The following is a 57184-nucleotide window of genomic DNA, read 5'->3' on the forward strand; positions in this document are numbered from 1 at the left end:
TTGTCTTATGCGGTTCATAGCTATTTCCAGCAAAAAGGTTTCGTGTACGTAAACACGCCAATTATTACTGGAGCTGATGCTGAAGGTGCTGGAGAAATGTTCCAAGTAACTTCTTTGCCACTTGAGAATTTGCCAAAAAATGAAGAAGGAAACATCGATTTCAAAAAAGATTTCTTCGGAAAACATACAAATTTAACCGTTTCTGGACAACTAGAAGGAGAAACTTTTGCAATGGCTTTGGGTCAGATTTATACTTTTGGACCAACATTTAGAGCAGAAAACTCAAACACTTCTCGTCACTTGGCAGAATTCTGGATGATCGAGCCTGAGGTTGCTTTCAATGACCTTGATGACAACATGGATTTGGCGGAAGATTTTATTCAGTATGTTATTAAATATGCTTTAGACCACTGTCAGGATGATTTGAAATTCTTAGAGGGAAGACTTCTTGAAGAAGAAAAATCTAAACCACAGGCAGAAAGAAGCGAAATGCCGTTGTTAGAAAAACTAAATTTCGTTTTAGAAAACAACTTCAAACGTGTTTCTTATACGGAAGCAATTGATATTTTAAGAGATTCAACTCCAAATAAAAAGAAGAAATTCCAATATATCATCAACGAATGGGGAGCTGATTTACAATCAGAACACGAGCGTTATTTAGTGGAAAAACACTTTAAATGTCCGGTAATTTTATTTGATTACCCGGCAAACATTAAAGCATTTTACATGCGTTTGAATGACAACACAGAACCAGGAAGAGAAACAGTTCGTGCAATGGACATCCTTTTCCCTGGAATTGGAGAAATCGTTGGGGGTTCTGAAAGAGAAGAGCGTTATGATGTTCTTGTTCAGAAAATGGAAGCTCTTGGAATTGATAAAGAAGAATTATATTGGTATTTAGACACAAGAAGATTCGGTTCTGCAACACACGCAGGTTTCGGTTTAGGATTTGAGCGTTTGGTATTGTTTGTAACTGGAATGACAAACATTAGAGATGTAATTCCTTTCCCAAGAACTCCTGGAAGTGCTGAATTCTAAGACACGGTTTATTGCCACAAAGGCACAAAGACACTAAGTTTTTTTAAAAACTGATTAAGACTCAAAAAAAATTAAAATAATACCACGAAGACACAAACTCAAAGTATTATTTTATTATTTAGGAATATTTAAAAGCTTTCAAAAAAACTTTGCGCCTTTGTGCCTTCGTGGCAAAACCATAAAAAACATGCTCTCTGAAAGAACTGAAGAAATTGGAAAAATAATTGTAAACTCGGCATTCAAAGTTCATAAACAACTTGGTCCAGGATTATTAGAAAGAGTTTACGAAGTTTGTTTGGCTCACGAAATCACTAAAGCAGGTCTTGATGTAAAACGCCAAGTTGATATTCCGATCTTTTATGATGGAATTGAATTTAGCGAAGGATTAAGATTAGATTTATTAGTTGAAAATTCTATAATTATAGAAATAAAAGCAGTTGAACAAATTAATCCAGTTTGGGAAGCACAAATTATAAGTCAGATAAAATTACTGAACAAAGATTTAGGCTATTTAATTAATTTTAATGTGCCACTAATCAAAAGCGGTATAAGAAGATTTATAAATACGAAGAGAGTATATTAGAATTTTTCGGTAAGACATTGAACGCAAGCAAAAATAAGACTTTGCGACTTAATGGTTAAAAAACAAAAGCCTTCGAGGCAAAATAATAATAAAAAAACTTTGCGCCTTCGCGCCTTAGTGGCAAAAAACATAGCGCCTTATTATGCTAAAGCAATTTTTAAATTTAAAATTATCACAAAAATTATCTCCACAGCAAATTCAGCTGATGAAGTTAATTCAATTGCCTACGCAAGCTTTTGAACAACGTTTATTAGAAGAAATGAACGAAAATCCGGCGCTTGAAGCTGGAAAAGAAGAAGAATACGAAGCTGATGATTACGCTAATGAAGACTACGACGATTATGATGATGCAGAATCTGACAGAATCGAAGCAGACGACATTAACATTGACGAATACTTAAGCGACGATGATACACCTGATTACAAAACTCAGGTAAATAATTACAGTGATGACGAGGAACGCGAAACACCTTTTGCGGCTCCGATTAGTTTTCATCAGGATTTAATCAATCAGCTGAATACTTTTATTTTGAATGATGAAGAGCGCGAAATCGCCGAATTCTTAGTAGGAAGCATTGACGACATGGGTTATATCCGCAGAAGCATTCCAGATATTGTTGACGACATGGCTTTTACTCAGGGAATTTATACTGATGAAGCAATGGTCGAGAAAATGATGACTGTGATTCACGAATTAGAGCCTTCTGGAGTTGGCGCGCGTGACTTGCAGGAATGTTTATTATTGCAATTAAAACACAAAACACCAACTGAATATGTTGATTTAGCGATTGACATTATCGAAAATCAGTTTGATGCTTTTACGAAGAAACATTACGATAAATTATTACAGAAATACAGCATTTCGAACGAACAGCTTAAAAAAGCCATTCACGAAATTGAGCGTTTGAATCCGAAACCGGGTGGTTCTTTTACAGGAAACAACAAAGTAACGGAGAATATCGTTCCAGACTTTGCAATCAGAATTGTAGATGGCGAATTAGAACTGACTTTAAACGGCCGTAATGCTCCTTCTCTGCACGTTTCTAAAGATTATCAAGAAATGATGCAGACGTATAAAGAATCTCGTGATAAATCGACTGCGCAGAAAGATGCAGTTCAGTTTATCAAACAAAAACTGGATTCTGCAAAATGGTTTATCGATGCGATTAGACAGCGTCAGGAAACTCTTTTTGTAACGATGAATGCAATCATGCATTATCAAGAAGAATATTTCTTAGACGGCGACGAAACCAAACTAAAACCAATGATCTTAAAAGACATTGCGGACATGGTTGGTTTAGATATTTCGACAATCTCGCGTGTAGCCAACAGTAAATATGTTGAAACACCATACGGAACAAAACTGATTAAAGAATTCTTCTCTGAAGCCATGAAAAATGATCAAGGAGAAGATGTTTCGACTCTTGAAATCAAAAAAATTCTTCAAAACACAATTGAAGAAGAAGACAAGAGAAAACCGCTTCCAGACGATCAATTAGCCGAAATCTTAAAAGAGAAAGGTTACCCTATTGCGAGAAGAACAATTGCTAAATACCGCGAACAGCTTGATATTCCGGTAGCGCGAATGAGAAAGAAGATTTAATTTTCTTTTATAAAACCATATAAGAAATATAAGTTCATTTAAATAAAAAGAACCCGACAAATTTCGTTTGTCGGGTTTCTTTTTATTTGTCGTTTGTCATTCCGTTAGGAATGTTTTGTCGGTAAAAAAACAAATCAGATTATGATTATACGTTACTTAGGAACGTTTGATAAATGATATTGTTTCCAAAAAATCAGGTGTCCCTACAGGACACAACGCAAAAATCCTAATACTTTTCTACCGACGAAACATTCCTAGCGGAATGATTGATATTTTATAAAAACAAAACCCGACAGATTTTAAAAAACTGTCGGGTTTAATTTTATATCAATAAACCTAAATTTATTTGTATTGATCTGGCTGAATCGTCACATCAAATAAAAATACGCTTTTTTTATCGCTGTAATGATAAATTAGCGTATAATCATTATCTCTAAAAACTTTTAAGCCAGGATTTGCTTTTGCTGTACTGATAAGACTTTTTTTAATTTCTTCCTGAATCACATTTACCTCAGCAGTTTCTTTTGCGACATTCAATAAAGTCAAATTGTACTGAACTACTCTTTCTTCCGGAAGGCTCACGCTATCTAAACGCATTCCTTCTTGAATATTTAGCGGACAGCTTTTATTATATTTTGCGACTAATTCTTTAACTTCATTATTTACTTTATCAGCGTTCTTGCCAAGGTAAAACTGAAAATATGCCACTAAAGCAACCGCAATTGCAATCAATATCAACAATAAAATATTCTGTTTTCTCATACTTTGCATTTTTATTAAAAGGCTTTACAAATGGAATTTAAATTTATTTTTCCTGATTTTTTTTCATGGCATTAAAATACGCTGCACGGCTAAGTGGCTCATATTCTTCAGTTTCGCCAAGCATAACCAATTTATCATTCGCAGTTTTTCTAAAACTATAATTGGCTAAGTTTCCAGTTCGTGTGCAAACGGCATGAACTTTCGTTACATATTCAGCAGTTGCCATAAGTCCTGGCATTGGGCCAAACGGATTTCCTTTAAAATCCATATCCAATCCAGCCACAATTACACGAATTCCTTGGTTTGCTAAATCATTGCAAACGGTAATAATTTCATCATCAAAAAACTGAGCTTCATCAATACCGATTACATCGCATCCTTGAGCTAAAATCAATATGTTAGCTGCTGCAGGAACGGGTGTAGAACGAATTTCGTTGGCATCATGAGACACGACCATTTCGTCATGATAACGGGTATCAATAGCAGGTTTAAAGATTTCGACTCTTTGTTTGGCAAATTGGGCGCGCTTTAATCTACGGATCAGCTCTTCGGTTTTACCCGAAAACATTGATCCACAAATAACTTCAATCCAACCAAATTGTTCTTTGTGATTTACTGTATTTTCGAGAAACATTTTGTATTTTTCTACCTTTAAAGATGAATAGTTTTTATTACTTTGTACTGGCAATAAATTGATGTAAAAATGTGCTGTTTTACATTTTTTCAAAAGTAGAAAATTTTTATCAAACCTTAAATTCGCGACAGCGTATTAACAGAAATAAAAAATTATCTTTTGAATTTAAATCAGAATAAAGACATTCAGACATCAAATACACTAAAATACCTTATTCACTATAATTTTCAACAGTTATGAAAAAAAAATTGGAAGCTGATTTAATCAGCATTGCACATCGAATTTTAAAACTTAAAAACAAATCCGATATCAATCAATTGTACCTTGAAACTCAGAAATTATATGAGAAATTAGCCGTATTAAAATTTGTTGAAGAAAATTTCGATTCTGCAAAACCAACCATAGGACAAAGTGATATTGCTTCTGAATTGGAAACCATTTTCGAAAAAGGAGAAGAAATTATTCCTGCAATAATTGAAAATGAAGCTCCAACTCCTGAGACAGTAATTGCGCTTGAAGAATCTTACGAGCCTGAAATTTCAGAAGAAAAACCAGCAGAAACTGTTGAACCAATTATTGAAATTGAAGAGGTAATAATCGAAAAAACTCCTCAACCTATCGTTGCTGAAATTGAAGAAGCAGTCATTGAAGAACCAATTGTCGAAGAAATTATTGAGCCAATTGCTGAAAAGGTAGAAGAAACAGAAAAACCTATTGATGATCTTTCGTTTACAACTGTCAGCGAATTGAAACCAATTCCGGATTTCAAACCTGCTTTTGAATTGGAAACAGAACCGATCAAAGAAGAAATAAAAGAAGAGCCAAAACCGCAAACTTCTCCAATGCCTACTATTTTGTTTGAAGATTTCGGTATTAATTATGCCGATGCACAGTTTGTAAAAGTAGACAGTTTTGAAGCTGTTCCGCCAGTTCAAGCGCCTTCAATCAATGATTTTAAAGAAACTAAAAAAGTAGAAACTGCCATTCTTGAAACTCCTGCACAACCAAAATCGGTAAGTTTAAACGATAAACTAGCAAGAGGTTTTCATATTGATCTAAATGACAGAATTGCTTTTACTAAAAACCTTTTTGGCAATAGCACAGAAGATTATAGCCGCGTTTTAAACCAATTATTAACTTTTGATTCTTATGAAGAAGTAAAAGATTTTATTGAAAACATGGTAAAACCTGATTACAATAATTGGGAAGGAAAAGACGATTATGCAGATCGTTTTATGGGAATTATCGAGAAAAAATTCTTGTAACATTTCATTTTCACAATTTAAATTTCACATTTTCACGAATAAAAAATATGTCAAAATTATATATCGTTCCAACGCCGATTGGCAATCTTGAAGACATGACTTTTAGAGCCATTAGGGTTTTGAAAGAAGTCGATTTGATTTTGGCGGAAGACACACGCACAAGCGGAAAATTGTTGAAGCATTTTGAAATTGACACGCACATGCACAGCCATCACATGCACAACGAACATAAAACCACTGAGAATTTAATTGCTCGTTTGAAAGCTGGCGAAACTATCGCTTTGATTTCGGACGCTGGAACTCCAGCTATTTCAGATCCTGGATTTTTATTGACGCGCGCTTGCGTTGAAAATAAAATTGAGGTAGAATGTCTGCCTGGCGCAACGGCTTTTGTTCCCGCTCTCGTAAACAGCGGATTACCTAATGATCGTTTTATTTTTGAAGGTTTTCTTCCGGAGAAAAAAGGGCGCCAGACTCGTTTTTTGGCTTTAGCCGAAGAAACCAGAACCATGATTTTATACGTTTCTCCGCATAAACTCGTTAAAACTTTAGCAGAATTTATTCAGTATTTTGGAGAAGACAGACAGGTTTGCGTTTCGCGTGAATTGTCAAAAATGCATGAAGAAAACGTTCGTGGAACTGCTAAAGAAGTTTTAGCCCATTTCGAAAAAATAGCACCGCGAGGAGAAATCGTTGTGGTTGTAGCTGGAAAAACAATAGAAAAAGAAGCCAAAAAAAGTAAGTATTCAAAAGACGAAGAAGAATAAATAATTATTTCAGCCACAGATTAAAATGATTATTCAGATTTAAAAAATGAACCACAAATTTCACAAATTTTCACAAATTAAATTAGCGGAAATTTGTGAAATTTGCGGTTAAAAAAATCATTGAAATCATTTTAATCTGCGGCAAAAAAACAAACCAACAATATGAGCATTCAAGCCTTTTTAGAAAAAGTAAAACAAACTCCAACACAAATCACATTTCCTGAAACTATTGCAGTAATTGAAGAAAACTACAACTTTACTCCAACTGCTTTTCAAAACGGAACACAACATAACGCAGCAGGCGAAAATTCAGGTTCTTGCAAATTATTTTCTTTCGCAAAATTGCAAAACTTAAGCAAAGAGGAAACTTTAGCTTGTTTTGGCGCTTTTTATTTTGAAGAAGTTTTAGGTGATTCAAACGGAACAAATCACCAAAACATTAGAAATTTCATCAACTTAGGTTGGGATGGAATTCAGTTTGAAGGAAATGCTTTAGAAGCAAAATAATTCTATTTAAGATTTTTGATTAACGGTTTTTGATTTCAGATCTTAAAATCAAGTACTTTAAGATCATCTATAGCAAATCAAAAATCTAAAATCAACACTCTAAAATCTAAAATCAATTATGCGCTGGACATTAAAACCAAAACCTTCTGAAGAAAAAGTCAAACATTTGGCACAAGCGCTAAATGTAGAAGATTTTGTAGCAACACTTTTGATTCAGCGAGGAATTGAAACTTTTGATGAAGCGAAGAATTTCTTTCGCCCATCATTAGAACATCTGCACGATCCGTATTTAATGAAAGATATGGACAAGGCTGTTGCTCGAATCGAACAAGCGATTGAAAATCAAGAAAATATTTTGGTTTTTGGTGATTATGATGTTGACGGAACAACAGCAGTTTCTTTGGTTTCTTCGTATTTAAAATCACATTATCCTCAAGTTGCCACTTACATTCCAGATCGTTATGCCGAAGGTTATGGAATCTCCTTTAAAGGAATTGACTATGCAGACGACAACGGAATTTCTTTAATTATTGCTCTCGATTGCGGAATCAAATCGATTGATCATGTCGCCTACGCGAAAGCAAAAAATATCGATTTTATTATTTGCGATCACCACCGTCCGGGAGAATTTCTTCCAGATGCCGTTGCCGTTTTAGATCCAAAAAGAGAAGACTGCTCCTACCCTTACGACGAATTATGCGGTTGCGGAGTTGGTTTTAAATTGATTCAGGCTTTAGGCCAAAATCGAAATGAAACGATAGAAGACTTAGTTCCGTATTTGGATTTAGTGGCTACTGCAATTGCTGCCGATATTGTGCCTATTACAGGAGAAAATCGCGTTTTAGCACATTTCGGATTAAAAGTCATTAACAGCGAACCAAGACCAGGAATTAAAGCTTTAACGCATCAGGTAAAAAAGAAAGTTCTTGATATTACCGATGTCGTTTTTATCATTTCACCAAGAATTAATGCTGCGGGAAGAATCAAACATGGCAATCATGCCGTTGAATTATTGACTGAATTCGACTTTGAGCAAGCACAGCAATTTGCGTCAGAAATTGAACAATACAACGCAGACCGAAAAGATTTAGACAAAAAAATTACCAAAGAAGCTTTTCAACAGATTATAGAAAACAACGAGGAAAAATGTTTTTCAACTGTTGTTTTTCAAGAAGACTGGCACAAAGGCGTAATCGGAATTGTTGCTTCAAGATTAATTGAAACGTATTATCGTCCGACTTTAGTTTTCACTAAAAGCGGTGACAAATATGCTGCCTCTGCCCGATCTGTCAAAGGATTTGATGTTTATAATGCATTAGACGCCTGCGCCGAACATTTGGAACAATTTGGAGGCCACATGTACGCTGCTGGAATGACTTTAAAAGCAGAAAACTATCAGACTTTTAAAGAAGCTTTTGAGAAACAAGTTGCAGAAACGATCTTACCAGACATGCTTTCTCCAGAAATTGAAATCGATGCTGAAATCAATTTTTCTGATATAACTCCAAAACTAATTCGAATTTTAAAACAATTTGAACCTTTCGGACCTCAGAATATGACGCCTGTTTTTATTACTGAAAATGCGATTGATACAGGTTATGCGAAAACTTTGGGTGCTGAAGATGAACATTTAAGATTATTCGCAAAACAAAATAATTCTGACGGAATAGCCGCAATAGGTTTCGGACTCGGAAAAAAATTAAATATTGTAAAAAACCAAAATCCGTTTCAGCTGGCGTATTGCATTGCCGAAAACGAGTGGAACGGAACTGTTTCAACACAGCTTATGCTGAAAGATATTAGAACAAATGGAAGAGATTAAATCAAATAAGCCCGATCCATATCAGGCGCTTCGTTATAAAGAATTCAACATATTTTTATTATTGCGTTTTGCAATGGTTTTTGCCTGGTCAATGCAGTTTATTGTAATTGAATGGGAAGTTTACAGTTTAACTAAAAACCCACTTTCTCTAGGAATTATCGGTTTAATGGAAATTATTCCAGCTGTTTCCATGTCTTTATTTGCAGGACATATTGTAGATCGAAGAGAAAAGAAAAGTTTGTTGGTCAAATGTATTTTAGGATTTTCTGTAATTAGTTTTGGGCTTTTCTTATTGACTTGGCCAAAAGTGGTCGGTGGTTTTTCTAAAGATTATATTTTGTACTCGATTTATGCTCTTGTATTTTTAGGCGGAATCGTTCGTTCTTTTATGGGACCAACAATCTTCTCGCTTCTGTCTTTAATTATTCCTAAAAAAGCATATCCAAATGCTGCAACTTGGAGCAGTTCTGTTTGGCAGATTGGCGCGGTTATGGGACCTGCATTGGCTGGATTCTCGATTAACTGGATTGGCGTTCACTGGTCAATGTGTTTGGTTTTCGGATTCTCCATTCTTTCGTTAATTGCTTTATCACAAATCAGTCAAAAACCGATTATAAATCCGAAAATGGGCGAATCTATGAAAGATAGTCTTATGGAAGGTTTAACTTTTGTATTTAAAAACAAAATCGTTCTTGGCGCACTATCGCTTGACATGATTGCGGTACTTTTTGGAGGTGCCGTAGCACTATTGCCCGTTTTTGCGCAAGACATTTTGAAAGTGGGATCTGAAGGTTTCGGAATTTTAAGAGCCGCTCCTGCCGTCGGCGCTTTTATTACAATGCTTGTTTCGGCTTATGTGCCTTTGTATGAAAATGCAGGAAAGAAACTTTTAATTGCTATTTTTATTTTCGGATTATCAATAATCTTGTTTGGATTATCAACATATTTCTGGCTTTCTGTTTTCGCCTTATTTTTAAGCGGATTGGCTGATGGAATTTCTGTGGTAATCCGTCAGACTATTTTACAGCTTAAAACTCCAGATCACATGCGCGGACGCGTTGGTGCGGTAAACTCGATTTTTGTTGGATCTTCAAACGAATTAGGTGCTTTTGAAAGTGGTGCTACTGCTAAATTAATGGGTGCTGTAACTTCTGTTGTTTTTGGAGGAAGTGTTACACTTTTAACTGTAATTTTCACTGCTTTAAAATCTCCTACTTTTAGAAATTTAGATCTAAAAAGAGATATGGACGAACACCATAAAATGGAATAATTTTTTTTTCAAAACCATATAAGTTATATAAGTTCATAAAATAGAATTAGAAACTGAACAATGAAATTAGTAGTAACCGTTTTACTTCTTGCTATTTCTCTTTTTGCTAAGGGCCAAAATCTTTATATCAAAACCTATGGAAATGAAAGGAATAAAACTATAATTTTTATTCACGGCGGACCAAGTGGCAATGCAACTTTGTTTGAAGGAACAACAGCTCAAAAACTAGCAGATTTAGGTTTTTATGTAATTGCTTATGACCGAAGAGGCGAAGGAAGATCTGCAGATTCTGATGCGAAATTTACTTTTGAAGAAGCTTCTCAGGATTTAAATTCTATTTATAAAAAATATCATCTAAAGAAAGCTGTTCTTCTTTCACACAGTTTTGGCGGTTTGGTTGCTACACTTTATACCAATAAATATCCGCAAAATGTAAGTGCATTGGTTTTGGCTGGCGCTTTGTTTTCACAACAGGAAACGTATGACCATATTTTAAATACATTGAAGAAAAAATACAGTAACGATTCTGAACAATTGAAGAAAATTGGTATTGTAGAAAATTTAAATAAGAATTCTGCCGAATATAGAAAAGGGTGTTATGAACTTGCAGGAGAAAACGGCTTTTTTAAAATGCCAAATCCAACCGCAGAATCCAAAAAGCTTTACGCCGATTATGAAGCTGGAGAATTTTATAAAACGAATATTCGAAATAAAAACGCGCCTTTAGTTTTTTATCAAAATGAAAAACAAAACAATATCGACAGCAGAACTTTTTTAAAGAAAATCAAAGCTGCTGGGGTTCCTATTTATGGAATTTACGGAAAAGAGGATGGCGTTTTTTCATCAGCACAAATCAATTCTCTGAAAACTATAACAGGTGAAAAAAATTTTGCTCTCCTTGATAATTGCTCGCATTATTTATTTGTTGACCAACAAAACGCGTTTCTTTCTAAACTAAAAAATTGGCTGAAATAATCTGTTATTTTAAAACCATATAAGAAATAAAAGCTCATTTAAACATTACCCATAAACAACTCAAAATCAATTATTAATACATTTTTTTAGCTTTTTTTTATGCTTTTGTTAATCAAGTATTAATACAAATACGTCGTACCTTTGTGGCCTAAAAAAAATGTCATGAAGGACATAGAACAGATATACCGCAACGATTTTGGAATTTCTTTTTATTGGAAAGAAGGCAATGAAATTATATCAGATAAGATTCAGTTGCTTTTTAAACAAATGGGATTTTATTTTTCACTTCAGGAATTAAATGAATTTCACGATTTAATTGAAGACTGCGTAACAGACCAAAATGATAATACACATGGTGTAAAACGCGCCTTCGATAAATTTTTATTGAAGACACCCTATGTCGCTATAGATTTAGAAATATCACCCATAGAATTAAATTCTATAAAAGACTTGGTCGATGGCTCAATATTTAGACTTAATCTCAATGAATATATTTACGGTTCTGGTTTAAACTAGAATATTGATTTAGCAAATTGAAGTATTTTTCAAACTTTTAAGATTTTTTTATTTAGAATTAATATAAATAATATTTATATTTGTTGAAATAAAGAATTCACGATGAGAGAAATTGAACAAATATATCATAATAACTTTGGGATTGCTTTTTACTGGAAAGATCACAACACTACAATTTCAGACAAAGTGCAATTGGTTTTTAAAGAAACTGGCTTTTACTTTACCGTTTCAGAATTAAATCAATTTTGCGATTTGATTGAAGATAGTATGATTGAAAACGCTTGTTGTGAAGCCTGCGAAATGAAATATTCTTGCCATAAATTTTTGTTGAAAACGCCATGCAATTCCATAGATTTAGCTGTAAACATGACCGAATTAAAATCGATTAAAGATTTGGTTGAAGGTTCTTTATTCAAAATCGAACTAGATGAATATGTTTACGGAGTGGGAATGAATTAAGAAACATTCTAAATATTTTAACATCATTTTTTCATTATTGAAATATATTTTCATTCAATTCAAAAAAAAGTATATTTACAGCAATGAAAAAAGCTGTATTTCTACTAACCTTCGCGCTTCAGGCAATTCTCTTTGTCAGTTGCAATAACAAATCTGAAGAATATATTGATCCGCGCGGAACCGATTATGCGGGATCAGAAAGCTGTATAGAATGTCACAAAGTGCAATCGGAAATGGCATTCAAAAGTTCGCACTTTAAAGCAACTGCGCCAGCTATTTTAGAAAACGTTTCTGGCGATTTCGACTCTAAAAATCATACTTTCATTTACGATAAAGACACCAAACTGGTCATGGAAAAAGATGGCGACAGTTTGTATCAGGTTTTATATAAAAACGGAAAAGAAACCGCGAGATATAAATTCGAAATTGTTTTTGGAACCAAACATGCGCAAACTTCTGTTTACTGGAAAAACAATAACACTTATGAGCTTCCAGTATCTTTCTATCATTCTATAAACAATTGGGCAACAAGTCCTGGTTTTCCTGCCAACAAACCGTATTTTAACCGTATGGTGGTAAAAGATTGCTATTCCTGCCACAGTTCGAATATTAGTTCGCGAACTGTTGACCAGAGCTCTGCAGATAAAAATTTTATGTCTATGGAGGTCGAAGACATAATCAATAAAAAAACTATTGTTTACGGAATTGATTGCGAACGCTGCCACGGCCCTGCTAAAAAGCATGTTGAATTTCATCTAAAAAATCCAAACGTAAAAGTTGCCAACAGCATTACCAGTTTCAAGACGTTAAACAGACAGCAAAAACTGGATGCTTGTGCTTTATGTCACGCAGGAAACGATGGCATGAAATTAAAATCTCGTTTTGAATTTAAGCCTGGAGATAATTTATCGGAATTCTTTCGTGAAACGAAAAGCATTACTGATACAGCAAAATTTGATGTTCATGGAAATCAGTTTCGTTTAATGGCGCAAAGCAAATGTTTCAACAGCCAAAAAATGGATTGCATTACTTGTCATAATCCGCACGAAAATGCTTCTAAAAACATGGCTTCCTACTCTAAAATCTGTATGAGTTGCCATCAAGGTTTAAAACATAATGAAACCACATTAAAAACGATGCCTGAGAAATTATTGGCCAGCAATTGTGTAGAATGCCATATGCCGAAACAAGCATCTGGAGCAATTAAATTTCAGCTTTCAAACAGTAAGGAGCTCTCACAATACATTTTGCGAACGCATAAAATCGGAATTTATCCCGTAAGTACTAAATAATATATTTCAGCTTTTAGTTTAGACATCAACCAAAACTTTTTGACTTTGGGCTTTGGGCTTTGGATTTTGGACTTCTTAACTATTTTTCGAATTTCTTTAGCTCAAATTTTTCGCCATCAAAAACACCATAAGTAAAATAGCCGATCCAATCGCCTAGATTGACATAATTAGCGTCTTCTCCAACAGGAATAATCATTGGTAAATGTCTGTGTCCGAAGATGAAATAATTGTAATGTTTGGTTTCTAGTTTTCGCTTGGCGTATAAAACCAGCCATTCGTTTTCTTCTCCCAAAAACTTCACATCTTCATCACCAGAAATCAATTTATTTTTGACTGATAAATATTGCGCTAAACTTACGCCAACATCGGGATGCAACCAACGGAAAAGCCATTTTGAAAACGGATTTGTAAAAACCTTTTTCATTCTTTTATAGCCTTTATCGCCAGGACCTTTTCCGTCACCGTGACCAATTAAAAAGGTTTTTCCGTTAAAAGTAAATTCTTTATTATCGTGATAAACCGGAATATTCAATTCGGTTTCAAAATAATCATTCATCCAAAGATCATGATTTCCAACGAAGAAATAAATTGGAATTCCGCTGTCGCGAATTTCAGCCAGCTTCCCTAAAATGCGCACAAAACCTTTCGGAACAACCGTTTTATATTCGAACCAGAAATCAAACAAATCTCCAAGCAAAAAAATCGCTTCAGCATCTTCTTTAACCTCATCTAACCAAGCCACAAATTTCTTTTCGCGTGGTAAACTCAATTCAGGAGTTGGCGCACCAAAATGCTGATCTGAAGCAAAATATATTTTTTTCATTATTGTGAGATGTGAATTGTGAGATGTGAATTGTGAGATGTCAAATGAGAAACATTTTACTTGTCACATTTCACTTTTAATTTTTAAAGATTATCAGAAGCGTACCATTCTGCGAAAGAAGATTCTGTTTCTTGAAGTTTTAGTGAGAAAAGAGAAATTCCTTCTGGAAGTCTTGCTACAATTCTATCAGCAAAATCTACCACCATATTTTCGCTAGTTGGCTGATAATCTACTAAAATTACGTGATGTCCGCGGTTTTTCAATTCTGCAGCCAATTCAACATGCGGCGTTGTCTGATTGAAAACAGTAGCATGATCAAATTGATCGACGATTTCTTCTTTTACAATTTTCTTTAGATCAGAAAAGTCAATTACCATTCCGAACTTTACATTCGATCGGTCAGTAATTGGCGAACCAATAACCGTTACCGATAATTTATAACTGTGTCCGTGAACGTTCTTGCATTTTCCGTCGTAACCGTACAAAGCGTGGCCAGTTTCGAAGCTAAATTGTTTTGTAATTCTGATATTACTCATCGATTTTAATTTTAAGCTTGCAAATTTACAAATTAATAACCGTTTTTGTCTCTTTTTTTAGCTCTGTTATACATCCACAAAGCAATTCCGCCCAAAACTAGGAACGGAATAAAAGATCCGATGACAACGCCAATTTGATAACTGCTGTCTGGAGCATCTTTAATTTTCTCTGTAATGTCTACTTTTTGGAGTAACGAAATAATAGTCATGTTTAATAATTTATATAGTGACGAATTGATTTTAAAATGTTTTTCAAAACTATGTTACTATTTGCCTAAAATAAATGACTTATATCATGCCTATTTTTTAAACTGAAGCAAAGCATTTCTGCTAAAATCAGACAAAACCAATTTTCCTGTAATGGCAGCTCGTTCGAAAAGAAGCGATTCCCAAGTTTCTGTTCCTTCCCAAATAATCTTTTTCATTTCGTGTAAAGCCTCAGGATTGTATGAACTTAATTTTAAAGCAAAACTTTCAACCTCAGCATCTAGATTTTCAGCTTCGCACAAAACAGAAAAAAGTCCTTTTTGGAAAGCCCAATCTGCCGATTTCCATTCGTGAGCGGCCAACGTCATTTGTGTCATTGCCGTTTTACCAATTTTTCTAGAAACTGCTGGTTCAATCACAAATGGTCCAATTCCGATTGCTAATTCAGATAGTTTTATATCGCTTTGCGGAGTTGCAAAAACATAATCACAAGCCGAAATAATTCCGACGCCGCCGCCAACTGCTTTTCCTTGTACGCGGCCAATTATAATTTTATTGCAATTTCGCATTGCATTCAATAAATGAGCAAAACCTGAAAAGAATTCGATTCCTTGCTCTTCATTTTCTACTTTCAAAAGTTCATCAAAAGAAGCTCCAGAACAAAATGTTTTTGATCCTTCACTTTTCAAAATAATTATAGAAACATTTTCGTTTCGGCTCAAAGAATTTATTTCTGCTGTAAGACGATCCAATAAGTCACGCGGAAAAGAATTACTCGCAGGATGACCAAATTGTACAGTTGCAATTGTATTTTGAAAGGAAGTTTCCAGACTTCCGTTTGCGTTTTCTAAACTCATAAAATTAGATTTAAGGTAAAGTTACTCTTTTGAAAAACAATAATCTGAATCTGTCTGAAATTTGTTTTATTTACTAATGTTTTCTTTGCGCATTAACTCATTAGCCCGGAATATCTTCTTTCAAATAAGCAAACCTTCTCTACAATTCTCAAAATCAAAAGAATATTTTCTTATTTTTGGTTGGCTTAGCAAAACTTCATTTTTGTATAAAAGCGCATCAGCCGAAATTATAAACCAAATAATACCAAAAGAAAATTCTGGATGGATAAGATAAATTTATTAGTTATTGTTACCATAATAACCTTGTTCATTTCGCTATTTCTTATTTTTTTCCTTTTTACGGTTAAAACCAAACACAAAACAAGCAATTATCTTTTTGCTTCTTTTTTGATATTAACAGCAATAGATACCAGTCAAACTTTATTTGACTTAGTAGCTCAGGGGCCTTCAAATCTTGGGATGTTAAGAAGTCTATTTGCTCTCTTGCAGATTCCTGTTTTTTATTTATATGTATTATCTGTTTGTTATTCAGATTTTAAGCTTAAACCAAAACATCTGTTGCATCTGCTTCCGTTTTTAATTGCAAATCTGGTTTTTTTACCGCGTTTTTATACCGTAGATAGTGCTTCTAAAATTAATTTTATTAAACATTATCAAAGTATGGTTGAAATACAATTCAATCATATTCTTATACATATTCAGCTAATTGCATATATTATTGCCGTTTTTTTGGTATTACGAAAATCGAAAAAACTATACCTCGAAAATTATGCAGGTACAAGCATTAGCGCATATAATTGGTTATTTCAGTTTACAATTGTACTAACTATTTTGTACTCGACGGCTCTTTTAAAAAACCTCTTCAAATTTTCTGATTATCCTTATATTTCTGGATGGATAAAAATTGGAATTTTGGCATTTCAGCCCTTTATTGTTTGCTGGTATTTACTAAAAGCGTTGAATAATCCCGATTTGTTTAAAAATGTTGATTCAAAATTGCAACTAGTTTCAGATATTGTTTTAGAGGAAAAAAATAACGAGCAATTAGTCGCAAGTGAAAAAGAATATAATGAGGAATTAATTAAACTTCAGCAATATATGACAGAAGAAAAACCTTTCTTGGATCCATCTTTAACGATTCAGGACGTTTCTAAGGGTATTGCTATTCCTGTTCGGGAATTATCAGTTTTAATAAATCATAAATTAGATCAGCATTTTTACGATTTTGTTAATCGCTATCGTATAGAAAGCGCTATGAGCATTTTGAAAGATGCCACAAAAAGCAAGGTAACAATCTTAGAAATTTTGTATGAAGTAGGTTTTAATTCTAAATCTTCTTTTAATACCGCTTTCAAAAAACACACCGGAGACACTCCTACTTCTTATCGTAAAAACCTTCAGAACAACATTTTGTAATTACTCGTACTAATTCATTTTATTACTCGTACTACTTTATAGACGCAAATGCGTTCGAATATTTTTATTCGGTCGCATAAGTTTAGGTTCTCCCACATCTTTGTATCGAAATCAAGTTTAACACAAAATCACGATACAATGAAAAACATTATTTTTTTACTAACTTTTATAGTAACAATCTCAAACGCACAAACAAAAGATTATAGCTTTCTAACCGACAGTTTGAATATTAATCAACAACTAGAAAAAAATAAACTTGCGGGATTTAGTCTTGTTGTTTTCGAAAATTACCAAATTGTTTATACAAATGAGTTTGGTGTAAAATCAATCGATTCAAAAGAGAAAATAGATCAAAATACCGCTTTTTCTACCGCTTCAATTTCAAAACCAATTACAGCACTTTTGTGTTTTATTCTTGAAGAAAAAGGATTGCTTAATTTGAATGATCCAATTGATGGTTATTTAAAACGCTGGCACTTGCCAAAGAGCAAGTTTACCGAAAACAACAGTCCAACTTGGAAACAATTTTTAAATCATACTGCTGGCACAAGTCAGGGCGGATTTTCGGATTATTATGAAGGCGATACAATCCCGACAATAAAACAAAGTCTTCTTGGACAAATTCCGCGATATGATAAAGAAATCGAATTCTTGTTCACACCTGGAACTAGTTGGTCGTACAGCGGCGGCGGTTATGTAATTGTTCAAATGGCATTAGAAGATACTTTTAAAAAACCTATCGCAGAACTTGCTAAACAATATATTTTTTCACCGCTTGGACTAAAAAACACGACAATGATTCAACCTAATGAAAAAGGTTTTTTAACAAATGTAGCGCTTGTTCACGATGAAAATGAAAAAGTGATTCGAACTGGTTTGCCAATCACGCCGCAAGTTGCACCATCCGGAATGTGGTCTACACCTACAGATTTGGCAAAACTTGCAATCGAAATTCAAAATGCATTGCGCAATAAAAACAATAAAGTTATTTCTCATAATGTTGCTAAAAATGTAACCGAAGTTACCGCTCTAAAAGATGCTGTTGCTGGATGGAGTTATGGATGGCAAAAGTCTTTTGGTTACAATAATTATGATTGGTTTATTTGTAATGGCTCAAATACAGGAGTTGGAGGCACTGTTTTCGCTACTATGAAAGATGGAAATGGTTTTACATTTCTAACCAATGGCGAAAAACAAAATCGTTTTCCTGTGATGTCACACACTCAAAAAAAGCTTTTAAAATTGATGAATTGGAATGGAAAAATGCATAATGAGGAAACTCAAGAAATTCCAGCAGATTTAAAAGAAAAGCTAATCGGGACTTATGATGATTTCCTTTATGGACAAGGCATAGAAACCAAAATAGTAGAAAAAAACAACCGCCTGTATGTTGAATCTATGCTTTTAGATCATTTCAAAGGTAAAAATGACAATGAGTTGATTTATCTAAAGAATGGAACTTTTAAAATTGTAGACTATCCCAACTTTTTAAATTTCGGTTTCAGCGACGGAAAACTAAGTTCTGTACTTTTAACAAGAGGCAATTTGGATACTAAAGTTCAAATAATCAATAAAAAATAAAATCTCATACTAAAATCAAAAGTCTTGTAAAGCTTATTTGCAAGGCTTTTTGTTGATTTAAGAGATACAACTCAATTCGTATTTTGGAAGGAAGTTTCTAGACTTCTGTTTACATTTTCAAAACCCATAAAAATTAGATTTAAGACAACGTTACGCTTTTGAAAAATATTTGACTAGAAAGTCTTGCAAATTTGTTTTTTGAGTATTATTTGACTTTATTTGTTAACGCTTTGGGGGATTAGCTCATTTGGCTAGAGCGCTACGCTGGCAGCGTAGAGGCGATCGGTTCGAATCCGATATTCTCCACAAAAAAATTAAACTGGACAGGTTTTAAAAGCCTGCCCGTTTTACCGAATCTTTGTCTATAATAAGGTTTTAATTACTTCTCATTCGCAGCATCATCGGCATCTACGTCGTCTTTTTGTGCTTTTTTGAAATCGTTATTAAGCAAATTTTCTAATTTCTTTTTTTCGCGCAGATTTTTTCTGATGGTTAATACAACCAAAACAACAACCAAGATTGCTACAACTCCTATAATATTCCAATTAACATCCATAGTTTCAATTTTTAATTAAAAGTATATTTTTAAACTATTCATCATATTATCAAAAGGTTAAGAATATCAAACAAAAGAAAATCAGTTATTCTATAATTATTTTTTTTGAAAGTTATTATTTACAATACTTTTATACTTTTGTTATTTTCAAATTCTTCAAAAGAAAGCAGAATTGAATACTATTAAACGCCATATCACAAAATGAATCCAGCCTTAAAATCTAAAACAATTTCTTTTCTTCTAAAAAACCTCATCATTGCTCCTATACTGATTTACATTTCTACCTTAATAGAAATATATTGGTCCATGGGAAGCTTTTCTGATAAATTATCTGCAGGAGATCCAGACAGTTCCTTTTCTGACGATGCTTATATAATAGCTACGCTTACAACTATTTTTCTAACTATTATTTTTCTGTTATTTACTTTTATAAAAAACAGATACTTAAAAATAGCACTCCAATTAATATTCTTAATTTTAGTTTGGTTCTTCTGGGATTATAGCATTTTTGTAGATCGCGAATCTGCATGGAGCACTTATCTTTTTAGAGAAGAAATATTGCATACGCTTGCTTTGTCTTTCTTCCCAATTCTAGTTTTATCCATCGCTGCAGTTTTTAGTTTAAATTATATTTCAAAGAAAACATGAGTCCTAACAAAAGAATAACGCTAAGATTATATCTGATTGTCAGTTTATTATTTGCATTAGACTGTCTTCTATATTATTTTAAAGAAATTAGTTTTCGAGGCTATTACAGCGATGTCACTTTATTTTGGCTGTGGCTTTTTATGAGTTTTGCAATAATTATTGTTTTTTGGAAGAAACTTTTAGCCAAATTATTTCTAGCATCTCTAATTGTAACATTCGCCTTAAGTATTATTGCGATGATGCTTCCTTTTTATGCAATTGTACTTTCTACAACACCATTGGGTTTGTATTGTAATCGAGATTTAAATGAAAATTATAGAGCACAAATTGTAAGCTATAGTCCGATGGCTGCTCCTTGGTTGGAAGTAATTGAGAAAAAAGGAATCTTCGAAAAAAGAACTTTCAAGTGTACCGATTCACAACTTATGAGCGATAATTTCGATATTAAAATCAGAACTGCAAAAAATATCTTTTTTAAAAGTGAAACCGACAGCACGCTCACGCTTACACTTTTTTACGGAGGTCCAAACAAGACTCTTACATTCGATAAAAAGACGGGAAAAATTATAGATCAAAATCCCAATCTAAGCAAACTAAATAAAAACCAAAATTATGGAAGAAATTAAAAACCGTCTTGCAGCATGCGAACTTGAATATGATGAAATCCAAGAATCGGTTCCGGCAACTGATGAAACCATAAAATCTTTGGCTGATTATTTTTCACAGCCAATTCCAGAAGAATTAATCACTTTTTATAAAACTATTGGCGGGATCGAATCGGATGAAATCTTCCGTATTTTTTCTCCAGAAAATTTCCTTAATCAAATTCAGGAACGAGAAGATCTTGAACATAAATCAACTGGAATTATCGATATGATTATTGCCTTTTGGGGAAATGACAGACCCGAATTTCAAGAATTTGAACTACTTTCTGAAGAGGAAACTGAAAAAATCAACAAAGCCTTCCCGTGCATTGGTTGGGTCATGTCCGAAGAAGACAATTATGAAAGCGGAGAATATGTTATTTTCGATAAAAACGGAAATTTCATGAATTTCTATTCTCATCAGGACAATCTTGAAAATACTAAAAATCAATTACTTAAACTTTTAGAAACTGGACTTCCTGAAAGATCTCTTGAAAATGTACTCGAAGAACTTTTTGAAAGAGCTGAAGGAAATTTAAGTCGCTGGGATTAAAGTGATATAAAAAAAGCATCTAACAAAAAATATTTTGCAATAAGAATAACTCTTAACAAAACCCTAAAATCATGTCTGAATTAAGTTCATTATACTGCAAAGTCAAGATAACAAAACCTCAACTCGAAAAATTTCTAAGCAGTCCGCTCGAAGAACCACAACTCAATGAAAATTGGTTAAATTTTTGGGAAAGTCGACAGATGTATTCCAAATCAGTTTTAACGCAGGAACTTTTACGCAGCTATAACGACAACAATAATCAAGAGGTTATTGACGGTTGGATTGAATATCGTGAAGCAATGGCTTTTTCTGATTATGATGAAACAGCGGAAGAATGGCACTGGGGAATGATGTTTTTTAGCGAAAATTTTGTTGAAATGATTCCGATGTTTGCCTTTATCATTAGCATGGAAAAATACGTTAGCGAAAGTGCTGAAAACAGTGCAATTGTCTTTCCTTTCTTTTGGGGAGATAGCGATGTTTCTGCTTTTATTTCTTTCGAAAACGGAAAAGCAATACTAAGTCCGAAAGTGCAGACTTTAAATGATGTCGATTCAAATTTTGTAGAACAAACCAAAGAGTTTTTAAACAATAAATGGGAAGAAATGGCTAAAGACATGGAAATGGATTAATCTTTTGTAAAATAAAACTGTAATTTACTTTAAAAAGTCTGTTTTTTACGAGAAGCTATTTTGTAACCAAATTTTAAATACCTTTGAATTATGAGCACAGTAACAAGACCAAATCATATAGGGCGAAAAATAAGCCGTATTCGTGAACTTCGCGACATGAAACAAGAAGCTTTGGCGCAAGCTTTGGGAACAAACCAACAAGCTATTTCTGCAATAGAAAACAGCGAAACGATCGATGAAGCAAAACTTGTCGAAATAGCAAAAGCTCTTGGCGTAACTGCAGAAGCAATTAAGAATTTTTCAGAAGAAAATGTTTTTAATTATTTTAATACTTTTCACGATAGCCAAGGAAATTTCCAAAGCAACCATTGTACTTTTAACCCTCTTGATAAAGTAGTTGAGCTTTACGAACGTTTGGTTCAAGCGGAAAAAGATAAAGTTGAGTATTTAGAAAAATTATTGAAGGATAAATAAGTCTTTCGATTTTAATTATAGTAAAAAAGCCATTCTTAATTTTTTTAGGAATGGCTTTTTACTATAATAAATTTAGATAAATATTATGCTTGATCTTCAATTATTGCAGATGGGGCATTACTTTGTACCGAGGTAATCCCATTATCTCTTGCACCAACACTTTCATACATCTCACTTGATCCAATAATTAATCCATTTGATGCTTTCAAATTAAAATAGGCTTTTCCAGTCGATGATTCTCTTTTGTCAAATCTCGAATCGTCTTGCGAATTTGTTTTTACTGATTCAATTCCGTTTAAACATGCTGGTTTCGTTGTGTATCCCTCACTTACTAGAATTGTTTGACCATTCCCTGCTTTAAGATTAAATTGGAATTCTCCATTAGTTCGTTTTGTAATAACAAATTTGCCCATTTTATATAACTGGTATTATTTTTAGTAAAGTAATCAGATTTCAAAGATAATTATTCTTCTTGAGCTTTATATTTCCAAAACTCATCATAGTGTTTTAAATCTTCAATAACCTTGTCTTCCTCCTCAATTAATGCTTCCGCTATTTCAATACCTGCTTTTTCTAAAGCTACAGATATTCTTTCAGTCAAATCTACAACATTATATCCAGTCTGTTTGTGAAAATCCTTCTGCAAAAAAGTAAGATTATCTGTGTAAGTGTTATCGCGCCCAACCAGAATAATATCTTCATGAATATTAGCCAAAATAATTTCCCAATTAATTTCATCTCCAATAGAAAATTTACTTGAAGTTGGTGGGTTTCCGATATTTTTTCTTTTAAGCGCTTTATTTATTATTTCCTCTGTTGTATAAAGAACCATATTACCTTTTAAAGATTCATTTACAAATTCCTTGAAATAATTAGCAATTGGATCTTTTGATGAATCTTTCAATATTTCTGCAATACTTAATCCAACTTTTTTCTGTTGTAAAACATACTGTTTTTGAATTTCAATTAACTTCTTGAAATCATCTAAATTTTGAAGATATGAGCTTGAAAAATTTTCTAGTTTTGATTCTATTTGAAACCTTTGTTGAACACTTTTAATTACGCCTTCACGACTTCTCTCAAATTCTTGAATTATTTGATCCGTCAAAATAAATTTATCAATATTTTCTATAAGAGTACTAAAAATATGGATTGAAGCTCCATTTGAGCGATAAAAATCAAGAAATATGTTGGTATCAATGAGTATTTTCATCTATTAATTTTTCATTTTTCAATCACAAATATAAGTTATTTCTTTCAAAAATATCGACTTATAATTATTTTCTGAAACATAAAAAGAACATCAAACTTCCTCTCTAATATATTTAAAATAGTACTTTAAAAAATAAATCGGAAAAAAAGCTAATGCAACAGGGACATTCATTCCCCAGAAAGTGTCATCAAAATCTACTATCATTTTTGCTATCATCATTAAAAAAACAAAGGTAAGAACTGGAAATATCCAGTAGGTTCTTTTTTCATTTTCTTCATCAAAATAAATGAAGATAGAAGAGATGAAAACAAGAATATAGAGAATTAGGTTAAGCGTAAGCACCAGAATTTCCCCTTTATCAAAATAATTTCTAAAATGATAATACGTAAAGAATACCAACAAAAAGAATCCTGCTATTAAATCTGAAATCAAAAATGTTCCCCATTTAACGCTGACATAAACAAAAATGGCCAGGAAAACGAAGAAGGCAAAATATCCAATCATAATGATCTAAATTTTCATTCAAAAAAGATTATTTAAGCAAAAATCCCATTCTTATCGAGCCATAAAAATATCCTGAATTGGTATTAATTTTCGGATCATTCAATTCTCTACCTCGGTAAAGGAAAGAATAAGACATATTGAAGTTATTGTGACGGTATTTTAAACCTGCTTCTGCATTGAAACGAAGCGGTTCTAAATCAAAAGTAACCGGACTTGTGTCGTTAAACATACTTCCTTCAATAGTGGCATCATAAAATTGATAATTGACGCTTGGCGCCGCGTAGAAATAAAACTCTCTAATATTCGGCTGCGCTTCTGCACTTATCGAAGCGTCATGAATGTTAGAATCGTAAATCGGAATTAGTTTTTTAAATCCGAATCGAGCCATAAATCCTGTTGAAACTCCTGAGAAAATAGTTCCTAGATTTCCTTCGGACTGCCAATGAAAGTCTACAAAATCATTGTGTTTTAAAGGAAACAGTTTTTTAGAATAAATAGCATGTGCCTGCAATCCTAAAGCATTATGAATCTGGTTTTCCCAGCCATACACTTTTTTGTAGCCAATCATGTTATGAAATCCTTTTTGCAACTCTTCGCCAAACGCATTCAGGCCAAGAAATCCGACTTGAAAATCAGTCTTCAGAACCGATTCGCTTTTGTAAAAGAAGTTCTTCCCTACTTCAGCAAAAAGATAACCTGCAAAAGGACGGTCGTTTATCGTAACCGCTTCTTTGTTTATAAATCTTGGGTTATAAAGATATTGCCCAATTCTAAATTCGGTAATTTCTTTTTTGATTTTCGGGTTATCGTTCTTAGATAAAAATCGAAAAAAAAGTTCTAAACCATTCGTATAATACATATCGTACTTAGACGATGTGTACAAATCATTATCCGATATAAAACCTATTTCTTTAGTTCTTCCTTGTCCAAAAGTTAACGTTACACTCAAAATTAGAAAAGCAAAAAGCGCTTTTTTACTTCTTCTCTTCTGTACCATTGTATTTGATTTTTCCAACATAACGCATTTCACGAACAATTCTTTCTTTTCTTCTATTAATATAAGTTGACGAGCCTGTAGCTTTAAATTTTCTTGGGTTTGGCAATATTGCCGCAATTCCTGCAGCCTGCATTGGCGTTAAACTCGAAGCATCTCTGCGATACCAATGTTCTGTTGCTGCATAAGCACCATAAACTCCATCGCCCATTTCGATACTATTTAAGTAAACTTCCATGATTCGTTCTTTGCCCCAGATAATTTCGATTAAAACTGTAAAGTAAGCTTCAAGGCCTTTACGGAAATAACTTTTTCCTTGCCATAAAAAGACGTTTTTGGCAGTTTGCTGCGAAATGGTACTTCCACCTCGAATTCTGCGTCCGCGTTCGTTACTTTTATATGCTTTTTGAAGCGCTTTAAAATCGAAACCATTGTGAGTTAAGAAAGTTCCGTCTTCGCTGGCAATAACTGCTTTTTGCAAATTCATTGAAATTTTCTCAATTGGTTCCCAGTCGTGGTCAAAATAAACTTCTTTACCATCCATTTTATTTTCGATGGCACGAATGAGCATTAGAGGAGTAAATGGTACCGGAATATATTTAAAAAATATAACCGACCCGATTGATATTCCAAAAAACCATAAAGCAGCTTTAATAAAAAACCATTTTATCTTTTCTCCGAAAGAACGATTCGATTTTTTGGGAGACGTTTTCGGTTTTGCTTTGTTTGCAGTAGTTTTTGGTGCTGGTTTTTTGGTTATTTTCATTCTATTAAATCTGCTAATTCTGTTCCTATTAAACTGCCTATCGCTACTCCCATCCCGCCCAAACGCACTCCGCAGAACACATTTTCAGACAGCTGGGTTACTATAGGATTCTTACTATTTCCGATTCCCATGATACCGCTCCATCGGTGCGCAATCTGAAAATCCTGATTTGGTAAAATTACATTTTTCAACAAATCTTCCAATCTATTTTGAATAATTTTCGTCTCTCCAAATTCGGCTGTTGTTTCTCCCTCAAAATCAAGGTTTCGGCCTCCGCCTAATAAAATACGATCGTTGATATTTCTAAAATAATAATAACCGCGGTCTAAATGAAACGTTCCTTTAATGTCTAAATTGCGAATAGGCTCTGTAATAAGCACTTGTGCTCTTGCTGGTTTTACAGCGCCTTTTGTCAATTCGCTCGCAAAACCGTTGGTAGCAAAAAGTAGTTTTTGGGTTTTAAAGCTAAAATCATTCACTACAACTTCTACATGATTTCCGGCATCGGCATATGATTTTACGGTTTGCTGATTTAAGATTAAAATATCCGCCGAAACTGCTTGTTTCAGTAATTCCTGCATCATGTTTCCTGTATCAATTTGTCCTTCGAAGGGATTAAAAATTAAATACTCGTTAATATTTTCAAATCCGAATCGGTCTATTTCTCTCGAAAAAACATCAGCTTTAAAAAGCGGTTTCAAAATATCATTGATAAACGGAATTTTAGAAATGCATTCATTAAAACCTAATTCGTCATCTTTCAAAAATAATTCATATCCGCCGTGAGGCTTAAAATCAATAGCCTGATCTCCTAATTTTTTTCGAAGTTGCTGAAGACCTTTCCAACGTTCTTCAATAAGTGCCAAAACATCATCTTCAGAATGAGTTTTTAAGTCATCCATAATTTCAGACAAACTTCCGAAACAGGCAAAACCTGCATTTTTGGTGCTCGCGCCTTGCGGTAACATCCCACGTTCTAAAACCAGAATTTTAGCCGAAGGAAATTTTTCGCGTAAGCGTAATGCCGCATGCAGACCCACGATTCCGCTTCCTACAATTGTATAATCGATATTTGAAAACCAGTTTTTTAGTTCCCAGTAGCTTAGTTCCATTTTTTAGAGTTTTGATAAAAATAATGATTTTTTTAAACCATATAAGAAATGTAAGTTCATTTAAATTTTTTGTCAGACTCAGTGAAGTCGAAGCCTCTTTACGTTGTGCTTTCGACTTCTCTCAGGGTGACAAATTGAAATTTTGAATTTCAAATTTTAACAATTTTTGGGATTTGAAATTTAACAATTTGGGATTTAAAAGTTGTATTTTTAGCGCACAATAAAACAGAATAATTGATTATGAAAAAAGTAGTAGTAACAACCTTAATAATGATGAGTTTAAATGCTATCGGACAAAATGTAATGTCTCCGGAATTGTTATGGAAATTAGGACGAGTAACTCCGCTCGGACTTTCGAAAGATGAAAAAAATATTGTTTACAAGGTTTCAACACCTTCTGTAGCCGATAACAAATCGACTTCTAAACTTTATATTATTCCAGTAAACGGAGGTAATGCGACTGAAATTAAAGACACAAAAGATGTTTTAAAAGACAAAAATATTTCGCCTGACGGAAAATTTGTGGTTTATAATGACGAAGTAAAAATCGATAAAGTTTTGGGTAAAGATTTTTACCCAAGCCTTGACAAATCTGACGCTCAAATTTATGATGGATTAGATTATCGTCATTGGGATACTTGGAACGAAGGGAAATTTAACCATGTTTTTTATAAAGAAAACAAAGACGGCGCAAAAGGAATTGACATCTTAAAAGGTGAAACTTTCGATTCTCCGCAAAAACCTTTTGGCGGTGACGAAGATTATATCTGGTCGCCAGACAGCAAAAGTATTTTCTACGTTTGCAAGAAAAAAGCAGGAACTGCTTATGCAATTTCTACTAACACCGATATTTATGAGTACAATTTAGAAACTCAAAAAACAACTAATAAAACAGATGGTAATTTAGGTTACGACACTGCACCACAATTTTCTCCAACAGGAAATTTATCTTGGTTGCAAATGAAACGTGACGGTTACGAGTCTGATAAAAATGATATTATTGTTGAATTTAAAGGAATCAAAACCAACTTAACTGCAAACTGGGACGGAACTGTAGATAATTTTATCTGGAGCAAAGACGGAAAAACAGTATTTTTTGTTGCTCCAGTTGACGGGACAAAACAACTTTTCTCAGTTAATTTTCCAGGTTTAACTAAAATCGCAATCAACGTTCGCCAGTTAACAAATGGAGATTTTGACGTAAATGATTTAGTTGGTTTTGCAGGAGATGATATCATTGTTACAAGAACTGACATGAATCATGCAGGTGAGATTTATTCTTTCAACTTAAAGAAAAACACTTGGAAACAAATCTCAAATGTAAATACAGATACGTATAAAACTTTAGCATTAAGCAAAACAGAAAAACGTTACGTTACAACAACCGACGGTAAAAAAATGCTAGTTTGGGTAATTCTTCCTCCAAATTTTGATGCTTCAAAAAAATATCCAACTTTATTATTCTGCCAAGGTGGACCACAAAGTCCGTTGACACAATCGTATTCTTTCCGTTGGAATTTCTCTTTAATGGCTGCTAAAGGTTATGTAGTTGTTGCTCCAAACCGTCGTGGAATGCCAGGACATGGTGTTGAATGGAACGAGCAAATCAGTAAAGATTGGGGCGGACAAGTTATGGACGATTACCTTTCTGCAATCGATGATGTTGCTAAAGAAAGCTATGTTGACAAAAGCCGTTTAGGATGTGTTGGTGCTAGTTACGGAGGATATTCTGTGTTTTATTTAGCTGGAATCCACAAAAACCGTTTCAAAACTTTTATTGCTCATGATGGAGTTTTCAATACCGTTTCAATGTTAGGAACAACAGAAGAAGTTTTCTTTAACAACTGGGATTTTGGCGGACCATATTGGGAAAAAGATAACGCTGTAGCGCAAAAAGCATATACAACTTTCAATCCTGCAACTTTGGTTCAGAACTGGAACAAACCTATTTTGATCTTCCAAGGTGGAAAAGACTTCCGTGTGCCAATTGGACAAGGACAAGAAGCTTTTCAAGCGGCTCAATTAAGAGGAATCAAAAGTAGATTTGTTTATTTCCCAGACGAAAATCACTGGGTTTTAAAACCACAAAACGCTCAAGTTTGGCAAGGTGAATTCTTCAAATGGTTAGATGAAACTTTGTAATTTATAAAACAACATTTTGACAGCCGTAGATTTACATAATCTACGGCTGTTTTTGTTTGCAAACCTTACAATTATATAACATATCGGGTAAATTTACTCTTCGTAAAACAGATTTTTTTAGATAAATTGCAATCTTTTAATCCCGTCCCGAAGTTTCGGTATCGGAGCCTTAATTCCCTCAAATCCTTCAGCAAAATATGGAGACCAAAAGAAGTTACACCGCAATCAAAGTTTTATTCAGTTATGTTGCATTATTGGCTTTGGTTGTTACAGTTGGATGGTTTCTTTATTCTGAAAATGTCGTTTACAATAAACTAGAAGACAAGATTGCTTTAGAAAAGACCAAAATCATCAGAGTCAGCAGATTGTATTCTAATGTTTATAAAACAGAAAGTTTAGCGAGACAGACCATTCAAAACAACTCCGAAAAAGATTTTAAAAATTATCTGATCGAAACCGATTCACTTCGCAAACGCATCGATACTTTAAAACAAGTTGTTACTACCGAATACCAAAAAACACTTCTAGACAGTGTGACTTATTTTTTGTCTGAAAAAACAAAAAACATCAAACAGTTAAGAGAAATCAAGAATAAAGCAGACGATGAAACTTCTGTAAATAATGCGATTGATGAAATCACGAAAATGGAGTTTAATTTAAGAAAACTTGAACTTCAGGATTTTACCAAAAATCCAAATCAATTGGGAAGTTATCAGCGAAGTGTTTTACAGCAATATGTGGATTATTTAAATTCGAATATTCCAGATGACAGTACCAACACGCTGAGCAAAAAAGCTTCTGATTCTATTTTGGCAAATTCTAAAAAACTTCTGAGTTCGGTAAAAATAAAAGCCGAAAAAAAGAAAGAATCTCTGAATTTTGAAGAAAACAAATTGCTTCAGAATGAAATTGCGATTTCAGATCAGCTGAGAAAAATCCTTCGAATTATCGAGCGAGAAATTATCATCAATTCGATCAAAAGCAATTCATTAAAAGAAAAATCATTAAAAAGAGTCAACGAAATTGTAACGGCTTCTGCGGTTATCGGTTTGTTGCTGACTGTCTTTTTCTCGATTCTAATTGTTAGCGATTATTCGAAATCTCAATTGTATAAAAAACAGCTGGAAATTGCCAATTTCAAAACAAAAAATCTGCTGAAAAGCCGTGAACAATTAATTTCAACCGTAAGTCATGATTTGAAAACGCCTTTGAGTACGATTGTCGGTTATTCTGAACTTTTAGGCAATTCAGATGTCAACACTAAACAATCGTATTTCATTAAAAATATTAAAAATTCGTCTGAATATATTACGCAGCTTGTTCAGGATTTATTGGACTTTTCGCAAATCGAAGCCGGAAAAATTTCGATAGAAAAAGTTCCATTTTCATTACCAGAAATTATTGAAGATGTTGCGAGAAATATTCAAACCGTTTACAAACAAAAAGATATTGATCTAATTATAAATGTTGATGAGCAATTTCAGAAACGTATTGTTGGCGATCCATTTCGTTTAAAACAAATTCTGACCAACATTGTCGGAAATGCTTACAAGTTTACTGAAGAAGGCCATATTCGAATTGCCGCTTACGCGAATGACGATCAGTCCTTCACGATTTCAATTCAAGATACTGGAATCGGAATTGAAAAAGTCAATCAGAAATTGGTTTTTGAAGAATTTGCTCAAGCAAACGAAAACATCGAAAAGAAATATGGCGGAACTGGTTTAGGTTTATCAATCTGCCAGAAGATTATTTCTATTTTGGGCGGAAATTTAAGCTTAGAAAGTATTTTCGGAAAAGGAAGCACATTTGTTATCCAACTTCCTTTGTTATTTGACAATAGCCAACCCATTCCTGTCGCCGAACTTAAGCCAAAGACGGCAAAAAACACCAAGAAACAAACTTTTGTTGTTGTTGATGACGACATTAATCTTTTGAATTTAACAAGCGGTGTTTTAAGACAAGAGCAACATCAGGTTTTTTCGTTTACCAATCCTACCAAAGCTTTAGAAACGATTCAGATTACGCCGTTTGATTTTGTCATTACCGATATTCAAATGCCAGAAATAGACGGATTTCTATTTTTAGAAAAACTTCGCAAGCTTCCTGAAACAGTTTTCAAAAATCAGCCTGTAATTGCATTAACTGGCCGTACCGATTTAGATCTTTCTGTATATAAAAATGCTGGTTTTACAACTGTTATAAAGAAACCTTATTCGCCAAAAATTTTACTGGAAACAATTCAGCATATTTTAGATCATGAAGAAATTCCAGTAACCGAGTCTACCGAAAATCCAAACAAAGATGATTCTCAAATCTATTCTTTAGAAACTTTAAAAGATTTTCTAGGCCAAGACGAATCGGCTTTGAAAGAAGTTTTAAACTCTTTTATTGAAACTTCAATAGATAATGTAGCACTTTTAAAAATTGCTGTGGAAGAGAAAAATCATGATGAAATAAAATCGATTGCGCATCGTATTGCTCCAATGTTCAAACAAATTCAGGCAAATGAAATTGGCGAAATTTTAAAGAATTTAGAAAAAGAAGATTTAAACACCATCGATATAAAAGCGACATACAGTGATTTAAGCGAAAAAATTGAAGTTCTTTTTAACGAATTGAAACAGGAAGTTTAAATCTTTCTTCTCTCCATGTCCCCAAGGTTGAAACCTTGGGCTATGTTTGAATACGATTCTTTTATTGTAATAATAGTTGTCGCTTCTCGTCTTATTGCAAATATATCTTCTATAATATTTCGTTCCGCTGGAACTAAAAAAGCAACTCTAGAGGAGTTGCTTTTTTTATTCGATATTATATTGTTTCAATTTGTTGTAAAGTGTTTTTCTGGTAATTTTCAGCAATTTTGCCGCTTCAGATTTGTTGTTCTGCGTTTTTGATAAGGCACTAATAATAGTTTCTCTTTCGTTTTCAGACAAGGAAAAAACTTCAGTTGAAGCAGATTGATTTTGAATCTGGAAAAATTCTGCTGGCAGCACTTCACTTTCTATAAAATCACCTCGAGTTAAAAGAGTTGCACGCTTTACGCAATTCTGCAATTCTCTCAAGTTTCCTGGCCACGAATAATTTTGAAAAATAGAAACCACTTCTGGAGAAAATCCGATTACATCTTTATGAAGCTGCTGATTGGCTTTTTCGAGGAAATAATCTGCGAAAACCATTAAATCTTCGCCTCGGTCTTTTAAAGATGGCGACTGAATCGAGAATTCATTGATTCTATGGTATAAATCTTCTCTAAAATCGCCGTTTTTTACTGCCTCACGCAAATCTTCATTTGTAGCTGTAATAATGCGTATATCGACGTTTATTTCTTTATTGCTTCCTACGGGTTTAATTTTTCTTTCTTGAAGCGCTCTCAATAACTGAATTTGATTTTCGTATGAAAGATTTCCAATTTCATCCAAAAATAAAGTTCCGCCATTTGCTGCTTCAAAATATCCTTTTTTATCGTTGATTGCTCCAGTAAAAGATCCTTTTAAATGTCCGAAAAATTCACTTGCTGCTAATTCTTTTGGAATCGCTCCACAATCTACCGCAATAAAATTATTGTCTTTTCTTCTGCTTTGCTGATGAATGCTTTTTGCAATGATTTCTTTTCCTGTTCCGCTTTCGCCAATAATCAAAACCGACATATCAGTTGGACTTACCAATTGAATATGATCCAGAAGTTTTTTGGATGCAACCGAAATTCCTTTTACATATTCATTCTCTCCTGATGGAGATTGCTTTTTTGCTGTCTTTTTTTCTTTTACAGGAGCTTGTTCTTCTTCCTCTTTTGGAGCTTGTAACGCATTAGTAATTACAAGAAGAACTTCGTCTGGATTGAATGGTTTAGAAATATAATCTGCTGCGCCATTTTTGATAGCTTTAACAGCAGTATTCACATCAGAGTAACCCGTCATTAAAATAACAGGAATATGCGGGTGGGAATTTTTAAATTCAGACATAAGTCCGATACCGTCAGAATCAGGCAAGCGAAGGTCTGTTAAAATCAAATCGAATGATTCGTTTTTAACTGCTTCACGCGCTTCTGCAGCAGAGAAAGTAGTGGTTACTTCATACGCTTTTTTAATTAGAAATTTCTCTAATAATTTACAGAACGCAATATCATCTTCTATCAGTAATATCTTCGGCATTTGCTTTTAGGGACTTTTTTGCTAAAATAATATTATTAAACTTGTTATTTCATAAATTTATGTAAAATATGTAAAAAAAAAAGAGATTGCACGACGCAATCTCTTTTTCACCAAAAACATAAATCTAAATTCACCTAATTTATATCTTCAACCAGTTACCATTGACATCTGAATAGACAGTAGCCTTTTGGTCACCAACTGATATTTCGAGTTTATACTCTTTTTTATCGTTTATAAATGCTTTGTCCAGTTTTGCTCCTGGATAAGCAGTTTGCAAAGCTGTTTTCACAGTTGCAGGCACAGCATCTACTGTAACTTCAGTATATTCTGACTGAATAGTTACAGTTGCTTTAGCGTTTTGAGAAACAGGTAACACATTTGCATGCATTGACATAGTTCCAAAAATTACTATTGCTGATAAGATTAGTTTTTTCATGATGCTGATTTAATTATTTTTTAATGATATTTCCAGAAGCATCAGTGAAGATTGTATATTTTTTCTCTCCACTTGAGATTTCAAGTTTGTACTCGTTCTTATCATTTTTATAAGCTTTTTCAAGCTTAGTATTTGGGAACGATTTTTCTACTGTAGATTTCACAGCGGCAGGCACTTGGTCTGCAGCTACTTCAGTATATCCATCTTGAAAAATTGCTGATTGAGTAATTGAGATCGCTGGAAGAACTGCGGCATTCACCGATAAAGTTCCTAAAACGATCGCTGCTGATAAGATTAACTTTTTCATAATATTTAGTGGTTTAAATTATTTTTTAAGAATGTTACCAGAAGCGTCTGTATAAACGATCGATTTTTCACCTCGAACAGTTATCTCAATTTTATACTCCTTTTTTTCATTTACCCATGCTTTTTCAAGCACTACACCAGGATAAGCTTCATCTAAGCCTTTTTTTACGGCTGCTGGAACTCCATCTACTTCTTTGTATCCATCCTGATCATTTACTGTCTGCACCATTTGATTGGTTGCAGCAGGGGTTTCTGCGTTCATCGACAAACTGCCAAAAACAATTGCTGCCGATAAGATTAACTTTTTCATAGTAATAGTTTTTTAGGGTTAGACTTAATTATTTTTTAATCCAAGTTCCATCTGCGTTAGCAAAAAGATTTCCTGTTTTGTCTCCAACAGTTACATCAAGCTTGTATTCAGATTTTGTATTTTTATAGGCTTTAGAAAGCACTGCATCTGGATATGCTTTTTTAAGAGCATCTGTTACTGCTGCTGGAACTTCTTCCAATTTAATTTCTGTATAATCATCTTGGATAGAGATTGTTTTTACGATTGTATTTGAAATTGGCGAAGTTGAAGCAAATGATGTTAAACCTCCCAAAACGATTGCGGCTGATAAAAATAAATTTTTCATGATAGTTGTTTTTTAATATAGTTAATTTGATCTTAGTATTCTTGATCTGGATTTTCACAAAATCTCAAGTTAGATTATTGTTTAACCCAAGTTCCGTCTGCATTAGCAAAAAGATTTCCTACTTTGTCTCCAACAGTAACATCAAGTTTATACTGTGCTTTTTCGTTTTTATATGCTTTAGTAATTACTGCCTCAGGATATGCTTTTTTCAAAGCGTCTGTAATAGCAGCTGGTAATTCTTCTAATTTGATTTCAGTATACTCGTCTTCAATAGAAACCACTTTTACATTTGTATTGATTGCTGATGTAGTTGAAGCGAATGAAGTTAAACTTCCTAAAACAATTGCGGCTGATAAAAATAATTTTTTCATAACGTATATATTTAAATTAATAGTTGTTTACGCTTTAAGTAATGAAATTATTATGCCGTAAAAGAAAAGAGCTATGCCAAAGATCATAAAAACCTGTATTAAAAGGCTTTACATCAAATATAGCAAAAAAAGATAAAACTTAAAAGGTGTGTAAATGAGAAAATAAGTGTGTAAAAAGTAAACACTTAAAGTGTAACCTTAGGGAAAATTAAATTCCAAAATTTAAAAAATCCAAATTTCAAGTTTGGAATTTGGTTTTAGTTTTAGTTTTAGTTTTATAAAAAAAGGCCGTCAATATTGACGGCCTTTAAATTATTCTGGACTATTCATTTTAAATGTATCCATAAATGCAGTTGTATAATCTCCTGCAATATATTTTGGATCATCCATTAATTGTCTGTGGAAAGGTATTGTAGTTTTCACACCTTCGATTACGAATTCATCCAAAGCTCTGCGCATTTTGCTGATAGCTTCTTCACGAGTTTGCGCCGTTGTAATTAACTTAGCAATCATAGAATCGTAGTTTGGCGGAATGCTATAACCTGAGTACACGTGAGTATCTAAACGAACTCCATGTCCTCCTGGCATATGAAGCGTAGTAATTTTTCCTGGTGAAGGACGAAAATCATTATAAGGATCTTCAGCATTAATACGAACTTCAATAGCGTGTAATTGTGGAAGGTAGTTTTTACCAGAAATCGGAATTCCAGCTGCAACCATAATTTGCTCACGGATCAAATCATAATCAATAACTTGTTCTGTGATTGGGTGCTCCACTTGAATACGAGTATTCATTTCCATGAAATAGAAGTTTCTGTGCTTGTCCACTAAAAACTCTACAGTTCCAGCTCCTTCATATTTAATGAATTCAGCAGCTTTTACAGCAGCTTCTCCCATTTTTGCACGAAGTTCGTCTGTCATGAAAGGTGAAGGTGTTTCTTCAGTAAGTTTTTGGTGACGACGTTGAACAGAACAATCTCTTTCAGAAAGGTGACATGCTTTTCCGTAAGAATCTCCAACAACTTGAATTTCGATATGACGTGGCTCTTCAATAAGTTTTTCCATGTACATTCCGTCATTTCCAAATGCAGCAGCAGCTTCTTGACGAGCGCTTTCCCAAGCTTTTAAAAGCTCTTCTTCTTTCCAGATTGCACGCATTCCTTTTCCGCCACCACCAGCGGTAGCTTTCATCATAACTGGGTAACCAATTTCTTTAGCTACTTTTTGTGCATGTTCGTAAGATTCTAATAATCCGTCTGAACCTGGCACACAAGGAACTCCTGCAGCTTTCATTGTAGCTTTTGCAGAAGCTTTATCTCCCATACGGTCGATCATTTCTGGAGCAGCACCGATAAATTTAATTCCGTGCTCTTGACAGATTTTTGAGAATTTAGCATTCTCAGAAAGAAATCCATAACCTGGGTGAATTGCATCTGCATTTGTAATTTCTGCAGCTGCAATAATATTTGACATTTTCAAATACGATAAGTTACTTGGAGGAGGGCCAATACAAACCGCTTCATCAGCAAATTTAACATGTAAACTTTCTGCATCGGCTGTAGAGTAAACTGCAACAGTTTTGATTCCCATTTCCTTACATGTACGAATTACACGTAGTGCAATTTCTCCTCTATTCGCAATTAATATTTTTTTAAACATCTTACTTTAATTAGATAATTAGACAACTTTGATAATTAGATAATTTTAGATGATTAACAAAATTTCTTACGCGAATCAATCTAAAATCTAAAATCTAAAATCTAAATTTATTTATGATGGATCTACTAAAAATAAAGGTTGATCAAATTCTACTGGAGACATATCGTCAACAAGAATTTTTACAATTTTACCAGAAACTTCAGATTCGATTTCGTTGAATAATTTCATTGCCTCAATTACACAAAGAACATCTCCTTTAGCGATTGTGCTTCCAACTTCTGTAAAAACTGGTTTGTCTGGAGATGGTTTTCTATAGAATGTTCCGATAATTGGAGATTTTATAGTGATATATTTAGAATCGTTAGTAGCTGTTGCTTCTGGAGTTACATTTACAACTGTTGGAGCTGTTGCTTGCGGAACTGCCGCTTGAGGTAAAGCTGCCTGAGTTGGCAATTGCTGTACATAAGTTGCCTCAGTTACATTTGTTTCTAAAGTTGTTCTGATAGTGATTTTTACATCATCCATTTCTAACTTCACTTCTGCAACGCCCGAATTTGCAACAAATTTGATTAGGTTTTGAATTTCTTTTAAATCCATAATGATTCGTTTTTAGTTTTAATTTATTTCTTATCGTAAGCCCATTTTAAATAGATAGATCCCCAAGTGAATCCACCACCAAAAGCGGCAAAGATAATGTTATCTCCCTTTTTAAGCTTATCTTCAAAATCAGCTAATACTAATGGTAAAGTTCCAGAAGTAGTATTTCCGTATCTTTCGATGTTTACCAAAACTTTAGAATCTTCCAATTCTAATCTTCCAGCAGTAGCATCAATAATACGTTTATTTGCTTGGTGCGGCACCAACCAGTCGACGTCTTCATTTGTCAAGTTATTTCTTTTCAAAATCAATTCGCTGGCATCTGCCATATTAGTTACAGCATATTTGAAAACTGTTTTACCATCTTGCACGATATTGTGCTGTCTGTTTTTTACAGTATCTTCCGAAGGTGGAATCAAAGAACCTCCCGCAGGAATTTTAAGGAAGTCGCGTCCTACACCGTCACTTCTTAAATATTCATCTTGCAAACCTAAACCTTCATAGTTTGGTTCAAAAAGTACTGCACCAGCTCCATCACCAAAAATGATACAAGTTGCTCTGTCTGTATAATCTACAATTGACGACATTTTATCTGCACCAATTAAAAGTACTTTTTTGTAACGTCCTGACTGAACATACGCAGCAGCAGTTGACATTCCGTACAAGAAACTTGAACATGCAGCTTGCAAATCATATGCAAATGCATTTGTTGCTCCGATTTCTGTAGCAACATATACTCCTGTAGAAGCCACCATCATATCTGGTGTTGCAGTTGCCATAATAATCATATCAATCTCAAGCGGATCAATATTTGCTTTTGCAATCAAATCCTTTGCTGCTTGTATAGCAAGATACGATGTACCTTTATCAGCATCTTTAAGAATTCTTCTTTCTTTAATTCCTGTTCGAGCGGTAATCCACTCATCATTGGTATCAACCATTGTTTCTAGTACTTGGTTCGAAAGAACGAAGTCAGGAACATAAGCTCCAACAGCGGTAATTGCGGCTGTGATTGTATTCATTATATTCTATTATTTTCCTTTCAAATTAATGATAATTTGAAAAATTTTTAAAAGACTCGAAAATTACAAAAAAAAACGTAACGAATTTGTCTATATTTTCCTAAAAAACGAAAATTATAACCAACAAAAAAAACTCTCACTATGTGAGAGTTCTAGTATAATTTACAAAAACGTATTAAGCAACCGCTTCAGATTTATCGATAACAACTTGCCCTCTGTAGTACATTTTACCTTCATGCCAGTAAGCTCTGTGGTATAAATGCGCCTCACCTGTAATAGGACATGTAGCGATTTGAGCTACAGTAGCTTTGTAATGTGTTCTTCTCTTATCTCTTCTTGTTTTCGAAGTTTTTCTCTTAGGATGTGCCATTTTACTATATTATTTATCCGTTAATAGTTTCTTTAATTTTTCCCAACGCGGGTCAATATCTTCTTCTTTGTTACTCTCTTCCTTTTGTTCTTTTACACTCAACTCATTCAGTTTTGTTAAAGTTTCTGTCTGAAGACTTCCATCTTTAACCCCAGGATGAATTCTTTTTTGAGGTACAGAAAGCGCGATCATTTCATAAATATACTGCGCTACATCTATTTCAAACTCTCCGTGCGGCAAAATCAGCAGCTCTTCATTTTCATTATTAAACTCATCTCCAAAACGAACAATTAATTTCATTTTCCCTTTAATAGGTAAATCAAAATCTTCGCCTGTTAGATCACATGGTACATTTACTGTTCCTTTGTGTTTGAATTCTAATTCTAACATAGTACTTTTCTTATCGAAAAGTAAATTGACTTTAATATCTGAATTTTGAAACTCATCGTACTCAAAATTCTTAAAGAACTCGTTATTTATCTGATACTCAAAATGGTGTTTTCCTAGTTTTAATCCTACGAAAGGAATTAAAAATTCTTTTGTTTTGCTCATTTCAACATCAATTTGAACAATTCAGTTCTAAAACTAGATATCTGAATTGGGGTGCAAAGATATAAAATTATTACAAATCTAATAATCTTATTCACCTTTTTTTGTTTATAACTGTTTTTCTTTTATTTTAAGAGGTTTTTGGCTAATCTCCTCATACTGATTACGCGAGCGATAAATATCTATCGCAAGGTAGATTGCTTCTTTAAATGAATTGTAATCTGCCATATCTTTTCCAGCAATATCATAAGCTGTGCCGTGGTCTGGAGAGGTTCTCACCTTATTTAAACCTGCTGTATAATTCACTCCTTTTCCAAATGATAATGTCTTAAAAGGAATTAATCCTTGATCATGATACATTGCCACAATAGCATCGTATTTTTCATATTGACTGCTTCCAAAAAAGCCATCTCCAGGAAATGGACCAAAAACCATCGTTCCAGAATCGAATATTTTTTTCAAAACAGGCTTCAAAACCAAATCATCTTCTTTACCTATAACACCACCATCTCCGCAATGAGGATTTATACCTAAAACTGCGATTTTTGGTTTTACTATACTAAAATCTTGAACTAAAGATTTTCTTATTGTCTCAATTTTTTTAGTAATTAATTCTTCCGTTAAATGAGAAGCGACTTCATTTAAAGGAACATGATCTGTAATCAAACCTACTCTCAAATTATCCTGAACCATCATCATAAGCGCGTCGCCTTCTAATTGTTTATCTAGATAATCTGTGTGTCCAGGGAATTTAAAATCCTCAGACTGTATATTGTATTTATTTATAGGAGCTGTTACCAAAACGTCTATTTCATCATCTTTCAAAGCTTTTGTCGCTGCCGTAAAAGATTTTATAGCATACTCTCCTATTTTAGGATCGTTTACACCAAAATTTATATCAACTCCTTCTCTCCAAAGATTCAAAACATTTATTTTTCCAGGTATAATCTGGTCCAATTTATCAATTCCATGAAATTGAACTGTCGATGTAAAGCTTTTTCTAACGAATGAAAGAATTTTAGCATTTGCAAAAATAACCGGCGTACATAATTCCAACATACGAGAATCCTCGAATGTTTTCAGTATAACTTCGCTTCCAATACCGTTTAAATCTCCTACCGAAATTCCAACAATTATATTTTCTGCTTTTTTATTCATGAGCTCAGTTTATTTATTACTAATTTTGATGTGCAAATTTAGTAAAATAAAACTACAATGTTTACAGGAATTATAGAAACACTTGGCAGGATTCACGAAATTCAGAAAGACCAAAACAATCTTCACATAACAGTTGACTCATCAATTACCCACGAATTAAAGATAGACCAAAGCGTTTCGCACAACGGAATATGCCTTACAGTCGTTGCAATTAAAGATTCTCTTTATACTGTAACTGCAATTGACGAAACTATTCTAAAAACAAATATTGGCGACTGGAAAACTGGCGATATTGTAAATCTGGAAAGAGGAATGAAGCTTGGCGACCGTTTAGACGGACATATCGTACAAGGTCACGTAGACCAGACAGGAACTTGCATCAAAATCGAAGAAGCAAACGGAAGTTGGAATTATACTTTTGAGTACGACAAAAATTTAAACAATATTACAATTGAGAAAGGCTCGATTACCGTAAATGGAGTAAGTCTTACTGTAGTAAATTCTAAAACAAATGAATTTAGTGTTTCAATCATACCATATACTTATGAGCACACTAATTTTAAAGATTTCAAAGTTGGAACAAAGATCAACCTTGAATTTGATGTAGTCGGAAAATATATTTCTAGACTTTATTCGATCAACAAATAACGTTTTCCATTTTTCATAAAAAAAGCTTCAATTTAAATTGAAGCTTTTTTTATTTGATTTTTATATATTACGGTAACGCCTAAAGCCAAACCGCAGATTACTAGAAAAACAATATTCTGATCTATTGGCATGTCTGCCTCGCAATTGAGGGGAGGCGGACAATCCTCGTCTGTAGCCTTAGCGGCCATTGGTGTTGGAGGATTCGTAGCAGTTTCCGCAGATGCTAATAAAACATTTAATAATAAGGCAATTACTAAAAATGGGGCTTTTAGATCTTTCATAAATTCAAGCTATTGCTTTACAGCAAGTCTAGATAATTATTAACAAATATTCTTTAATGGAAATTTCGCACAATGCATTTCCACCTCCAAAATCTGGAACAAAAGTATAAGTTTTTTGCATAAAACCAACTTTTAAATCAAAAAAGGAGAAGCAAATTTTAACATTTCTTTTAAAAATTTCCAGCATTCCTTTCAGAAATCCCTTTTACGGGGTTAAATCTCTTTTTCACAACCATGTACAAAAAGCATACGATTATAAGAATTTCCTGATTTTGGCAAAAATACATTTTTTTTACTCAGTGAAAAAAATTTCACAGTTACATTTACGTTAAAAAAAGAAGTTTGGATTCCAAATTATAAATACATTTAAGAGAATGTTCTCAAATTAATATATTTGTAGAAATAAATTTAACCCTTTCTAAAAAATCAAATTCAAACTCACAACCCAATAAGCAAATGAAAAACCAATATACAGTCGGAAGTTTATACGCAGGCGTGGGAGGTATTTGTTTAGGTTTTGAAAATGCTGGCTTTAAATTAGAATGGGCAAATGAATTTGACAAAAAAGCCTGCGTTACTTATAGAAATAATTTTGAACACACTCTTATTGAAGGAGATGTAATGCAGATCGACGTTAAAGATCTCAATAAAATTGATATTCTCACTGCAGGGTTTCCATGCCAACCATTTTCTCTTGCTGGGCACAGAAAAGGTTTTAAAGACAGTAGAGGAAATCATTTTTTCAAAATATTAGATTTTATTGATGAAATGCGCCCTAAAGTGGTTTTTCTAGAAAATGTCAAAAATCTAAAAGGGCACGACAAAGGAAATACTATGAAAGTAATTCAGCGCGAAATCAAAAAACGCGACTACACTTTTGATTCTGCCATATTAAACACCAGAGATTTCGGAAATATTCCGCACAACCGCGAACGAATTTTCATGGTTGCTTTTGATAAGAATTTCGTAAAAAAAGGTTTTAAGTTTAATTTTCCCGACAAAGAAGAATTAACAAAAAAAGTTACCGATTTAATTACAAAAGAAAAAGTCGATAAAAAATTCTATTACACCGAAGACAAGTACATGTACAATATGCTGAAAGAAGCGGTTGTACGAGAAGACAGGATCTACCAGTTTAGAAGGCAGTATGTGCGAGAAAACAAAAAAGAAGTCTGCCCTACTTTAACAGCAAATATGGGAACTGGCGGCCATAATGTTCCAATTATTACAACCGAATTTGGTTTTAGAAAATTAACTCCAAGAGAATGTTTTCGCTTTCAAGGTTTTCCAGATCATTATAAACTACCCAAAATTTCAAATTCTAGCCTTTACAAACAAGCGGGGAATTCGGTAAGCATGCCTGTTATAGAAAGAATTGCTTCTGAAATATTCAAATGCATCGAAAAAGCAGAAGCCAGACAATTAAAAGCTGAAAAAGTTTAAATACTCAAAAGCATTATTGTCCCTTCAATTTTTGCCAGACAAACTTCTAGATTTTTTTCAATTTCCTTACTCCAAAATCTTAAAATAGTCCAGTTTTCTGAAATTAGAAAAGCATTTACTTCTTCGTCACGCTGAATATTTCTTTCAATTTTCGGAATCCAATATTCACGATTCGTTTTAATTCTGAATTGCTCTGTTTCCCAATTTTTTCCATGAAAGAATTCGCTATCCACAAAAATGGCAATTTTATATTTGGCAAAAGTAATGTCAGGCCTTCCAAATACCTTTTTATTATTTTTTCGGTATCTGTGACCCAGTTTCCATAATGCTTTAGCAAGCCTTACTTCGCCTTTTGTTGCAGTACTTTTTATCGCCTGCATAGTTTTCCTCCTCTGTTCGGGAGTCAATCTATCCATCTGAAGATTAAATTTGTTTCGGATGGATAAAGTTAAGGCATTTTAGAAGAATAAAAGTTCAAATATTTAAATGCAAAAATTTCAATTTTCACATCCCAAAAAGTGCTAAAAACAAAACAGCCTTTACATTTCTGTAAAGGCTTTGTGTTTCTAAAAGAGTGGCTCCAACTGGGCTCGAACCAGGGGCCTATTAAATTTTTGTTATAGCTTTTTGAATTATAATTAATTTATGTGAATTAAAAAAAACTTACTTTATTCATTTTATTATCATCATGAACTGCTTCATAAATGATATTTACTCTGTCAAAATATGTAATTTGTATTAAATCTTTTTCTTTAATTTCCCTATAGTCTTCTTGCTCAACATAAATTCTTTTCTTTTCATTATTAAAAGTATTAATTAAAAATATCTTGAAATATTCTGAATTAGATGACGGCTCATATGTATATGTGAGAATGTCTTTATTTTGCACTTCAAATTCAGCCTCTATTCGATCAATATTACAGGTGTTAATTTTTCTATTCAGAGAAATAATGCTGTATATTGAATTAAAAATCAGAAATCCTAAAATTGACAACATAATGATTAATACAATTTTCACAATTGCATATTCAATCCAATTTATAAATAAACAATAAAGAAAAGCAGAAAAAAAAGAGAATAAAATAAAATGACAAGACTAGAGTTTCTAATAGTTTTATTAAAAACTTTGCTAATGAACAACATCTCTTCTTCTGTAATTTTCCTTGTTTTCATCTTTAAAAAAAGCTAGTTCGCTTTTGATTTGGCAATTATTTACAATCATCATTCATAACATCACCATAATTTCCAATTTCTTCTTGAGAAAAAACGTGAATATTCCAATTCTCGATTATTGTAAACAGCTTCTATACTAATATTTACTATCTCAAAATAAGTAATTGTTATTACTTCCTTCTCTTTTATTTTTTTGTAATCTTCCTCACTTATATAAATTCCTTTTTTTTTATTATTTTCATCTATAAGATATAATCTAAAATAATGACTATCAGAAGCGGAATCTGAAGTATAGGTATAGTTATCTTTTCTTTGAATATTAAAGTCCTCTGTAATTTTATATATTTCCTGATTAGTAATTCTTTTATTGATAATAATTTTTCCATATAAAAAATTTAGAATTACTAATCCTAAAACAGAAATAATATAAACAGATATTAAATTATCTGGATGATTGTTGAATACAAACAAGCCAATAAAAAAGATTAAAAAATAAATTGGTAATAATAGAAACATTAGAATAAAAGGCATTACAATTAATGACTTCCATAAACTTTTATTAAATGTTTTTTTTACAAAATCAACTTCTTCAATTTTAATTTTCTCTTTTATCATTTTTATTATCTGCCTTTAAACACCTCTAGTCCCCGTCTTTTGGAAGGCAAAATAGACAATTTGCAGTTTTTATTTCCAACGCACAGAATGAGTTCTTTATACTTTAAACATATTTTTTCATTTTTTCAAATAATGGTTTTCATTAAAAATCAAAAAAACGGTATCATTTTAGTAGCTTTTAAATTTATTATTTTTCCATTACCATAAAATACTTGCCTATAGTTTTTTAACAGCAACATTTTTTCTGTATTATTAATTTGCTGTTTATTAAATTTCATTTTTATAATTTGGGGTTAATTAAAGAATGTTTTTTTCAAATTAATTAACATCCAGCTTATAATTTTTAATGTTTTTTCTCACCAATTTAGTTGCATTTTGCAGATGATATACACCTTCAACATGCTCATCTTCATAATAATAAATTTCATTGTTTTCCCGAAAAACTCTCTTTTTCAAATCCGCCTCACTAACTTTTTCACCTTTTTTCATATTGATACTGAGAGATACTCGCCATGGAAAACCTCTATCATATATAAAAGTATTAATTGTGCCTAAACCATCTAAATTTGTATAAACTGAAAAATCATCTGCGCCATCATTGTTTAAATCACCTTCATTAATAAGTTTTGATTTCTTGGAATCTAATTTCCCTAAAGCAGTCACATTACCTAAAATTTCAGGTGAAAAATTAATATAGCCATTTTTTGGCGATATAAATGCGCATTCTATATTACCATCACCATTAAAATCACCAAATATGGTTTCAACTACTAAATCCTCACTTTTACTTTCAGATACAGTGCGCAAACTATCTTTTTTATATTGCGCTTGTTCTTCGTAAAACATATCGTTCCAATATTTCACTTCTCTTGCCATACTTTCTTTGGCCTCTTTCTTATTTTTATCAATAAGTAGCCTCTTCTCTTCTTTGCCCGAACATGAAGAAATCAAAATAAAAATTGAAATACCGCTAATAAATTTCTTCACCCTAGTTTTTTTATCTTAAATTTCTATTACTTTTAGCTTGATTAACAAGACTCTTAAAATCACATTAATAAATTAGTCAAAGAATTTATAATATTAAAAATTCTTTTCATTTTAATAAATTTCGAATTCTGTTTTCCCTTTCGGCATATAAAAATATCTATTACAAAATAATGTTTCAACTCCGTCTCCTCTTTCAAATTTTGCCCATAGAATGCTATTACCTCTAACTCTAGAATCTTTAGAATTATGCATTAAAGCAACGAGTTTCCCATCGGCAAAAAACACCATTTTATAATTCTCAACAGGTTGCATTTTAAAGGTAGAAAGTTTGTATGCACCCATCAACATCTCCCAAGCATCTGTTATATATTCTCTTGTTTGATATTTAGCCACAAATTGATTTTTCAAATTATCATAAGAAATTTTAGCAATTCCATCATAATCTTTATTCTGATATATTTCTTTTGTTTTATTATACTCAATCAATAATTTTTTTTCAAGAATATGTTTGTCAAATTTGCGAAGGTCTTCTAAATTTTCAAAGTCTTTTATTTCATAAGGTACTGTTGCATTAAAAGTAAAACTTGCTTCATAATATGTTTTGTTTGTTCCCTCAAATTTACTTATTGGATTTCCGTACTCGTTTATTGTGGTCGTAAACGGTGTACGGTAAGACATTACTTTTTTTCCTTCCAGCTCTTTTTTGTCATTGTCTGATTCTTCAATCTCAATATTCATTTCGGTGTCAGAAACCAAAGTAGAAAAGTCTGCAGAGCCTATTTTCCCTGCAGGATACAAACGAAAAGTTACCTTTTGCACACCACTTTTTAAAATATAATTATTTACTTCTAATGTTCTACCCGAAGATTCTTGATTAAAATTTTTATAGACAGGAATATCATTTATCAATATTTCTGAATAACAGGAATTCTGACTAAAGGTTAAGTAATACATAGGTTCATAATCATAATGTTTTACTTCCGACACCAATTTGTTTACGATATTTTTTGCTGTTATTTCTGGATTTTTCATAATAGTTGTTGTTTTATTCTGGCAAGACGATAATAAACTGATAAATAGGGTTGTAATTATAAATTTTGTTTTCATAATGTTTTATTTTTTTGTTTCAGTGTTAAAAAAACAGATTTTGCCTAAAGAATAAGTATTGCTATCAAATAAAGTAAAATTAATCGGCTTACCTTCGTTTGGAGAATATTCATATTTCCCAAATGTATCATTTTCAACTGTCACAGTTCCTAAAAAAGTTCCTTTAAGTCCCGAAAAAATGAGTTTTTTTTCCATAAATAACCCTTTATTATCTTTTTTATTATAACCATATTCAGTTTGAACAAGAGATTCACAAGCCATTTTTAGTGTGATATTTCCGTTAATTTGTGTTTTTAATGGAGAAAACTCAAAGAATTTTTTAGAAAAGTTACCCTCCAAAAGCATTGTGCCTTTTATTCTTTCTTTATAAATAACTGTTTGGTTTTGCACTAGATTACCCAGTTTATCTTTAACAGTATGGGTATTTGTCAATAAATTGTATTGCACACTTTGGTCTATTACAATTTCACCTACTAAACTCAAAGTTGCCGTTAAATTTGTTTTTATAGTCTTTAAAAAAGCTTTTATTTCTTCCTGTTTTTTCTGATTGTCTTTGTGAGTTAGTTTTTGTTTAATTAGTTCTTTTAAATCAAATTTTTTCTTAAAATTTATCGCTATAAGCGGGTCTGCTTTTAGGCCAGCTTCAAAAATTAATGCCAGCCTGTTGTCTAACTGCGTTTTATAATACATACCTGTATTTATTGCAATAGACGGAGGGACTAACTCAGCTCCTGCATCATCTAAATATTTAGAAACTTTTTTTACTTTGCTTGCAATCCTAACCAATCTGCCTTCTAAGTTTTTACCTCTGGTAAGATAAATCATTAATAAATCGATGATAATACCTATCGCTACCAGTTCATAAATTACAAGAGCAGCAATGTACCGAGTAGTATTGTCTTCTTTTATAAAATCTACTTCGTTACCTTTCAAACTTAGAGCTTCTTCCTTTTTTTCAAGAGTTCTATCGTAAATGGCATGTAGTCCTACATCATAAGATTCGGCTTGCTTCTCTACATATGGAAAAAGCACATCTCTAGTTAACCATCCTCCAGGAATTAATACCATTAATTTACCAAATAATGATTCCGTTAATTCTTTGATTTCTTGTTTTATACCTCTTTTTAGGGAAAGCTCTTTTTGATGAAAATAAAAAGGACTTTTATCCTGGTAGTTATACTGAAAATGTCCTATCCAAACGACATCAGGATATGTTTTGATGTGTACTGTAGGTTTAGTCTTGTCTGAATAATAAGCGCAGGAATTGATGTAAAAATAATAATCGTTTGTTATATCACCATAATTAATAGTCTCTTTTGGAAATAAAAACTTACACAAATATTTCACATAATGGTTTTTAAAATCGGAATTGATAATTGAAAAAACAGGATGCTCAATAGTATCACCGTTGTAAGAGGTTATCTTATTGAATGAATACTGCGTATTTTCAATTACATTTTTGTTTAGACTATGTTTACTTTTTCCATCCCTGAAGCAAGCTTTAAACTGTTGATCTGGTATTTTAAGTTTTATTTTTTTTTGACGAGTATGGCTATAGCTTGGTGCAATTATGTCAATGTTTATTGGTTTTGCATTATTACCATAAACTTTAAATAGTAAAGTTGTTCTGCGATTTTGCTCATGTAGGTAATCTGATATATTTTCTCCGGAATGCAATAATCTTGTTTTACCATATCCTTTTGCAGAAATTCTATTTATATCAACTCCGCTTTTAACAAGCGAATCAACAATTGTTTGAGCTCTCTTATGTGAAAGTTTATCGTTATATTCATCAGTACCTCTACAATCTGTATGAGATCCAATTTCCACTGGTAAATAAGGTGATTCTAATAAAAATTTTGTTATCTCATCAATTGTATTTTTTGCATCTTGGCGGATATTGAATTTATCGAAATCATAATGAATTTGTTTTACTGTAATAAAGCGGTCTTTACCTGTAATTTGCTGGTTGAATTTGCCTTCATCAAAAATAGTTACAGGCTCATCATTTTCATACAGAACAATTTTTTTAAAATTACAATGCCCTGCATTTTTCATGTATTTTTCCGCTTCACCAATTTTGAAAGCCGTGACATTTGTAGGTGGCTTAGGAAAACTAGGCTCAATTTTCTTTTTTATCTTTAGAAAACATGCATGTGTAGTTTCGTTATTACTATTAGGAATATATTTTTTTGTTATTGGGTTTTTGACTTTTATATAAAACTGTTCGACGTCTTTAATTTCCTTTATTTTACCAAACCATGTAAAAGTATCTGTAATTGCGATATTTATTTCTCCGTCATTTACATCTACGCTAGTATATACTTTTATGAGTTCGCCTTCATTTCCGTTTTTACGATAAATATCAACAATCAGATTCTTATGTCCGTTAAGCCCTTCAGTATCCAAGTTTAAATGAATAGTCTCTCCATATGAAAAAACATTTGATTTACTAACATCTGGACCATCTATAACCTTACACCACTTGCTTTTTATAATCTTTGATTCACACCATCCCCCTAAAGCAAGTCCTGCTTTTTTTGAGTATTTTAAATTTGGAATACTGGCCTCTAAATAATAAGAATAAGGACCACATAATCTCTTAGGTAGTTTTATACCGTATTTTTGATTACCTAATCTAGTAGTTTCGAGTATACTTTTTCGTGGTTTATAAGTTTGGAAATTCCAAAAAACATTCTCTGCTCTTTCTGCTTTCGTAGTGCCATCGGCCCACTCACTAATTTGAAAATATACAAATTGATCAGCTTGTATAGTAATTTTAACATTAGGAATAGAGTAGTTTGAGACTACTTTACCTTCACCTGTCCACTTTATTCTTTCAATACCTTTTTCCATAGCTTTTCTTTAATGACTAACTAATAAGTTAAACAGTTTCTATATCTAAGTGTTTCAATTTTGGATTACTCATACCTTTTAAATCCAATAATGGATTTATTTGATTTTGTACATCAGGATTAGAATTTTTAAAATTCTGTTCTCCTGGTTCAGTAACTTGTCCATGTTTATCGATTTCGATACAATCAGGCCCACCTATTGGGCAAGTAGCTTTACTATCTTCCAGCAATAATTTCCCTTGATTAGATAGAGTTGTTTTTTCATAAAAACCACTCCATTTTGTAATTGTAGCTTGGCATGGAAGATAGTCACCGCTTCCATTGGGTTGCATTTTGCATTTACCAAAAGTATTTTTCTCTAAAGTCTGCCCAACGTCTTTATCTGTTGCTATTAATTTATCTTTTCCGTCTTTATCGTTAGCATAATGCTTGGTTTGGGTTTTAACCTTAAGCTTATCAAATTTGGGTTCAACACTAAATTTACACTTACACGTAGCGCCTTGCACTACAATATGTTTTTCACTCATGATAGGATATGTTATTTCACTCTAAAAATATCTGCGACTGTTTCTAAAAAACTCTCTGATTTCTTTGCCTCGCCAGCATAAAGAGAAATTTTAGATTTGGGTTTTAAATTATCCTTATCTTGGAGATTGGAAATAGTAATTGTTATTCTTAATGGAACATCAAGTTTAATACTACACTCTAAGAACAAACTATCAACAAGGTATGTGCGAGGATTCAAAAAATAACATGAATTATATTCACCTTGTGCTTTTTCAGGGTTTTCTTCCAACAATGTATCATAAGGAAAATCAGTTTCATTCTCAAAATCTTGCTTTGTTCTGGGATCACTGAGAATTCCTTTTTGCGTTATATTTACTAGATTGTACTTGTCTAGTGTTGGTGAAATTTCTTGTTGAACAAGAAATCGGGTGTCGCCAAAAGTATTACTAATGGGAAAGAAGATGTTTTTTTCAATAACTAATTGATCTTTATATTCAATATTAATTCCATTAAAAAAAGCTCTTAAGAACCAGTTAGATGTAAATGATTCCAAGAATGCATCTTTATCTTCTACTTTTATTTCGAAACGACTTAAACATTCCTCAATTTCCTCTCCTTTGTATTCCTCTAAAATTTTAGGTTTTGTTTTATACCAGCGCTCTTGGATAGTATCATAATTGTGAATATCAATCCATTTCCCTTTTTCATTTACAACAATTTGAAGAGGATAAAAAACACGACTTGTTTTTTCTGCTATTTCATCAGCGATACAGCCTATCTCCTTTTCATCAATATAGACTTTAGAAATCCTATCTACTTCAAAGAAAGAATATTTATTTATATCAGTAGCTAACCACTTAACGCTGATTTCTTCTTTTATAGATTGTTTGACATCACCATTTTCAATAGTGTAAACCCCTAAAAAGCTATTTTTTCCCGAAGGCCTAAAAGGTAATTGATAGTCTTTAGTTGAAAAAAGCACATATTCTAGCGGAATTCCCTCAGGTTCTCCGTTTGCTTTAAGTTTTAAAGGTTTTAAAAGAATAAACTCGAGATGATTTGGTAAATATGCATTTATTACATCTCTATCTTCTATGCAATTGAAGTTGTGATAACTTCTCAAGTCATATAGTTCTATTTCCAATTTATCTGCAACAGATTGCGGTGTATCACCATCTTGTATTTTGTAAGTTTTATGTTTAACCTTACCTAATTCATCTAAAACCTCACTAATAATCATATAAAATCCAAGATTTATTTCGGATTTAAAGATACATCTTTTTCTTACATATCAAAATCAAACACTAAAAAAGAAGGCTTTTTTGAAGAAAATAAAATTAAGCTATTTCTTGTTAATTTTAAATTTCTCACTACCAGTGCTTTGCCTCTCTTTGTACAGATTATTAAAAAGAGAGAAATCAATAATGAGATTAAAAAGCAATTAAAACACAAAACCTAGACGCATCTTGCCCAACAATATTCTAATGTTTGAAAAACAAAAAAGCCTCTACATTTCTGTAAAGGCTTTTGTTTCTAAAGAAGTGGTCCCACCTGGGCTCGAACCAGGGACCACCTGATTATGAGTCAGGTTTAATTACTTTTATTATAGCTTATTTTTTATTATAATACTTGATTATCAATAAGTTAAAAAATTAAAAATGAATAATAAATTATTATTTCTTATTTTAATTGTATTTTTGTTCGTCAAATGTTCGTCAAAAATATAACTAATATTTTCAACAATGGTATCATACAAATTTACACTAAAAGCAACGCCAAATGCACAAGGCGAGTATTTTATTAATCTTGTATTAATCAAAGACAGAATAAATACTAGTTTATCAATCAAAAAAAAATGCAAGCATGAAGATTGGTCATTTGAAACGGAACGCCTTAAAAAATCGCACAAAGAATACAAGCAAATTAATGATCTGATTGAAAAATATTCGGGTCGTATCAGCAATATTATTCATGAATTTGAATTTGATGATACTCCATTCACCTTACAGGATATTGTAAAAAAATTCAAAAAAGATTCAGGAAAACAGCAACCGGTAAGCTATACTACTTTTCACGAAAGTTTAATCGAAGAAATTAAAAATGCAGGAAAACTATCAACCAGCAATATTGAAAACGAAACCTTAAAATCGATTCAATTGTTTTTCAATAGAACAGAAATCACTTTTAGAGATTTATCAGTAGACTCAATCTATAAATATGAATCCTATTTAAATGGTAAGAACAACAGCCAAAGCACAATTGGCATAAGAATTCGCACTTTAAGAGCCGTTTTCAACAAAGCTATTAAACGTGAAATCATTCCTGCAACAATATATCCTTTTGATAAATTTAAAGTATCAAAAATTAAAGAAAGTGGTAAAAAAGAGTATTTATCTGAAAAAGAACTTGAATTATTGAAAAACGTGCAATTGCTAAAAAAAAATGATATCATTGCAAGAGATATGTTTTTGCTAAGTTTTTATGGGAGAGGAATTAATTTCATTGATTTAATGCAATTAAAAAAAACGGATTTATATAAAGAAACAATTACCTACAAAAGAAGTAAAACTGAGGTAATAGTAAACTTTAAAATAAATGATTTCTGGAAACAGAAAATTGAAGAATATACTTCACCTACCGAATCAACCTATTTGTTCAATATCATTCATAATAATCAGAACTCCAAAATTTATATAAATAACAGAAAAAGAAAATATCTCAAAATTTATATAAACACACCTCTTAAAACAATTATCACTAATTTAAGCATTCAAAAGAAAATCACGTACTATTGCGCTAGACATTCATTTGCAACCATTCTAAAATTTAATAATATATCAATTGACATTATCAAGGAAGCTTTAGGACATAAAGATATCAAATCCACTATGTCTTACTTAAACACACTTCCAAGCAACACTTTAGATAAAATGATTGATGATATTATTTTTTAACTGACACAATTATTCACACACTAACTTTTATTTATTTTTAAATGAAATTTTCATTTAAATTCTCAATTAGTTTTTTATACTCGATACCATTTTCAAATTGTAAGTAAAATTCCGAAAACTTATTAACGTACTTTTTATAATCTTTAGAAGTTTGAAGTAGACTTTTATAAACATGGTTTCCAAGGACTTGATTACTTTCATTCTGTAAATCATTAAATGTTTTTTCAACATTTCCAGAATTATATCCTAAAGCCATTATTTCTGAGTAAAGTACATCAATTGTTATTTGGATGGCAATTTCATCATTACCACCTTCTTTTTTTAAAATGTATCTATGAAGTTCAGCTTTGAAGATATTTTCAACCTCAATCATTAGTGTGATATATTCCATGTTTTCTTATTATTAGCGTAATCAATTTTTCACTATAAATTACCTACGATAGTGCATATTTAGCACAGGAAGTCAAAGGCAAAAGGAAATAAATTATTATCGTTTTTGTATCATTTCATTTTTTTATTTTTAAAACGTTTCTAGTCTTAATCCATTTTACTCTAGCCTTATTTTTGATCAAAAAAAACTTACTTTTTTCATTTTTTCATCATTATGAAAGGCCTCATAAATTAGATTCAATTTGTCGAAATATATAATTTTTATTAAATCTTTTTCTTTGATTTTCCTATAATCTTCCTGGTCCACATAAATTCTTTTCTTTTCATCATTGAAAGTATTAATTAAAAATATCTTGAAATATTCTGAATTAGAAGATGTCTCATATGTATAAGTGAGTATATCCTTATTTTGCACTTTAAATTCAGCCTCTATACGGTCAATATTACAGGTATTGATTTTTCTATTCAGAGAAATGATACTGTATATTGAATTAGAAATCAGAAATCCTATAAATGATAATATAATGATTAATATAATTTTTATAATTAGGAATTCAACCCAATTGATAAATAAACAATAAAGAAATGCAGAAAAAAAGAACAATAAAAGAATAATAATAAAACAAGAGTTTTTGATATTCTTTTTAAATGTTCTACTAACAAAAAACATCTCTTCTTCTGTAATTTTTCTTTCGTACATTTTAAAAAATTTCTAAGTCACTTTTCCCATTAGGTAAGTAAAATAAATAATTTAAAGCACTTTCTCCGTCGTTTCCTCCTGGCATTAATGGTGGTACAGCAAATTTAAAAAGATATCTGTTTCCGTTTTCATCTGAGTTTTTGCTTACAAAACGAATAAGTTTACCACTTCCATAAATTTTCACTTCATAATCTTCTAAAGGATATAATTTTTTAATTCTTGATAGGTCTAATTCTTTTACTACAGCATCTATTTCTTTTTCTGACAAATACTTTACATCTGATTGTCTTTTAATTTTATTTTTTAATATTTTAGAATATTCCTTAGAGTTTTTTTGCTCTAGTAATTTATAGAATTTCTGTACAAATGGGTCTAAGTTTTCCGTTGTCGATAAATCTTCAGCATTATCTAGAATATAACTATAATCCCAAGGAACTTCTGCATTAAAAGGAATTTCCATTTCAAGATATGGAAGCTGTTCATCCTTTATTTCTTGAGGCAATGTATAATTTCCAGATTGAATATATTCTCCAAGTATATTTTCTCCAATAATATTACTATGCCCCAAATCAAGAGATAGATCAACTTGTTCAGTAAGCTTCATCTGATTATTAATTGGTGTCAGTTTAATTTTTAAATATTGCCTTCCGCTTTTTAAAATATAAGAATTTAAAGGTATTTCATTTGTCATACCCCCTTTAACGCTGTAGCTAAATACAGGAATATCATTAAGTAGCAATTCAAAATTACAAGCTTGTACTTGTAATTTTACAGTATAGTATGGTTTTGCTTTGTATGCTTTTTTATTATCTAAAATTTCTTTTTTTATCAATTCCATATTAATTTTATTAGTTTGTGAATAAATTTTTAAAGGTATAAATAGTAGCAAAAAATATATTATATGTTTCATGATTCTACTATATAACCTTTACCTTTTACAAAATCATCTTTTCTATCCAAAATATTATATGTGTCTTTGTATTGAGTAACTGAATCATCTATTTTGGCTGATAAAATACAAACAATATTTATCCCCATAAAATCGCACTTAGCTTCTACGAAAGTTCCTTTTTTATCATGTCCAATACTAGCTTTTGGCTTTATAGAAGTTACTATGGATCCTTCTGCTGACAACTCTGTTTTAAATCCTACCTGAGTCTCAAAAATGACCGCCGAAAAATCTTTTTTTATCTTGGCTGATAATACAAGCTTGATTCCAAGTTCGCCATTTAAGTTTAAATTAGAACCACCTTTTTCGGCAAGTGCATATTCGAATTCTACATTTACTTGTCCAAATATTGTGAGCATAAAGTTTAATTCTGCCCCGGCAGTATTTAATGCTATCTCAATTGCCTTTACAGCCTGCCCAAAGGCAGGAACATATGAAACTGCAGCAATAATATCTAATGAGACATCACCCTTTAACAAGGGGTTAAATCTTAAGGCAATCTTTCCGTCAGTATAAACCTCATTTGTTTCGTCTTTTATTGCAGCTTGCCACTTCCCACCAATACTAATAGCAGGATAATCAATTGTACCAATAATTGGTGACTTTAAAAATTTCCCCAGCCCCTTTACAGTACTCTTATGTCCGGAATTTATTTTATCAATATTGGTTAATGTGTCTAAACCTTCTTTCAATGATAAAAACAACTCTAAGAATTTTTTTATTTTCTGAGCATATTTTTCTGCTAACTCAATTTCTTCACCTTTATTATATTCAGCTTTGAGGACTAATTGAAACTCTAAATCCATACCATTAGCTCTTTTCTCCATTCCATAGGTATTAATTCTTCCTGCTTTTTTAGCTTTTTCAAAAGAATCACTATGCCTAGATTGAGGCTTTTTTTCAGCCTTTTCTTCATCACTGTTTCTTGGATAGTTTGGAAGATTTGTGTGTGTATACTGTTCAGGACCTTTCATTCCAAACCTAAAATCCAAAGCCCATTTTACATCAGGATAGGCAACAATATTTATTCTTTTTTCATGTCTACAAGATAAAGCCCTCAATTCTAAAGCATGGTTATTATCATCACGCAAACTAACAGGCCAAATATATTCAAACATTTTAAAAGAGGTCATCTCTACAAGATTATCATTACTTGGATGATAATTAAATGCTGCTTTAAAATTTAATGTTTTGCCATCGTTTTTGGTGATTTTATAATTTTCAGGAGTTTTTAATATACTTATAGAGTTTTTTTTGTGATTATTAGATTTGCCATCAAATCGACATTCTTTTGTTTCAAGATCGTTTAATTCTATTTCATAATCTTTAAAATGATCGGTATCTGCACAAATAATAGGTATGTTGTATGTAAGAGGGCTAACCATATTATTTTCTTTGAAAATAATTCTGTTTTTCTCTTTCTCGGTTTCAGGAATTATTTTAAGCTCAATTGCTGTATACTTGCAAGGATGAAATGCACTCTCATTTGTTTCTACTGCACCAATTACTGAAACATGATTACTCACTTCTTTAGGAGCTGTAAGAATTAAACTGTTTTTAGCAATACTTAAATAACTACGCTCAAAATTTTCAAAATAAATATCATCTTGAATTGATTTTATAATAGGAAATATTTTTAATTCTTTCCCACCTTCCTTCTCCCAAATTGCTTCAACTAATACCTCTACTTCTATTTTTTGAGTATATTGTTCTGAACTTTGTTCATTTTTTATCAAGTCAGAAACCCCTACCTTGCCAATATCATTTTTCTTAACTTTTACTACATTCACTTCCCTAACAAAAATTGACTGACCTGAGAAATTCAACTCATCATTACCAGTAAACAAATCACGATCTATTAATTTTATTTCTACTTCTTGCCCATACATGCCAGACGTGTAGATATGTAATATTACTTTAGACATAAAACCAATAGTCTCAACAATTGGCTGATAGCTAAAATCTGTCCATTCTGTACGCAATATTTTTGGGGTTCCTTTTGCTTTTACGTAAATTCCGTTTGGTATTTTTCCCATGGCACCTTCTTTTTCATGAAATGCCTCAAGCCATGCCATTCCGCCCCCAACTAAAAGCGCTGGGAAAGCAACCTTTTGCTTACCTAAACTTTGTATTTGAGAAATACCTTTACTAAAGGTTTCATTATGAG

General features: G+C 32.3%; 61 protein-coding genes and 1 tRNA gene (2 of these 62 only partly in view). 25 read left to right on the plus strand and 37 right to left on the minus strand.

Going from position 1 to position 57184, the window contains the following annotated elements:
- From asnS to rpoN, 3 genes are all read left to right on the plus strand, one after another.
- On the plus strand, nt 1-1038 hold the 3' portion of the coding sequence (asnS, locus tag QLQ96_RS03005) for an asparagine--tRNA ligase (protein ID WP_482494552.1). It extends 408 nt beyond the left edge of the window; only the last 1038 of its 1446 coding nucleotides appear in the window; the start codon falls outside the window, past its left edge; its stop codon occupies nt 1036-1038.
- 187 nt (nt 1039-1225) lie between these two features.
- A complete protein-coding gene (locus tag QLQ96_RS03010; RefSeq protein WP_482494553.1) occupies nt 1226-1621 on the plus strand; it encodes a GxxExxY protein in 396 nt (131 codons plus the stop codon).
- Between the two features lie 142 nt (nt 1622-1763).
- Nucleotides 1764-3224: an RNA polymerase factor sigma-54 gene (gene rpoN, locus QLQ96_RS03015; protein WP_482494555.1), complete on the plus strand. Its 1461-nt coding sequence runs from the start codon at nt 1764-1766 to the stop codon at nt 3222-3224.
- Between the two features lie 342 nt (nt 3225-3566).
- On the opposite strand, the gene QLQ96_RS03020 is transcribed toward rpoN, so the two are convergent.
- Together QLQ96_RS03020 and QLQ96_RS03025 are read right to left on the minus strand one after the other, a co-directional pair.
- Nucleotides 3567-3986: a hypothetical protein gene (locus QLQ96_RS03020; protein ID WP_482494557.1), complete on the minus strand. Its 420-nt coding sequence runs from the start codon at nt 3984-3986 to the stop codon at nt 3567-3569.
- Nucleotides 3987-4029: 43 nt separating this feature from the next.
- Nucleotides 4030-4620, minus strand: coding sequence for a thymidine kinase (locus QLQ96_RS03025; RefSeq protein ID WP_095928508.1), 591 nt, complete (start codon nt 4618-4620; stop codon nt 4030-4032).
- Between the two features lie 236 nt (nt 4621-4856).
- Here QLQ96_RS03025 and QLQ96_RS03030 point away from each other — a divergent pair, with 236 nt between their 5' ends.
- The 9 genes from QLQ96_RS03030 (at nt 4857) to QLQ96_RS03070 (ending at nt 13493) form a co-directional block, all read left to right on the plus strand.
- Nucleotides 4857-5885: a hypothetical protein gene (locus tag QLQ96_RS03030; protein WP_482494558.1), complete on the plus strand. Its 1029-nt coding sequence runs from the start codon at nt 4857-4859 to the stop codon at nt 5883-5885.
- 47 nt (nt 5886-5932) lie between these two features.
- Nucleotides 5933-6652 (plus strand): 16S rRNA (cytidine(1402)-2'-O)-methyltransferase, encoded by a 720-nt coding sequence (gene rsmI, locus QLQ96_RS03035; RefSeq protein ID WP_482494560.1) that lies wholly within the window; start codon nt 5933-5935, stop codon nt 6650-6652.
- Nucleotides 6653-6814: 162 nt separating this feature from the next.
- Nucleotides 6815-7159 carry a HopJ type III effector protein gene (locus QLQ96_RS03040; protein WP_482494562.1) on the plus strand — a complete coding sequence of 115 codons (345 nt, stop codon included), beginning with the start codon at nt 6815-6817 and terminating at the stop codon, nt 7157-7159.
- Between the two features lie 118 nt (nt 7160-7277).
- Nucleotides 7278-8981: a single-stranded-DNA-specific exonuclease RecJ gene (gene recJ / locus QLQ96_RS03045; RefSeq protein WP_482494564.1), complete on the plus strand. Its 1704-nt coding sequence runs from the start codon at nt 7278-7280 to the stop codon at nt 8979-8981.
- The gene (locus QLQ96_RS03050; RefSeq protein ID WP_482494566.1) at nt 8968-10251 is read left to right on the plus strand and encodes an MFS transporter; all 1284 of its coding nucleotides are present in this window, start codon (nt 8968-8970) and stop codon (nt 10249-10251) included. The genes recJ and QLQ96_RS03050 overlap by 14 nt, the downstream gene beginning before the upstream one ends.
- Nucleotides 10252-10311: 60 nt before the next feature.
- Nucleotides 10312-11226: an alpha/beta hydrolase gene (locus QLQ96_RS03055; RefSeq protein WP_482494568.1), complete on the plus strand. Its 915-nt coding sequence runs from the start codon at nt 10312-10314 to the stop codon at nt 11224-11226.
- 162 nt (nt 11227-11388) lie between these two features.
- Nucleotides 11389-11742 (plus strand): hypothetical protein, encoded by a 354-nt coding sequence (locus QLQ96_RS03060; protein WP_482494569.1) that lies wholly within the window; start codon nt 11389-11391, stop codon nt 11740-11742.
- 102 nt (nt 11743-11844) lie between these two features.
- A complete protein-coding gene (locus QLQ96_RS03065; protein WP_482494571.1) occupies nt 11845-12201 on the plus strand; it encodes a hypothetical protein in 357 nt (118 codons plus the stop codon).
- An 83-nt stretch (nt 12202-12284) separates the two neighbouring features.
- Nucleotides 12285-13493: a cytochrome c3 family protein gene (locus QLQ96_RS03070; RefSeq protein ID WP_482494573.1), complete on the plus strand. Its 1209-nt coding sequence runs from the start codon at nt 12285-12287 to the stop codon at nt 13491-13493.
- Between the two features lie 79 nt (nt 13494-13572).
- Here QLQ96_RS03070 and QLQ96_RS03075 read toward each other — a convergent pair whose 3' ends face one another.
- From QLQ96_RS03075 to QLQ96_RS03090, 4 genes are all read right to left on the minus strand, one after another.
- The gene (locus tag QLQ96_RS03075) at nt 13573-14316 is read right to left on the minus strand and encodes a UDP-2,3-diacylglucosamine diphosphatase (protein ID WP_482494575.1); all 744 of its coding nucleotides are present in this window, start codon (nt 14314-14316) and stop codon (nt 13573-13575) included.
- An 83-nt stretch (nt 14317-14399) separates the two neighbouring features.
- Nucleotides 14400-14852 carry a 6-pyruvoyl trahydropterin synthase family protein gene (locus QLQ96_RS03080; RefSeq protein ID WP_482494577.1) on the minus strand — a complete coding sequence of 151 codons (453 nt, stop codon included), beginning with the start codon at nt 14850-14852 and terminating at the stop codon, nt 14400-14402.
- Between the two features lie 32 nt (nt 14853-14884).
- Entirely contained in the window at nt 14885-15061 is a 177-nt protein-coding gene (locus QLQ96_RS03085; RefSeq protein WP_482494579.1) for a hypothetical protein, read from the minus strand.
- A 90-nt stretch (nt 15062-15151) separates the two neighbouring features.
- The gene (locus QLQ96_RS03090) at nt 15152-15916 is read right to left on the minus strand and encodes an enoyl-CoA hydratase/isomerase family protein (protein WP_482494581.1); all 765 of its coding nucleotides are present in this window, start codon (nt 15914-15916) and stop codon (nt 15152-15154) included.
- Nucleotides 15917-16177: 261 nt separating this feature from the next.
- Between QLQ96_RS03090 and QLQ96_RS03095 the strand changes: the two genes are divergently transcribed.
- The 3 genes from QLQ96_RS03095 (at nt 16178) to QLQ96_RS03105 (ending at nt 19219) form a co-directional block, all read left to right on the plus strand.
- On the plus strand, nt 16178-17332 hold the full coding sequence (locus QLQ96_RS03095) for a helix-turn-helix domain-containing protein (protein WP_482494583.1): 1155 nt from the start codon (nt 16178-16180) through the stop codon (nt 17330-17332).
- A gap of 138 nt (nt 17333-17470) precedes the next feature.
- Nucleotides 17471-18913, plus strand: a complete 1443-nt coding sequence (locus QLQ96_RS03100) for a serine hydrolase domain-containing protein (protein WP_482494585.1) — start codon at nt 17471-17473, stop codon at nt 18911-18913.
- A gap of 232 nt (nt 18914-19145) precedes the next feature.
- Nucleotides 19146-19219, plus strand: a tRNA-Ala gene (locus QLQ96_RS03105).
- 73 nt (nt 19220-19292) lie between these two features.
- Here QLQ96_RS03105 and QLQ96_RS03110 read toward each other — a convergent pair.
- Nucleotides 19293-19469, minus strand: coding sequence for a hypothetical protein (locus QLQ96_RS03110; protein ID WP_482494587.1), 177 nt, complete (start codon nt 19467-19469; stop codon nt 19293-19295).
- Nucleotides 19470-19775: 306 nt separating this feature from the next.
- On the opposite strand from QLQ96_RS03110, the gene QLQ96_RS03115 reads away from it, so the two are divergent.
- The 5 genes from QLQ96_RS03115 to QLQ96_RS03135 all read left to right on the plus strand — a co-directional run bounded on the left by QLQ96_RS03115 (nt 19776) and on the right by QLQ96_RS03135 (nt 22420).
- Nucleotides 19776-20117, plus strand: a complete 342-nt coding sequence (locus tag QLQ96_RS03115) for a hypothetical protein (RefSeq protein ID WP_482494589.1) — start codon at nt 19776-19778, stop codon at nt 20115-20117.
- Nucleotides 20114-20743 (plus strand): hypothetical protein, encoded by a 630-nt coding sequence (locus tag QLQ96_RS03120; protein WP_482494590.1) that lies wholly within the window; start codon nt 20114-20116, stop codon nt 20741-20743. The genes QLQ96_RS03115 and QLQ96_RS03120 overlap by 4 nt, the downstream gene beginning before the upstream one ends.
- Nucleotides 20730-21314, plus strand: a complete 585-nt coding sequence (locus QLQ96_RS03125; RefSeq protein ID WP_482494592.1) for a hypothetical protein — start codon at nt 20730-20732, stop codon at nt 21312-21314. Before QLQ96_RS03120 ends, QLQ96_RS03125 begins: the two co-directional genes overlap by 14 nt.
- Before the next feature lie 71 nt (nt 21315-21385).
- The gene (locus QLQ96_RS03130; RefSeq protein WP_482494594.1) at nt 21386-21946 is read left to right on the plus strand and encodes a hypothetical protein; all 561 of its coding nucleotides are present in this window, start codon (nt 21386-21388) and stop codon (nt 21944-21946) included.
- Between the two features lie 90 nt (nt 21947-22036).
- A complete protein-coding gene (locus QLQ96_RS03135) occupies nt 22037-22420 on the plus strand; it encodes a helix-turn-helix domain-containing protein (protein ID WP_482494595.1) in 384 nt (127 codons plus the stop codon).
- Between the two features lie 83 nt (nt 22421-22503).
- Here the strand turns inward: QLQ96_RS03135 and QLQ96_RS03140 are convergent, their stop codons facing one another.
- The 6 genes from QLQ96_RS03140 to QLQ96_RS03165 form a co-directional block, all read right to left on the minus strand.
- The gene (locus tag QLQ96_RS03140) at nt 22504-22833 is read right to left on the minus strand and encodes a YegP family protein (RefSeq protein ID WP_482494597.1); all 330 of its coding nucleotides are present in this window, start codon (nt 22831-22833) and stop codon (nt 22504-22506) included.
- A gap of 50 nt (nt 22834-22883) precedes the next feature.
- Nucleotides 22884-23633 (minus strand): PIN domain-containing protein, encoded by a 750-nt coding sequence (locus QLQ96_RS03145; protein ID WP_482494599.1) that lies wholly within the window; start codon nt 23631-23633, stop codon nt 22884-22886.
- Nucleotides 23634-23723: 90 nt separating this feature from the next.
- Nucleotides 23724-24137, minus strand: coding sequence for a hypothetical protein (locus QLQ96_RS03150; protein ID WP_482494600.1), 414 nt, complete (start codon nt 24135-24137; stop codon nt 23724-23726).
- Between the two features lie 28 nt (nt 24138-24165).
- Complete coding sequence (locus tag QLQ96_RS03155) at nt 24166-25134, minus strand: lipid A deacylase LpxR family protein (protein ID WP_482494602.1); 969 nt, start codon at nt 25132-25134, stop codon at nt 24166-24168.
- A complete protein-coding gene (mtgA, locus tag QLQ96_RS03160; RefSeq protein ID WP_482494604.1) occupies nt 25112-25897 on the minus strand; it encodes a monofunctional biosynthetic peptidoglycan transglycosylase in 786 nt (261 codons plus the stop codon). Before mtgA ends, QLQ96_RS03155 begins: the two co-directional genes overlap by 23 nt.
- Nucleotides 25894-27009, minus strand: coding sequence for an NAD(P)/FAD-dependent oxidoreductase (locus tag QLQ96_RS03165; protein ID WP_482494606.1), 1116 nt, complete (start codon nt 27007-27009; stop codon nt 25894-25896). Before QLQ96_RS03165 ends, mtgA begins: the two co-directional genes overlap by 4 nt.
- A 240-nt stretch (nt 27010-27249) precedes the next feature.
- Here QLQ96_RS03165 and QLQ96_RS03170 point away from each other — a divergent pair, with 240 nt between their 5' ends.
- Nucleotides 27250-29151, plus strand: coding sequence for a S9 family peptidase (locus tag QLQ96_RS03170; RefSeq protein WP_482494607.1), 1902 nt, complete (start codon nt 27250-27252; stop codon nt 29149-29151).
- A gap of 197 nt (nt 29152-29348) precedes the next feature.
- Nucleotides 29349-31787: a hybrid sensor histidine kinase/response regulator gene (locus QLQ96_RS03175; protein WP_482494609.1), complete on the plus strand. Its 2439-nt coding sequence runs from the start codon at nt 29349-29351 to the stop codon at nt 31785-31787.
- A 165-nt stretch (nt 31788-31952) separates the two neighbouring features.
- Here the strand turns inward: QLQ96_RS03175 and QLQ96_RS03180 are convergent, their stop codons facing one another.
- The 12 genes from QLQ96_RS03180 to pdxA all read right to left on the minus strand — a co-directional run bounded on the left by QLQ96_RS03180 (nt 31953) and on the right by pdxA (nt 40408).
- The gene (locus tag QLQ96_RS03180) at nt 31953-33305 is read right to left on the minus strand and encodes a sigma-54-dependent transcriptional regulator (protein WP_482494611.1); all 1353 of its coding nucleotides are present in this window, start codon (nt 33303-33305) and stop codon (nt 31953-31955) included.
- 139 nt (nt 33306-33444) lie between these two features.
- A complete protein-coding gene (locus QLQ96_RS03185; protein WP_482494613.1) occupies nt 33445-33741 on the minus strand; it encodes a PepSY-like domain-containing protein in 297 nt (98 codons plus the stop codon).
- 13 nt (nt 33742-33754) lie between these two features.
- Nucleotides 33755-34048, minus strand: a complete 294-nt coding sequence (locus QLQ96_RS03190) for a PepSY-like domain-containing protein (protein WP_482494615.1) — start codon at nt 34046-34048, stop codon at nt 33755-33757.
- A gap of 18 nt (nt 34049-34066) precedes the next feature.
- The gene (locus QLQ96_RS03195; protein ID WP_482494617.1) at nt 34067-34357 is read right to left on the minus strand and encodes a hypothetical protein; all 291 of its coding nucleotides are present in this window, start codon (nt 34355-34357) and stop codon (nt 34067-34069) included.
- A 28-nt stretch (nt 34358-34385) separates the two neighbouring features.
- Entirely contained in the window at nt 34386-34682 is a 297-nt protein-coding gene (locus QLQ96_RS03200; protein WP_482494619.1) for a hypothetical protein, read from the minus strand.
- Between the two features lie 74 nt (nt 34683-34756).
- Nucleotides 34757-35053, minus strand: coding sequence for a hypothetical protein (locus QLQ96_RS03205; RefSeq protein WP_482494620.1), 297 nt, complete (start codon nt 35051-35053; stop codon nt 34757-34759).
- Between the two features lie 312 nt (nt 35054-35365).
- Entirely contained in the window at nt 35366-36712 is a 1347-nt protein-coding gene (gene accC / locus QLQ96_RS03210; RefSeq protein WP_482494622.1) for an acetyl-CoA carboxylase biotin carboxylase subunit, read from the minus strand.
- 111 nt (nt 36713-36823) lie between these two features.
- Nucleotides 36824-37309, minus strand: coding sequence for an acetyl-CoA carboxylase biotin carboxyl carrier protein (gene accB, locus QLQ96_RS03215; protein WP_482494624.1), 486 nt, complete (start codon nt 37307-37309; stop codon nt 36824-36826).
- Nucleotides 37310-37332: 23 nt separating this feature from the next.
- Entirely contained in the window at nt 37333-38331 is a 999-nt protein-coding gene (locus QLQ96_RS03220) for a beta-ketoacyl-ACP synthase III (protein WP_482494626.1), read from the minus strand.
- 175 nt (nt 38332-38506) lie between these two features.
- A complete protein-coding gene (gene rpmF, locus QLQ96_RS03225) occupies nt 38507-38701 on the minus strand; it encodes a 50S ribosomal protein L32 (protein WP_008465217.1) in 195 nt (64 codons plus the stop codon).
- 9 nt (nt 38702-38710) lie between these two features.
- On the minus strand, nt 38711-39253 hold the full coding sequence (locus QLQ96_RS03230; protein ID WP_482494629.1) for a YceD family protein: 543 nt from the start codon (nt 39251-39253) through the stop codon (nt 38711-38713).
- A gap of 105 nt (nt 39254-39358) precedes the next feature.
- Nucleotides 39359-40408 carry a 4-hydroxythreonine-4-phosphate dehydrogenase PdxA gene (gene pdxA, locus QLQ96_RS03235; protein WP_482494630.1) on the minus strand — a complete coding sequence of 350 codons (1050 nt, stop codon included), beginning with the start codon at nt 40406-40408 and terminating at the stop codon, nt 39359-39361.
- A 57-nt stretch (nt 40409-40465) separates the two neighbouring features.
- Here pdxA and QLQ96_RS03240 point away from each other — a divergent pair, with 57 nt between their 5' ends.
- On the plus strand, nt 40466-41056 hold the full coding sequence (locus tag QLQ96_RS03240) for a riboflavin synthase (RefSeq protein WP_482494632.1): 591 nt from the start codon (nt 40466-40468) through the stop codon (nt 41054-41056).
- A 32-nt stretch (nt 41057-41088) separates the two neighbouring features.
- On the opposite strand, the gene QLQ96_RS03245 is transcribed toward QLQ96_RS03240, so the two are convergent.
- Complete coding sequence (locus QLQ96_RS03245) at nt 41089-41337, minus strand: hypothetical protein (RefSeq protein ID WP_482494634.1); 249 nt, start codon at nt 41335-41337, stop codon at nt 41089-41091.
- Between the two features lie 456 nt (nt 41338-41793).
- On the opposite strand from QLQ96_RS03245, the gene dcm reads away from it, so the two are divergent.
- Nucleotides 41794-42780: a DNA (cytosine-5-)-methyltransferase gene (gene dcm / locus QLQ96_RS03250; RefSeq protein WP_482494635.1), complete on the plus strand. Its 987-nt coding sequence runs from the start codon at nt 41794-41796 to the stop codon at nt 42778-42780.
- Here dcm and QLQ96_RS03255 read toward each other — a convergent pair.
- The 8 genes from QLQ96_RS03255 to QLQ96_RS03290 form a co-directional block, all read right to left on the minus strand.
- Nucleotides 42777-43196, minus strand: coding sequence for a very short patch repair endonuclease (locus QLQ96_RS03255; RefSeq protein ID WP_482494637.1), 420 nt, complete (start codon nt 43194-43196; stop codon nt 42777-42779). The genes dcm and QLQ96_RS03255 overlap by 4 nt on opposite strands.
- Before the next feature lie 236 nt (nt 43197-43432).
- Complete coding sequence (locus QLQ96_RS03260; RefSeq protein WP_482494638.1) at nt 43433-43798, minus strand: hypothetical protein; 366 nt, start codon at nt 43796-43798, stop codon at nt 43433-43435.
- Nucleotides 43799-44013: 215 nt separating this feature from the next.
- A complete protein-coding gene (locus tag QLQ96_RS03265) occupies nt 44014-44568 on the minus strand; it encodes a hypothetical protein (RefSeq protein WP_482494639.1) in 555 nt (184 codons plus the stop codon).
- Nucleotides 44569-44886: 318 nt separating this feature from the next.
- Entirely contained in the window at nt 44887-45555 is a 669-nt protein-coding gene (locus QLQ96_RS03270; RefSeq protein ID WP_482494640.1) for a hypothetical protein, read from the minus strand.
- Between the two features lie 111 nt (nt 45556-45666).
- Nucleotides 45667-46587 carry a hypothetical protein gene (locus tag QLQ96_RS03275; protein WP_482494642.1) on the minus strand — a complete coding sequence of 307 codons (921 nt, stop codon included), beginning with the start codon at nt 46585-46587 and terminating at the stop codon, nt 45667-45669.
- Nucleotides 46588-46668: 81 nt separating this feature from the next.
- Entirely contained in the window at nt 46669-49518 is a 2850-nt protein-coding gene (locus tag QLQ96_RS03280) for an OmpA family protein (protein ID WP_482494644.1), read from the minus strand.
- Nucleotides 49519-49546: 28 nt separating this feature from the next.
- A complete protein-coding gene (locus QLQ96_RS03285) occupies nt 49547-50044 on the minus strand; it encodes a DUF4280 domain-containing protein (protein ID WP_482494646.1) in 498 nt (165 codons plus the stop codon).
- Between the two features lie 11 nt (nt 50045-50055).
- Nucleotides 50056-51264, minus strand: a complete 1209-nt coding sequence (locus QLQ96_RS03290; RefSeq protein WP_482494647.1) for a hypothetical protein — start codon at nt 51262-51264, stop codon at nt 50056-50058.
- Nucleotides 51265-51766: 502 nt separating this feature from the next.
- On the opposite strand from QLQ96_RS03290, the gene QLQ96_RS03295 reads away from it, so the two are divergent.
- Nucleotides 51767-52978, plus strand: coding sequence for a tyrosine-type recombinase/integrase (locus tag QLQ96_RS03295; protein ID WP_482494649.1), 1212 nt, complete (start codon nt 51767-51769; stop codon nt 52976-52978).
- Nucleotides 52979-53015: 37 nt separating this feature from the next.
- On the opposite strand, the gene QLQ96_RS03300 is transcribed toward QLQ96_RS03295, so the two are convergent.
- From QLQ96_RS03300 to QLQ96_RS03310, 3 genes are all read right to left on the minus strand, one after another.
- Entirely contained in the window at nt 53016-53369 is a 354-nt protein-coding gene (locus tag QLQ96_RS03300) for a hypothetical protein (RefSeq protein WP_482494650.1), read from the minus strand.
- Between the two features lie 700 nt (nt 53370-54069).
- The gene (locus tag QLQ96_RS03305; RefSeq protein WP_482494652.1) at nt 54070-54978 is read right to left on the minus strand and encodes a hypothetical protein; all 909 of its coding nucleotides are present in this window, start codon (nt 54976-54978) and stop codon (nt 54070-54072) included.
- Nucleotides 54975-57184, minus strand: the 3' portion of a protein-coding gene (locus tag QLQ96_RS03310) for a hypothetical protein (RefSeq protein WP_482494654.1). 367 nt of this gene lie beyond the right edge of the window; 2210 of the gene's 2577 nt are visible here — the last part of the coding sequence; its start codon lies off the right edge, out of view; it ends in the stop codon at nt 54975-54977. The genes QLQ96_RS03305 and QLQ96_RS03310 overlap by 4 nt, the downstream gene beginning before the upstream one ends.

Source organism: Flavobacterium sp. B167r (assembly GCF_056824315.1).

What these genes read in the sequence shown, in the direction of transcription:
- QLQ96_RS03010 (WP_482494553.1), top strand. Translation starts at nt 1,226, where the DNA reads ATGCTCTCTGAAAGAACTGAAGAAATTGGAAAAATAATTGTAAACTCG.
- rpoN (WP_482494555.1), top strand. Translation starts at nt 1,764, where the DNA reads ATGCTAAAGCAATTTTTAAATTTAAAATTATCACAAAAATTATCTCCA.
- QLQ96_RS03020 (WP_482494557.1), bottom strand. Translation starts at nt 3,986, where the DNA reads ATGAGAAAACAGAATATTTTATTGTTGATATTGATTGCAATTGCGGTT.
- QLQ96_RS03025 (WP_095928508.1), bottom strand. Translation starts at nt 4,620, where the DNA reads ATGTTTCTCGAAAATACAGTAAATCACAAAGAACAATTTGGTTGGATT.
- QLQ96_RS03030 (WP_482494558.1), top strand. Translation starts at nt 4,857, where the DNA reads ATGAAAAAAAAATTGGAAGCTGATTTAATCAGCATTGCACATCGAATT.
- rsmI (WP_482494560.1), top strand. Translation starts at nt 5,933, where the DNA reads ATGTCAAAATTATATATCGTTCCAACGCCGATTGGCAATCTTGAAGAC.
- QLQ96_RS03040 (WP_482494562.1), top strand. Translation starts at nt 6,815, where the DNA reads ATGAGCATTCAAGCCTTTTTAGAAAAAGTAAAACAAACTCCAACACAA.
- recJ (WP_482494564.1), top strand. Translation starts at nt 7,278, where the DNA reads ATGCGCTGGACATTAAAACCAAAACCTTCTGAAGAAAAAGTCAAACAT.
- QLQ96_RS03050 (WP_482494566.1), top strand. Translation starts at nt 8,968, where the DNA reads ATGGAAGAGATTAAATCAAATAAGCCCGATCCATATCAGGCGCTTCGT.
- QLQ96_RS03055 (WP_482494568.1), top strand. Translation starts at nt 10,312, where the DNA reads ATGAAATTAGTAGTAACCGTTTTACTTCTTGCTATTTCTCTTTTTGCT.
- QLQ96_RS03060 (WP_482494569.1), top strand. Translation starts at nt 11,389, where the DNA reads ATGAAGGACATAGAACAGATATACCGCAACGATTTTGGAATTTCTTTT.
- QLQ96_RS03065 (WP_482494571.1), top strand. Translation starts at nt 11,845, where the DNA reads ATGAGAGAAATTGAACAAATATATCATAATAACTTTGGGATTGCTTTT.
- QLQ96_RS03070 (WP_482494573.1), top strand. Translation starts at nt 12,285, where the DNA reads ATGAAAAAAGCTGTATTTCTACTAACCTTCGCGCTTCAGGCAATTCTC.
- QLQ96_RS03075 (WP_482494575.1), bottom strand. Translation starts at nt 14,316, where the DNA reads ATGAAAAAAATATATTTTGCTTCAGATCAGCATTTTGGTGCGCCAACT.
- QLQ96_RS03080 (WP_482494577.1), bottom strand. Translation starts at nt 14,852, where the DNA reads ATGAGTAATATCAGAATTACAAAACAATTTAGCTTCGAAACTGGCCAC.
- QLQ96_RS03085 (WP_482494579.1), bottom strand. Translation starts at nt 15,061, where the DNA reads ATGACTATTATTTCGTTACTCCAAAAAGTAGACATTACAGAGAAAATT.
- QLQ96_RS03090 (WP_482494581.1), bottom strand. Translation starts at nt 15,916, where the DNA reads ATGAGTTTAGAAAACGCAAACGGAAGTCTGGAAACTTCCTTTCAAAAT.
- QLQ96_RS03095 (WP_482494583.1), top strand. Translation starts at nt 16,178, where the DNA reads ATGGATAAGATAAATTTATTAGTTATTGTTACCATAATAACCTTGTTC.
- QLQ96_RS03100 (WP_482494585.1), top strand. Translation starts at nt 17,471, where the DNA reads ATGAAAAACATTATTTTTTTACTAACTTTTATAGTAACAATCTCAAAC.
- QLQ96_RS03110 (WP_482494587.1), bottom strand. Translation starts at nt 19,469, where the DNA reads ATGGATGTTAATTGGAATATTATAGGAGTTGTAGCAATCTTGGTTGTT.
- QLQ96_RS03115 (WP_482494589.1), top strand. Translation starts at nt 19,776, where the DNA reads ATGGGAAGCTTTTCTGATAAATTATCTGCAGGAGATCCAGACAGTTCC.
- QLQ96_RS03120 (WP_482494590.1), top strand. Translation starts at nt 20,114, where the DNA reads ATGAGTCCTAACAAAAGAATAACGCTAAGATTATATCTGATTGTCAGT.
- QLQ96_RS03125 (WP_482494592.1), top strand. Translation starts at nt 20,730, where the DNA reads ATGGAAGAAATTAAAAACCGTCTTGCAGCATGCGAACTTGAATATGAT.
- QLQ96_RS03130 (WP_482494594.1), top strand. Translation starts at nt 21,386, where the DNA reads ATGTCTGAATTAAGTTCATTATACTGCAAAGTCAAGATAACAAAACCT.
- QLQ96_RS03135 (WP_482494595.1), top strand. Translation starts at nt 22,037, where the DNA reads ATGAGCACAGTAACAAGACCAAATCATATAGGGCGAAAAATAAGCCGT.
- QLQ96_RS03140 (WP_482494597.1), bottom strand. Translation starts at nt 22,833, where the DNA reads ATGGGCAAATTTGTTATTACAAAACGAACTAATGGAGAATTCCAATTT.
- QLQ96_RS03145 (WP_482494599.1), bottom strand. Translation starts at nt 23,633, where the DNA reads ATGAAAATACTCATTGATACCAACATATTTCTTGATTTTTATCGCTCA.
- QLQ96_RS03150 (WP_482494600.1), bottom strand. Translation starts at nt 24,137, where the DNA reads ATGATTGGATATTTTGCCTTCTTCGTTTTCCTGGCCATTTTTGTTTAT.
- QLQ96_RS03155 (WP_482494602.1), bottom strand. Translation starts at nt 25,134, where the DNA reads ATGGTACAGAAGAGAAGAAGTAAAAAAGCGCTTTTTGCTTTTCTAATT.
- mtgA (WP_482494604.1), bottom strand. Translation starts at nt 25,897, where the DNA reads ATGAAAATAACCAAAAAACCAGCACCAAAAACTACTGCAAACAAAGCA.
- QLQ96_RS03165 (WP_482494606.1), bottom strand. Translation starts at nt 27,009, where the DNA reads ATGGAACTAAGCTACTGGGAACTAAAAAACTGGTTTTCAAATATCGAT.
- QLQ96_RS03170 (WP_482494607.1), top strand. Translation starts at nt 27,250, where the DNA reads ATGAAAAAAGTAGTAGTAACAACCTTAATAATGATGAGTTTAAATGCT.
- QLQ96_RS03175 (WP_482494609.1), top strand. Translation starts at nt 29,349, where the DNA reads ATGGAGACCAAAAGAAGTTACACCGCAATCAAAGTTTTATTCAGTTAT.
- QLQ96_RS03180 (WP_482494611.1), bottom strand. Translation starts at nt 33,305, where the DNA reads ATGCCGAAGATATTACTGATAGAAGATGATATTGCGTTCTGTAAATTA.
- QLQ96_RS03185 (WP_482494613.1), bottom strand. Translation starts at nt 33,741, where the DNA reads ATGAAAAAACTAATCTTATCAGCAATAGTAATTTTTGGAACTATGTCA.
- QLQ96_RS03190 (WP_482494615.1), bottom strand. Translation starts at nt 34,048, where the DNA reads ATGAAAAAGTTAATCTTATCAGCAGCGATCGTTTTAGGAACTTTATCG.
- QLQ96_RS03195 (WP_482494617.1), bottom strand. Translation starts at nt 34,357, where the DNA reads ATGAAAAAGTTAATCTTATCGGCAGCAATTGTTTTTGGCAGTTTGTCG.
- QLQ96_RS03200 (WP_482494619.1), bottom strand. Translation starts at nt 34,682, where the DNA reads ATGAAAAATTTATTTTTATCAGCCGCAATCGTTTTGGGAGGTTTAACA.
- QLQ96_RS03205 (WP_482494620.1), bottom strand. Translation starts at nt 35,053, where the DNA reads ATGAAAAAATTATTTTTATCAGCCGCAATTGTTTTAGGAAGTTTAACT.
- accC (WP_482494622.1), bottom strand. Translation starts at nt 36,712, where the DNA reads ATGTTTAAAAAAATATTAATTGCGAATAGAGGAGAAATTGCACTACGT.
- accB (WP_482494624.1), bottom strand. Translation starts at nt 37,309, where the DNA reads ATGGATTTAAAAGAAATTCAAAACCTAATCAAATTTGTTGCAAATTCG.
- QLQ96_RS03220 (WP_482494626.1), bottom strand. Translation starts at nt 38,331, where the DNA reads ATGAATACAATCACAGCCGCAATTACCGCTGTTGGAGCTTATGTTCCT.
- rpmF (WP_008465217.1), bottom strand. Translation starts at nt 38,701, where the DNA reads ATGGCACATCCTAAGAGAAAAACTTCGAAAACAAGAAGAGATAAGAGA.
- QLQ96_RS03230 (WP_482494629.1), bottom strand. Translation starts at nt 39,253, where the DNA reads ATGAGCAAAACAAAAGAATTTTTAATTCCTTTCGTAGGATTAAAACTA.
- pdxA (WP_482494630.1), bottom strand. Translation starts at nt 40,408, where the DNA reads ATGAATAAAAAAGCAGAAAATATAATTGTTGGAATTTCGGTAGGAGAT.
- QLQ96_RS03240 (WP_482494632.1), top strand. Translation starts at nt 40,466, where the DNA reads ATGTTTACAGGAATTATAGAAACACTTGGCAGGATTCACGAAATTCAG.
- QLQ96_RS03245 (WP_482494634.1), bottom strand. Translation starts at nt 41,337, where the DNA reads ATGAAAGATCTAAAAGCCCCATTTTTAGTAATTGCCTTATTATTAAAT.
- dcm (WP_482494635.1), top strand. Translation starts at nt 41,794, where the DNA reads ATGAAAAACCAATATACAGTCGGAAGTTTATACGCAGGCGTGGGAGGT.
- QLQ96_RS03255 (WP_482494637.1), bottom strand. Translation starts at nt 43,196, where the DNA reads ATGGATAGATTGACTCCCGAACAGAGGAGGAAAACTATGCAGGCGATA.
- QLQ96_RS03265 (WP_482494639.1), bottom strand. Translation starts at nt 44,568, where the DNA reads ATGATAAAAGAGAAAATTAAAATTGAAGAAGTTGATTTTGTAAAAAAA.
- QLQ96_RS03275 (WP_482494642.1), bottom strand. Translation starts at nt 46,587, where the DNA reads ATGAAAAATCCAGAAATAACAGCAAAAAATATCGTAAACAAATTGGTG.
- QLQ96_RS03280 (WP_482494644.1), bottom strand. Translation starts at nt 49,518, where the DNA reads ATGGAAAAAGGTATTGAAAGAATAAAGTGGACAGGTGAAGGTAAAGTA.
- QLQ96_RS03285 (WP_482494646.1), bottom strand. Translation starts at nt 50,044, where the DNA reads ATGAGTGAAAAACATATTGTAGTGCAAGGCGCTACGTGTAAGTGTAAA.
- QLQ96_RS03290 (WP_482494647.1), bottom strand. Translation starts at nt 51,264, where the DNA reads ATGATTATTAGTGAGGTTTTAGATGAATTAGGTAAGGTTAAACATAAA.
- QLQ96_RS03295 (WP_482494649.1), top strand. Translation starts at nt 51,767, where the DNA reads ATGGTATCATACAAATTTACACTAAAAGCAACGCCAAATGCACAAGGC.
- QLQ96_RS03300 (WP_482494650.1), bottom strand. Translation starts at nt 53,369, where the DNA reads ATGGAATATATCACACTAATGATTGAGGTTGAAAATATCTTCAAAGCT.
- QLQ96_RS03305 (WP_482494652.1), bottom strand. Translation starts at nt 54,978, where the DNA reads ATGAAACATATAATATATTTTTTGCTACTATTTATACCTTTAAAAATT.